This is a genomic window from Pseudomonas sp. DSP3-2-3, assembly GCF_049898225.1.
Lineage (GTDB): Bacteria > Pseudomonadota > Gammaproteobacteria > Pseudomonadales > Pseudomonadaceae > Aquipseudomonas.
The window spans coordinates 1-56,890 of record NZ_JAFCXH010000001.1 but is presented as its reverse complement, the minus strand read 5'-3'; the positions used below and the strand labels follow the sequence as shown (position 1 = coordinate 56,890).

51 protein-coding genes and 4 pseudogenes (1 of these 55 cut by a window edge) are annotated in these 56,890 nt (G+C 58.2%); 32 read left to right on the top strand and 23 right to left on the bottom strand.

Annotation, left to right across the window (positions count from 1 at the left end; all coding sequences use genetic code 11):
* From ACP7E4_RS00275 to ACP7E4_RS00265, 3 genes are all read right to left on the bottom strand, one after another.
* Positions 1-117, bottom strand: the start of a protein-coding gene (locus ACP7E4_RS00275) for an excinuclease ABC subunit A (RefSeq protein WP_426110564.1). It extends 2,550 nt beyond the left edge of the window; the window shows 117 of its 2,667 coding nt (coding positions 1-117); the start codon lies at positions 115-117; the stop codon falls past the left edge of the window.
* A 69-nt stretch (positions 118-186) separates the two neighbouring features.
* The gene (locus tag ACP7E4_RS00270) at positions 187-369 is read right to left on the bottom strand and encodes a hypothetical protein (protein ID WP_426110562.1); all 183 of its coding nucleotides are present in this window, start codon (positions 367-369) and stop codon (positions 187-189) included.
* 84 nt (positions 370-453) lie between these two features.
* Complete coding sequence (locus ACP7E4_RS00265; protein ID WP_426110561.1) at positions 454-1,194, bottom strand: hypothetical protein; 741 nt, start codon at positions 1,192-1,194, stop codon at positions 454-456.
* A gap of 276 nt (positions 1,195-1,470) precedes the next feature.
* Here ACP7E4_RS00265 and ACP7E4_RS00260 point away from each other — a divergent pair, with 276 nt between their 5' ends.
* The gene (locus ACP7E4_RS00260) at positions 1,471-1,839 is read left to right on the top strand and encodes a helix-turn-helix domain-containing protein (RefSeq protein ID WP_426110560.1); all 369 of its coding nucleotides are present in this window, start codon (positions 1,471-1,473) and stop codon (positions 1,837-1,839) included.
* Between the two features lie 98 nt (positions 1,840-1,937).
* On the opposite strand, the gene ACP7E4_RS00255 is transcribed toward ACP7E4_RS00260, so the two are convergent.
* From ACP7E4_RS00255 to ACP7E4_RS00235, 5 genes are all read right to left on the bottom strand, one after another.
* Entirely contained in the window at positions 1,938-2,990 is a 1,053-nt protein-coding gene (locus tag ACP7E4_RS00255) for a DNA topoisomerase IB (RefSeq protein ID WP_426110559.1), read from the bottom strand.
* A gap of 88 nt (positions 2,991-3,078) precedes the next feature.
* A complete protein-coding gene (modC, locus tag ACP7E4_RS00250; RefSeq protein ID WP_426110558.1) occupies positions 3,079-4,167 on the bottom strand; it encodes a molybdenum ABC transporter ATP-binding protein in 1,089 nt (362 codons plus the stop codon).
* A gap of 3 nt (positions 4,168-4,170) precedes the next feature.
* Positions 4,171-4,851 carry a molybdate ABC transporter permease subunit gene (modB, locus tag ACP7E4_RS00245; RefSeq protein WP_426110557.1) on the bottom strand — a complete coding sequence of 227 codons (681 nt, stop codon included), beginning with the start codon at positions 4,849-4,851 and terminating at the stop codon, positions 4,171-4,173.
* Entirely contained in the window at positions 4,852-5,556 is a 705-nt protein-coding gene (gene modA / locus ACP7E4_RS00240) for a molybdate ABC transporter substrate-binding protein (RefSeq protein ID WP_426111477.1), read from the bottom strand.
* A 172-nt stretch (positions 5,557-5,728) separates the two neighbouring features.
* Positions 5,729-6,805, bottom strand: a complete 1,077-nt coding sequence (locus tag ACP7E4_RS00235) for an NAD(P)H-dependent flavin oxidoreductase (protein ID WP_426110556.1) — start codon at positions 6,803-6,805, stop codon at positions 5,729-5,731.
* A 114-nt stretch (positions 6,806-6,919) separates the two neighbouring features.
* On the opposite strand from ACP7E4_RS00235, the gene ACP7E4_RS00230 reads away from it, so the two are divergent.
* Together ACP7E4_RS00230 and ACP7E4_RS00225 are read left to right on the top strand one after the other, a co-directional pair.
* Positions 6,920-7,570 carry a TetR/AcrR family transcriptional regulator gene (locus ACP7E4_RS00230; RefSeq protein WP_426110554.1) on the top strand — a complete coding sequence of 217 codons (651 nt, stop codon included), beginning with the start codon at positions 6,920-6,922 and terminating at the stop codon, positions 7,568-7,570.
* Positions 7,571-7,615: 45 nt separating this feature from the next.
* Complete coding sequence (locus ACP7E4_RS00225; protein ID WP_426110552.1) at positions 7,616-8,632, top strand: MDR family oxidoreductase; 1,017 nt, start codon at positions 7,616-7,618, stop codon at positions 8,630-8,632.
* Here the strand turns inward: ACP7E4_RS00225 and ada are convergent.
* From ada to ACP7E4_RS00200, 5 genes and pseudogenes are all read right to left on the bottom strand, one after another.
* Positions 8,622-9,719 (bottom strand): bifunctional DNA-binding transcriptional regulator/O6-methylguanine-DNA methyltransferase Ada, encoded by a 1,098-nt coding sequence (gene ada / locus ACP7E4_RS00220; RefSeq protein ID WP_426110550.1) that lies wholly within the window; start codon positions 9,717-9,719, stop codon positions 8,622-8,624. The genes ACP7E4_RS00225 and ada overlap by 11 nt on opposite strands.
* Positions 9,720-9,812: 93 nt before the next feature.
* Positions 9,813-10,688 (bottom strand): copper homeostasis membrane protein CopD, encoded by an 876-nt coding sequence (gene copD, locus ACP7E4_RS00215; RefSeq protein ID WP_426110548.1) that lies wholly within the window; start codon positions 10,686-10,688, stop codon positions 9,813-9,815.
* Between the two features lie 4 nt (positions 10,689-10,692).
* Positions 10,693-11,082 carry a copper homeostasis periplasmic binding protein CopC gene (gene copC, locus ACP7E4_RS00210; protein WP_426110546.1) on the bottom strand — a complete coding sequence of 130 codons (390 nt, stop codon included), beginning with the start codon at positions 11,080-11,082 and terminating at the stop codon, positions 10,693-10,695.
* A gap of 186 nt (positions 11,083-11,268) precedes the next feature.
* Positions 11,269-11,856 (bottom strand): methyl-accepting chemotaxis protein, encoded by a 588-nt coding sequence (locus ACP7E4_RS00205; protein ID WP_426111475.1) that lies wholly within the window; start codon positions 11,854-11,856, stop codon positions 11,269-11,271.
* 546 nt (positions 11,857-12,402) lie between these two features.
* Positions 12,403-12,906, bottom strand: a pseudogene (locus tag ACP7E4_RS00200) (MCP four helix bundle domain-containing protein); the annotation flags it as partial.
* Between the two features lie 189 nt (positions 12,907-13,095).
* Here ACP7E4_RS00200 and ACP7E4_RS00195 point away from each other — a divergent pair.
* The 3 genes and pseudogenes from ACP7E4_RS00195 to ACP7E4_RS00185 all read left to right on the top strand — a co-directional run bounded on the left by ACP7E4_RS00195 (position 13,096) and on the right by ACP7E4_RS00185 (position 16,645).
* Positions 13,096-13,579 (top strand): annotated as a pseudogene (locus tag ACP7E4_RS00195) (tyrosine-type recombinase/integrase).
* A gap of 109 nt (positions 13,580-13,688) precedes the next feature.
* A pseudogene (locus ACP7E4_RS00190) lies at positions 13,689-14,855 on the top strand (pyridoxal phosphate-dependent aminotransferase); the annotation flags it as partial.
* A gap of 461 nt (positions 14,856-15,316) precedes the next feature.
* Complete coding sequence (locus ACP7E4_RS00185) at positions 15,317-16,645, top strand: OprD family porin (protein ID WP_426110544.1); 1,329 nt, start codon at positions 15,317-15,319, stop codon at positions 16,643-16,645.
* 75 nt (positions 16,646-16,720) lie between these two features.
* On the opposite strand, the gene ACP7E4_RS00180 is transcribed toward ACP7E4_RS00185, so the two are convergent.
* Genes ACP7E4_RS00180 through gcl form a run of 3 tightly spaced genes read right to left on the bottom strand, consistent with a single transcriptional unit; the run spans position 16,721 to position 20,233 of the window.
* Positions 16,721-17,611 (bottom strand): 2-hydroxy-3-oxopropionate reductase, encoded by an 891-nt coding sequence (locus ACP7E4_RS00180; RefSeq protein ID WP_426110542.1) that lies wholly within the window; start codon positions 17,609-17,611, stop codon positions 16,721-16,723.
* 39 nt (positions 17,612-17,650) lie between these two features.
* Positions 17,651-18,433: a hydroxypyruvate isomerase gene (gene hyi, locus ACP7E4_RS00175; protein ID WP_426110540.1), complete on the bottom strand. Its 783-nt coding sequence runs from the start codon at positions 18,431-18,433 to the stop codon at positions 17,651-17,653.
* 24 nt (positions 18,434-18,457) lie between these two features.
* Positions 18,458-20,233: a glyoxylate carboligase gene (gene gcl, locus ACP7E4_RS00170; RefSeq protein WP_426110538.1), complete on the bottom strand. Its 1,776-nt coding sequence runs from the start codon at positions 20,231-20,233 to the stop codon at positions 18,458-18,460.
* Positions 20,234-20,341: 108 nt separating this feature from the next.
* Between gcl and ACP7E4_RS00165 the strand changes: the two genes are divergently transcribed.
* Complete coding sequence (locus ACP7E4_RS00165) at positions 20,342-21,250, top strand: LysR family transcriptional regulator (protein ID WP_426110536.1); 909 nt, start codon at positions 20,342-20,344, stop codon at positions 21,248-21,250.
* A gap of 70 nt (positions 21,251-21,320) precedes the next feature.
* Here the strand turns inward: ACP7E4_RS00165 and ACP7E4_RS00160 are convergent, their stop codons facing one another.
* Positions 21,321-21,599 carry a DUF2790 domain-containing protein gene (locus tag ACP7E4_RS00160; protein WP_426110534.1) on the bottom strand — a complete coding sequence of 93 codons (279 nt, stop codon included), beginning with the start codon at positions 21,597-21,599 and terminating at the stop codon, positions 21,321-21,323.
* A gap of 240 nt (positions 21,600-21,839) precedes the next feature.
* Between ACP7E4_RS00160 and ACP7E4_RS00155 the strand changes: the two genes are divergently transcribed.
* From ACP7E4_RS00155 to ACP7E4_RS00110, 10 genes are all read left to right on the top strand, one after another.
* Positions 21,840-22,232 carry a cupin domain-containing protein gene (locus ACP7E4_RS00155; protein ID WP_426111473.1) on the top strand — a complete coding sequence of 131 codons (393 nt, stop codon included), beginning with the start codon at positions 21,840-21,842 and terminating at the stop codon, positions 22,230-22,232.
* A complete protein-coding gene (locus tag ACP7E4_RS00150) occupies positions 22,225-23,724 on the top strand; it encodes a methionine--tRNA ligase (RefSeq protein ID WP_426110532.1) in 1,500 nt (499 codons plus the stop codon). The genes ACP7E4_RS00155 and ACP7E4_RS00150 overlap by 8 nt, the downstream gene beginning before the upstream one ends.
* Positions 23,725-23,738: 14 nt before the next feature.
* Positions 23,739-24,875 (top strand): NAD(P)/FAD-dependent oxidoreductase, encoded by a 1,137-nt coding sequence (locus ACP7E4_RS00145; RefSeq protein WP_426110531.1) that lies wholly within the window; start codon positions 23,739-23,741, stop codon positions 24,873-24,875.
* A complete protein-coding gene (locus ACP7E4_RS00140; protein WP_426110529.1) occupies positions 24,872-25,819 on the top strand; it encodes an ABC transporter substrate-binding protein in 948 nt (315 codons plus the stop codon). Before ACP7E4_RS00145 ends, ACP7E4_RS00140 begins: the two co-directional genes overlap by 4 nt.
* Before the next feature lie 62 nt (positions 25,820-25,881).
* Positions 25,882-27,201, top strand: coding sequence for a SidA/IucD/PvdA family monooxygenase (locus ACP7E4_RS00135; protein ID WP_426110527.1), 1,320 nt, complete (start codon positions 25,882-25,884; stop codon positions 27,199-27,201).
* 21 nt (positions 27,202-27,222) lie between these two features.
* Positions 27,223-29,232: a 2,3-diaminopropionate biosynthesis protein SbnB gene (gene sbnB, locus ACP7E4_RS00130; protein WP_426111471.1), complete on the top strand. Its 2,010-nt coding sequence runs from the start codon at positions 27,223-27,225 to the stop codon at positions 29,230-29,232.
* A gap of 26 nt (positions 29,233-29,258) precedes the next feature.
* The gene (locus ACP7E4_RS00125; RefSeq protein ID WP_426111469.1) at positions 29,259-30,845 is read left to right on the top strand and encodes an FAD/NAD(P)-binding protein; all 1,587 of its coding nucleotides are present in this window, start codon (positions 29,259-29,261) and stop codon (positions 30,843-30,845) included.
* Positions 30,846-30,898: 53 nt separating this feature from the next.
* A complete protein-coding gene (locus ACP7E4_RS00120; protein ID WP_426110525.1) occupies positions 30,899-31,543 on the top strand; it encodes a LysE family transporter in 645 nt (214 codons plus the stop codon).
* Between the two features lie 39 nt (positions 31,544-31,582).
* On the top strand, positions 31,583-32,737 hold the full coding sequence (locus ACP7E4_RS00115; protein ID WP_426110523.1) for an iron-containing alcohol dehydrogenase: 1,155 nt from the start codon (positions 31,583-31,585) through the stop codon (positions 32,735-32,737).
* 3 nt (positions 32,738-32,740) lie between these two features.
* Positions 32,741-33,889, top strand: coding sequence for a serine hydrolase domain-containing protein (locus ACP7E4_RS00110; RefSeq protein WP_426110521.1), 1,149 nt, complete (start codon positions 32,741-32,743; stop codon positions 33,887-33,889).
* A gap of 3 nt (positions 33,890-33,892) precedes the next feature.
* Here the strand turns inward: ACP7E4_RS00110 and ftrA are convergent, their stop codons facing one another.
* On the bottom strand, positions 33,893-34,846 hold the full coding sequence (gene ftrA, locus ACP7E4_RS00105) for a transcriptional regulator FtrA (protein WP_426110519.1): 954 nt from the start codon (positions 34,844-34,846) through the stop codon (positions 33,893-33,895).
* A gap of 134 nt (positions 34,847-34,980) precedes the next feature.
* Between ftrA and ACP7E4_RS00100 the strand changes: the two genes are divergently transcribed.
* The 12 genes from ACP7E4_RS00100 (at position 34,981) to nanR (ending at position 47,895) form a co-directional block, all read left to right on the top strand.
* Complete coding sequence (locus ACP7E4_RS00100) at positions 34,981-35,586, top strand: DJ-1/PfpI family protein (RefSeq protein WP_426110517.1); 606 nt, start codon at positions 34,981-34,983, stop codon at positions 35,584-35,586.
* Between the two features lie 376 nt (positions 35,587-35,962).
* Positions 35,963-36,223, top strand: coding sequence for a LysR family transcriptional regulator (locus tag ACP7E4_RS00095; protein WP_426110515.1), 261 nt, complete (start codon positions 35,963-35,965; stop codon positions 36,221-36,223).
* A 35-nt stretch (positions 36,224-36,258) separates the two neighbouring features.
* On the top strand, positions 36,259-36,819 hold the full coding sequence (locus ACP7E4_RS00090; RefSeq protein WP_426111467.1) for a LysR substrate-binding domain-containing protein: 561 nt from the start codon (positions 36,259-36,261) through the stop codon (positions 36,817-36,819).
* 105 nt (positions 36,820-36,924) lie between these two features.
* Positions 36,925-38,988: a maltose alpha-D-glucosyltransferase gene (gene treS / locus ACP7E4_RS00085; RefSeq protein ID WP_426110513.1), complete on the top strand. Its 2,064-nt coding sequence runs from the start codon at positions 36,925-36,927 to the stop codon at positions 38,986-38,988.
* Positions 38,989-39,129: 141 nt separating this feature from the next.
* Positions 39,130-40,395 (top strand): sensor histidine kinase, encoded by a 1,266-nt coding sequence (locus ACP7E4_RS00080; protein WP_426110511.1) that lies wholly within the window; start codon positions 39,130-39,132, stop codon positions 40,393-40,395.
* Positions 40,396-40,983: 588 nt separating this feature from the next.
* The gene (locus tag ACP7E4_RS00075) at positions 40,984-42,333 is read left to right on the top strand and encodes an MFS transporter (protein ID WP_426110509.1); all 1,350 of its coding nucleotides are present in this window, start codon (positions 40,984-40,986) and stop codon (positions 42,331-42,333) included.
* An 11-nt stretch (positions 42,334-42,344) separates the two neighbouring features.
* Positions 42,345-44,111: a dihydroxyacetone kinase family protein gene (locus ACP7E4_RS00070; RefSeq protein ID WP_426110507.1), complete on the top strand. Its 1,767-nt coding sequence runs from the start codon at positions 42,345-42,347 to the stop codon at positions 44,109-44,111.
* Positions 44,104-44,574 carry a ribose-5-phosphate isomerase gene (locus ACP7E4_RS00065; protein ID WP_426110505.1) on the top strand — a complete coding sequence of 157 codons (471 nt, stop codon included), beginning with the start codon at positions 44,104-44,106 and terminating at the stop codon, positions 44,572-44,574. Before ACP7E4_RS00070 ends, ACP7E4_RS00065 begins: the two co-directional genes overlap by 8 nt.
* Positions 44,571-45,383: a triose-phosphate isomerase family protein gene (locus ACP7E4_RS00060; RefSeq protein ID WP_426110503.1), complete on the top strand. Its 813-nt coding sequence runs from the start codon at positions 44,571-44,573 to the stop codon at positions 45,381-45,383. Before ACP7E4_RS00065 ends, ACP7E4_RS00060 begins: the two co-directional genes overlap by 4 nt.
* On the top strand, positions 45,368-46,174 hold the full coding sequence (locus ACP7E4_RS00055; RefSeq protein ID WP_426110501.1) for a sugar phosphate isomerase/epimerase family protein: 807 nt from the start codon (positions 45,368-45,370) through the stop codon (positions 46,172-46,174). The genes ACP7E4_RS00060 and ACP7E4_RS00055 overlap by 16 nt, the downstream gene beginning before the upstream one ends.
* Before the next feature lie 4 nt (positions 46,175-46,178).
* Positions 46,179-47,054: a phosphogluconate dehydrogenase C-terminal domain-containing protein gene (locus tag ACP7E4_RS00050; protein WP_426110499.1), complete on the top strand. Its 876-nt coding sequence runs from the start codon at positions 46,179-46,181 to the stop codon at positions 47,052-47,054.
* A 148-nt stretch (positions 47,055-47,202) separates the two neighbouring features.
* On the top strand, positions 47,203-47,895 hold the full coding sequence (gene nanR / locus ACP7E4_RS00045; protein ID WP_426110497.1) for a transcriptional regulator NanR: 693 nt from the start codon (positions 47,203-47,205) through the stop codon (positions 47,893-47,895).
* Positions 47,896-48,163: 268 nt separating this feature from the next.
* On the opposite strand, the gene ACP7E4_RS00040 is transcribed toward nanR, so the two are convergent.
* Positions 48,164-48,664, bottom strand: coding sequence for a GNAT family N-acetyltransferase (locus tag ACP7E4_RS00040; protein ID WP_426110495.1), 501 nt, complete (start codon positions 48,662-48,664; stop codon positions 48,164-48,166).
* A gap of 22 nt (positions 48,665-48,686) precedes the next feature.
* Positions 48,687-50,483, bottom strand: a complete 1,797-nt coding sequence (locus ACP7E4_RS00035; protein WP_426110493.1) for a methyl-accepting chemotaxis protein — start codon at positions 50,481-50,483, stop codon at positions 48,687-48,689.
* A 517-nt stretch (positions 50,484-51,000) separates the two neighbouring features.
* Here ACP7E4_RS00035 and ACP7E4_RS00030 point away from each other — a divergent pair.
* From ACP7E4_RS00030 to ACP7E4_RS00020, 3 genes are read left to right on the top strand one after another with little or no spacing between them, the layout of a single operon-like run.
* Complete coding sequence (locus tag ACP7E4_RS00030; RefSeq protein ID WP_426110491.1) at positions 51,001-51,564, top strand: TRAP transporter small permease; 564 nt, start codon at positions 51,001-51,003, stop codon at positions 51,562-51,564.
* Positions 51,561-52,841: a TRAP transporter large permease subunit gene (locus tag ACP7E4_RS00025; RefSeq protein ID WP_426110489.1), complete on the top strand. Its 1,281-nt coding sequence runs from the start codon at positions 51,561-51,563 to the stop codon at positions 52,839-52,841. Before ACP7E4_RS00030 ends, ACP7E4_RS00025 begins: the two co-directional genes overlap by 4 nt.
* A gap of 52 nt (positions 52,842-52,893) precedes the next feature.
* Positions 52,894-53,913 carry a TRAP transporter substrate-binding protein gene (locus ACP7E4_RS00020; RefSeq protein ID WP_426110487.1) on the top strand — a complete coding sequence of 340 codons (1,020 nt, stop codon included), beginning with the start codon at positions 52,894-52,896 and terminating at the stop codon, positions 53,911-53,913.
* Between the two features lie 77 nt (positions 53,914-53,990).
* Here the strand turns inward: ACP7E4_RS00020 and ACP7E4_RS00015 are convergent, their stop codons facing one another.
* From ACP7E4_RS00015 to ACP7E4_RS00005, 3 genes and pseudogenes are all read right to left on the bottom strand, one after another.
* Positions 53,991-54,749 (bottom strand): slipin family protein, encoded by a 759-nt coding sequence (locus tag ACP7E4_RS00015; protein ID WP_426110485.1) that lies wholly within the window; start codon positions 54,747-54,749, stop codon positions 53,991-53,993.
* Positions 54,750-54,751: 2 nt separating this feature from the next.
* On the bottom strand, positions 54,752-55,285 hold the full coding sequence (locus ACP7E4_RS00010; RefSeq protein ID WP_426110483.1) for an NfeD family protein: 534 nt from the start codon (positions 55,283-55,285) through the stop codon (positions 54,752-54,754).
* Positions 55,286-56,677: 1,392 nt separating this feature from the next.
* Positions 56,678-56,890 (bottom strand): annotated as a pseudogene (locus ACP7E4_RS00005) (acetyl-CoA carboxylase biotin carboxylase subunit); the annotation flags it as partial.

Below are 56,890 nucleotides of genomic sequence, written 5' to 3'. Positions count from 1 at the left end.
ATCGACGTTCTTCAGATTGTGCTCGCGGGCACCCCGCACCCGGACAAAGCCTGTGTGATGGGTTATCGGCAGAGGAGGCAGGGCATGGTTGTCTGGCGTAGTGCGCTGTGAAGTCATCGTCCAGCCTTGTACAAATGAATAAACGGGCGAAACCCGATGCGTCAGTGTATGTGCGAAGGCGTACGGTCAGCGAGGGTTCGCCGAATCGGGCACTTTGGGGGTGTGGCCCTGGTCATCGTGATCGCCGCCGGTTTGCGCTTCCTCCTCGCGCGTTTCTTCGGTGCGCTGTTGATGGTCGGCGATGTCGGCCGGACTTGCATCGGGATCGTTGATGTTGTCGCCGCGAATAGTGCGTTTATCGTCTGACATCAGAACCGTCTCCTTGGGTTGATATGACTACGATCCAGCAACGGGCCGGATCGTTCAGTCCATATCTGCGACCTCCAAGGCACACTACGTCTTGGTCGGCCGGTCCAGTCGGCGAAAACTCACCACCCAGACCCAGGGATTTTCACTCCATGAATCAATGCCATGCAGCCGTTGCCAATACAGAGCGAACGCAATTACCGCTGTGATACTCATGCCTGTGCTGGGATGAGGCAGGTGATTGACAAAATACAGGTGAACGCCGTCATGCATGGGCGAAAAACCCTCTGCCTGCGCCTGCTCATCGGTGATGTCACGCAAGCGCTCGATGCGTATATCGGTGACTTCCAGATCAACCCGGGAAGCCCGCCGGGGCATGAACAGACTCGGCCGCAGCCACCACGTCGGGGCAGGGTCGGCGCGGGAGGCCTTGACGTAGTTCGCAGGTTCGCTGACAGAGTAATCGCGGCCGGAGTCGAGTGTCATATCGATAAAGCGCCAGTCGTTACGGCCGTTTTTTTTATTGGGATGCGTTTCCCATCGACCAAAAGCGTAAAAAACTTCTTTCAGCCATAACGTGGTGCCCGGTTGACCGTAGGGGCAAAGGTCTGAGGCACCTTCCGCGAGATGATTTTGCAGATCAAGTTGCGCCGGGCTATCGCTTGAGTCCTGCTGCGAACCGCCTGCGTAGTGCGCCTCAGGGCCGGCCTGATCCTTCGCAACCAGGCGGCGCAGAGGGAATTTCACGATGCGACGAGTTACGTTTTTTTTGCCGGCCAGAATCGCATTGACCATGGGGGCACTAAAGATAATAGGGCGTTCAGTCACGAGCTTTCCCTGGAGCGATAAACTACGTTTATCAAAGTTTTAATTTCAATAGCGTTTGTTTATGACTGCAACTAACGGCGCGCTGGCCATCAGAGAAATGTGAAGGGTTGGGATCTGGAACATCTGACCCTACTGTTGTAGCGTAGGAAACGGCTTATTGCCAAGTGCGAACGGTCCTACGGTAATGTTTGGTATCTGGAAAGCCCAACAGACCGTTTTAATCCGCCGATTTTTTTGAGAAACTTGCGACTCGTGATGGCGGGAGGATCCAGGTCCATGAGTGAAATAGGCACAAGACTGAGAGAAGAGCGCAAGCGCCTGGGCTTGTCCCAGCGGGAAATGGGCCAGCTAGGCGGGGTGGCAGCGAATGCTCAGGGCAAGTACGAAAGTGGTGAGCGTGTGCCCAAGGCGGACTATCTGGCAGCGTTGGCGAGCATTGGTGTAGACGTGCTCTATGTATTGACCAGTCGCCGCGCCACGGGGCTTGGCGTAGACAACTTGTTCAGCCGGTTCGAAAATCCAGCTGTGCAATCCGACGTACTACTTACCGAGGTCCAACACGCGGTCAAGCATTTCCTTGCCACGATCGAAGAGCTGTCCAACACCTACGACGTCAACGGCAAGCAGAGCAACATTGGCGTCTGACGCGTAGCGAGGCTATGCCAAAAAACATTGAGAAACTCACCAACTGGCCAGTGAGCGGATGCAACCCACTCACCGGCGGCGAGACACAGGCTCCGGGCTCACTCATCCTGCACAGCCAGCGCTGCGGCCTTATCCATAAGGTTCTGCAGGAAACCTGCCAGCGCAACCTCTTCGGCGCGCAGCCCCTTGCGCTGTCGGCTGCGGGGCAGCTTGGCAAGTTCTCCCTGTAGAAATCCTTCCATGACTGCGGGATGGATGTAGCACTTGCGACAAATGGCGGGGGTGTTGCCCAGCTGTCGGGAAACCGCTTTCACCATGTCAAGAATATGCTTTTTCGCATCGCCCTCAGGCTCCCAATCAAGTTTGCGCAGCGTCGCCAGGGCCAATGCACTGCCTGCCCAGGTGCGATAGTCCTTGGCGGTGAAGCCTGCGCCGGTCAGGTTTTGCAGATACGCATTGATGTCCGATGAACTGACGGTATGGCGCTCGCCGTTGTCGTCCAGATACTGAAACAGGTTCTGCCCCGGCAGTTCCATGCAGTGTTTTATAACCCTGGCCAGTCGCCGGTCCGTCACGCTGATCTTATGCTCCACGCCACTTTTGCCACGAAATTCGAAGAGGATCGAATTGCCACGAACCGCAACGTGCTTGTTGCGCAATGTGGTCAATCCATACGAACGGTTGTCCCGGGCATATTGACTGTTGCCGATACGGATCAAGGTTGCATCGAGCAGTGAAATAACCGTCGCCATCACCTTGTCCCGGCCAATACCCGGCTGCGCGAGTTGCGCCTCGATTTTCTTGCGCACCTTGGGCAAGGCCAGACCAAACTCGACCATGCGTGAATACTTGTTCTGATCACGAACTTCTCGCCAGCGCGGGTGATAGCGATATTGTTTGCGCCCCCGTGCGTCGCGCCCGGTCGCTTGCAGATGCCCCTGCGGGTCGGCGCAGATCCACACATCGGTGTAGGCGGGCGGTATCACCAGCGCATTGATGCGTTTGATTTCGGCTTCATCCTTGATGCGCTGGCCGTGCACGTCGAAATAGACGAATTTGCCGCGCAGGATCTTCCTGCTCAGGCCGACCTGGGTATCTTCAACGTAGTGCAAATCAGAGGGAAGTTGTGCGATGACAGTGGTGTCGGGCATGGCAGTCGATCCGAAGGGCAGTTAAAGGCATTGACCGCAGCCCTGCTCAGTGGTGCCGACTATTTGCATATGCCCCAGATTCGATAAATCAGGCAAGCACCGCTACCGATTTGATTTGAGCCCACAGCTGCTGGCCCACAGCCAGCTGCAACTGGTCGCGAGAATAGCGGGTGATTCGTGCCAGTAATGGCGTGCCGGCGGCATCGAGCCGCACCAACACATGGGCAGCATTGTCCGCATCAACTTCGCTGATCACCGTGACAGGCAAGCGATTGAGGATACTGCTGTGCTCGTCCGGTTGCCGAGTGAGGCTGACGTCACGGGCCTGGATCTTGAAACGCAGCGACGTGCCGGTTGCCAGAGGCGTATGCGCGACACGCATTAGAAGATCGCTGCCGGGCAGGCGCAGGCTGAGCAATTGGTAGTCGGCATCATAGGCGCTGACTGAACCTTGAACGACCACGCCGGCGTCGTCGCCCATGGCCAGCGGCAGGTCGAGTCTGGCCAGGGTTTCGCCAATCGGCCCGCTGGCCAATACTCGACCTTCGCTGAGCAACACCAGATGATCGGCCAGACGCGCAACTTCATCCTGGGAGTGGCTGACATACAGCATGGGGATGTCCAGTTCGTCATGCAGCCGCTCCAGATACGGCAGTATTTCACTTTTGCGTTTGGCGTCCAATGCGGCCAGCGGCTCGTCGAGCAGCAACAGGCGAGGACTGGTCAACAACGCGCGAGCAATGCCGATTCGCTGCCGCTCACCTCCGGAAAGCTTGTCCGGCCGACGTCCCAGCAAATGTTCAATGCCCAGTAGCTGGGTGGCTTGAGTCAGGTCGATGCGGCGCTCTGTTTTAGGGATTCGTCGCATGCCGAATTCGAGATTGTCCTGCACCGACAGATGCGCAAACAGGCTTGCCTCCTGAAACACATAACCCAGCGCGCGTTTATGTGGTGGCAGAAACACGCCGTTGACGCTGTCCTGCCATACCTCGCCGTTGATTTTTATGTAACCGCTTGGAGCTTTTTCAAGGCCGGCAATGCAGCGCAGGCAAGTGGTCTTGCCTGAGCCGGAATGACCGTAAAGCGCGGTAACGCCTTTGCCCGGCAGGGCTAAATCCACGTCTACGGAAAACTCCGGGTAGGCCACGTGCAAGCGCACCTGTATTTGCGAGGTCATCGGTCAGCTCCAGCCAGATTTGGTCTTGCCGCTGGAGTAGAGCGCCAGAAGAACCAGAAATGAGAACACCACCATGGCACCCGCCAGCCAGTGGGCCTGCAGGTATTCCATGGATTCCACGTGATCGAAGATCTGCACGGAGACCACACGGGTTTTCTCGGGAATATTGCCGCCAATCATCAATACCACGCCAAATTCGCCGACTGTGTGGGCAAATCCAAGAATGGCACCGGTAATGAACCCTGGTTTGGCCAGGGGTAAAACCACACTGAAGAAGGTGTCCCATGGATTGGCGCGCAGCGTCGCGGCCACTTCCAGCGGCCGTGGGCCAATCGCGGCGAAGGCATTTTGCAGCGGCTGCACCACGAACGGCATGGAGTACAACACCGAACCGATCACCAGACCCGGGAAGCTGAAGGTCAGCGTGCCAATGCCCAGGTACTGGGTGAACTGACCCACAGCACCATTGGGCCCGAGCAGTAACAGCAGATAGAAACCAATGACGGTCGGCGGCAACACCAAAGGCAGCGCGACAATTGCCCCGATCGGACCTTTTAGCCACGATCGGGTATGCGCCAGCCACAACGCGATGGGCGTACCAATCACCAGCAAAATTACCGTGGTCAACGACGCCAGCTTCAGCGTCAGCCAGATGGCGGCCAGATCAGAGGCGTCCAGTGGCATTTACAACTGATACCCGAACGACTTGATCACGGCTGCGGCTTTCGGACCTTTGAGGTATTCGATCAGCGCCTTGGCAGCTGCGTTGTCCTTGCCTTTGTTCAGAATGACGGCGTCCTGTTTGATCGGCTCATGCAGGTTGGCGGGCACAATCCAGGCCGAGCCGCTGGTGAGTTTACCGTCCTTGAAAATCTGCGACAGCGCGACGAAACCCAGCTCGGCATTGCCGGTGGACACGAATTGGTAAGCCTGGGTGATGCTCTGGCCTTCAACGATCTTCGGCTTGGTGGCGTCAGTCAGACCCAACTTGTCCAGCACCTGGGTAGCGGCCAGACCATAGGGCGCGGCCTTGGGGTTGGCGATGGACAGATGTTCAAACGTGTTGCTCTTGAGCACTTCGCCTTTGTCGTCAACATAACCGTCTCTGGCCGACCACAACGCCAGGGTGCCGACTGCGTAGGTGAAACGCGAGCCCTTGACGCTGTCGCCTTCCTGCTCAAGTTTGGCAGGCGTGGTGTCGTCGGCGGAGAGGAACACTTCAAACGGCGCGCCGTTCTTGATCTGGGTATAGAACTGTCCGGTGGCACCAAACGACGCCACCAGTTTATGGCCAGTGTCTTTCTCAAAGTCCTTAGCGATGGCCTGGATCGGCGCGGTGAAGTTGGCAGCAACGGCCACTTGCACTTCGTCAGCGAAAGCACTGCTCATTGCCAGGGCGGCAACCAGGCCAGTCAGGGATTTAAGAGCAAGAGTTGTGGGGAAAACGCGCATTGAAACAGCTCCAGAGGCAGAGACACGAGAATTGACTGGCCGGAAACTACCGGCCATTCGCTATATATCGAAATATATAGCGGTAGGTCGTATCAGGGGAAGCGAAGTTTCAAAGGCTTACAAGTTTTTCCAGCGCCTGCTGCGCCATGGTCTGGGTCAGTTGCGCGGCTGAATATTGATGTTTTATGCCTACGGCTTGTCCCGCCCAGAGGCTCATGAAGTCAGGATTGCCTTGGGCTTCGGCAATGGCCCGCAGTGGAATCAACGGACCGCCAGCCAGCGGAAAAGCCGCTGCTATCGGGCTGATGGGGCCCAATTCACGCATTACCCGGTTAACAATGCCGCGTGCAGGGCGCCCGGTGAAGATATTGGTGAGGGCAGTCTGACTTTCGTTGGCGGTGCGCAGTGCTTCCCGGTGCAATTTGTTAGTGGTGGATTCCGGGCAGAACAGATAAGCCGTACCCACTTGCACTGCCGAGGCACCGAGGATGAACGCCGCCGCCATCGTACGGCCATCGGCAATTCCGCCAGCAGCAATGACCGGCAGACTCACGGCGTCGACGATCTGCGGCACCAGGGCCAGGGTGCCGACTTGCGTGTACAAGTCGTCGCTCAGGAACATGCCACGATGTCCGCCAGCCTCATAACCCATGGCGATGATGGCGTCGCAACCGTGCTGTTCCAGCCAGATTGCCTCGGCGACGGTGGTTGCCGATGAGATCACTTTGGCGCCACTGGCTTTGACACGCGCCAGCAGCGCGGCATCGGGCAGCCCGAAATGAAAACTGACCACTTCTGGCTTGAGCTCTTCCACCAATTCGCAGCTGGCTGGATCAAACGGCGCGCGGCTGGACACCGGCGAGGGCGCGGCGAAGTCGGCGCCCAGTTCCTGATAGTAAGGCTGCAAGGCATCCTTCCAGCCGGCTACGCGCTGCGGGTCATCGGCGGGCGGTTGATGACAGAAGAAATTGAGATTCAGCGGCGCTTGGCTGTGCTGGCGAAAAACCGCGACTTCATCGCGGATCTGTTGGTGGCTCAACATCGCGCAGGGCAGTGACGCCAGCCCCCCTGCATTGCCGACCGCGATTGCCAGCGCGGAACCACTGGCACCCGCCATCGGAGCTTCCAGAATCGGAAGCTGGATATTGAACAGCTCAAGAATGCGACGATCAGGCCAGGCAGTCATGTGTGCTCCATTGCGCGCGAATGTGAAACCGCTATTGAGCGTGGATTCTGGCTATTTGGCAACCGAAGCCAAGGCCTTGTTGACATAAAAGACGATCGGTCTAATATCCAGCTCATGACTACAAAAGCTCGCACAACAGAAGTTCGGAAAACCCGCCGCCCTGGCCGTCCGCCCAAAGTGGATCGGGAAAATTTCGAAACCCGCGCGGCGCTGATTCGCTGCGGCACAGAAGTGTTCACTGAACAGGGTTTCATGGCGACCGGCATCGATTACATTCTCAAGCAGGTGGGCGTACCGAAAGGTTCGTTCTATCACTACTTCGAGAGCAAGGAAGCGTTCGGGCGCGCGGTGCTGGACAACTACGCTGAGTATTTCGCGCAAATGCTCGATCGCTGGTTGCTCAATCAGTCCCTGACTCCGCTGGAGCGTCTGGTGGGATTCGTGCAGAACGCCAAGGCCGGGATGGCCAGGCATGATTATCGCCGGGGCTGCATGGTTGGCAATCTGGGGCAGGAAGTCGGCATGCTCCCCGAAGGTTTTCGGGAAACCCTTGAAGCGATTTTTCTTACTTGGCAAACCCGTTTGAGCCAGTGTCTGCGAGAGGCTCAACAGGCCAGAGAACTTGCCAAACACGCTGACTGCGACGAGTTGGCTGCGTTTTTCTGGATCGGCTGGGAAGGGGCCGTGCTCCGCGCTCGACTGGTCAAAAGCGATGTTCCCCTCAATACATTCATCAGCGGATTTCTGCGCGGACTGCCGCAGTGATTCTTTCGGCGCATTTAAAGACGATCGGTCTAAACAGGAGGCACCATGGTCAGCGGTACTGAGTTCAGAGGCATCTTGATCGAAAAAGACGACCCGGCAAGCCGCGACATGGCGGGTTACCGCGTTTCTCTGGCGAAGCTCACCGACAATTCGCTACCTCAAGGCGACGTCAGCATCGACGTTTCCTACAGCACGCTGAACTATAAAGACGCGCTGGCGATTACCGGTGCCGGTCCCATCGTGCGCAGCTTTCCCATGGTGCCGGGTGTGGATCTGGTCGGTACGGTTAGCGCCAGCAGCGATGCTGATTTTGCCACCGGCGACACAGTGCTGCTCAACGGCTGGGGCGTGGGTGAAGGGCATTGGGGCGGTCTGGCGGAAAAAGCGCGCCTGCAAGGCAAGTGGCTGATCCCGCTGCCGCAGGCGTTTACGCCTGCCCAGTCCATGGCCATCGGCACCGCTGGCTACACCGCGATGCTGGCGGTCATGGCACTGGAGCATAATGGTGTAACGCCAGACAAGGGTGACATTCTCGTCACCGGCGCCAACGGCGGCGTGGGCAGCTTCGCCGTGGCCATTCTTGCCAGATTGGGCTATCGGGTCGTGGCTTCGACAGGGCGTTTGAACGAGAGCGCTTACCTTGAAAAACTCGGCGCAGCTGAAGTCATTGACCGGGCAACCTTGTCCGAACCGGGCAAGCCATTGACCAAGGAACGCTGGGCGGGCGCTATCGATTCTATCGGCAGCCACACCCTGGCCAATGTCTGCGCCGCGATGCGTTATCGCGGCACCGTTGCAGCGTGCGGGCTTGCTCAAGGCATGGACTTTCCCGGTTCAGTGGCACCTTTCATTCTGCGCGGCGTAACCCTGGCGGGCATCGACAGCGTGACCCGGCCACGGGCCGACCGCATTGAAGCCTGGGACCGCCTGGGTCGAGATCTGGACCTGGCGTTGCTGCCGCTGATCAGTCATGAAATCGGCTTGAGCGAAGTGATGGAAACCGCTGCGCAACTGCTCAAAGGTGAAGTACGGGGCAGGGTGGTGGTTGACGTCAGGCGTTGATGACTGGCATCTCGGGCGATTTTGCTTCCCGATCCAGCAACTCCCGCTTGAGCTCGACGCCCCAGCGATAGCCTGAAAGATTGCCGTCGCTGCGGACCACTCGATGACACGGAATGGCCACGGCCAGGCGATTGGCGCCGCATGCCTGAGCCACTGCGCGAAATGACCTGGGCGCGCCGATGCGTTGGGCAATCTCGGCATAACTGGCTGTGGTGCCTGGCGGGATCTCTTTCAATGCGCTCCAGACGCGCTGCTGGAAGACTGTTCCGCGCAGGTCCAGCGGCAGATCAAGCCCCATGGATGGGGCCTCGACGAAACCCACGACCTGGGCCACCAGCAATTCAAAGTCAGGATCGGCGCCAATCAGCGTGGCGTTGCGAAACTGGTGTTGAAAGTCATCGATCAAGGTGTGCGGATCTTCACCCAGGAGGATCGCGCAGACGCCCAAGGCGCTTTGCGCGACCAGAATCGCCCCCAGTGAACATTCCCCCACCGCAAAGCGGATTTCAGTATTGGCACCTGCGTCACGATACTGTCCGGGTTTCATACCCAATAGCGTTCCGGATGCTTCATAGAAACGGCTGTTGGAGTTGAAGCCAGCGTCATAGAGGGCATCGGTAATGGAACTGCTGCCAGACAACTTCTGCCGGAGTTTCTGGCCTCGATGCGCATTGGCGTAGCCCTTGGGCGTCAGGCCGGTGACTGCCTTGAACACCCGGTGGAAGTGATAAGGGCTCAGCCCGCCGACCTCAGCCAACTGCTTGAGGCTCGGCACCTGTTCGGCCTGTTCGATGGCGCGGCAAGCGTTGGCGACCAGCACCGCGTGCTGCGCGGCAACCAGGGTTTGATCCGCCGCAGCGCGTTTGCTCGGGCGATATCCAGCGGCTTCGGCGTCGGCCGCGCTGTCGAAAAACACCACGTTTTCCCGCCGTGGCAGGCGTGAAAGGCTGCTGGGCCGACAGTACACGCCGGTGGTGCGCACCGCATAGACAAACTGCTCATCCGCCGAAGCATTGCGAGCCAGCACGGCACTCCAGCGCGGATCGTCTTCGGCAAGGGGATTGGCATTCACAAGGGGGCTGTTCATGGCTCGGTTACCTGTTACTGAACTCGATTGACCTTAGAGTAGGGCGATGCGAGTCCGCGAGAACTCCGAGTCTTGCGCTCAAACTCGAGAAACTCAAGCAGCCAGCATCGGCGGTAACGTTCCCAGCAACGATACGGCAGCAACGGCGGCGAAACCGAATGCACACTCCAGCGCAATGCTAATGCGTAGCCTCTGCAAACGAACCTCTTTGCCTGCAAGCATCATCCGGTTCAGAACCGCCAGCGACACCATGCACAGCACCAGTCCGACTTTGATGGCGAGGATCAGACCGAACCCGGAAAACGCCGGGATTGGCCATGGCGCGCCACTCAAGACCCGAACGTTGATCAGTCCAGTGGCGATAATCAGCGCCACCAACCCGTAGCCGATGCCACTGAACCTGAGCAACAGTGCGCGCATATCCAGCTTTTCAGGCCGTAAAACCAGCGCCAGCAACCAACACAATGCGCCGAGCCAGGCAGCAACGGCACTCAGGTGCAGCATTTGATTGAGGATCAGCAGCTGGCCGAACAGGCCACTGAACATGGCTCCATGGCCAACCGGGGCCAGGGTTGCCAGCAGCAGCGCGCTGACGATCAGCCTTGGGCCGGGAAAAGCAGCGGTCGAGCGCGCTAGCACCGCGATCATCAGCACGCCAATCCCCAAATGCCAGCCCCAGACCTTGCCGAAAAACGTGTTGCCTAGAACCAGCAGCAAAGTCTGCGGATCGATTGCATCGATCCAACTTCCTGCCATGCTCGCAGCGCTCAGCGACAGCCATACGACGGCGCTGGCCAATGCCACTGTCGCAAGCCATAGCATGGCGCAGCGCAATTGGCGGTCCAGCACTGCGAGGCGCGCCGAAACCAGGCTGGAGCGGAAAATAACGTCTCGCGACAGGCATAGACCGAACAACACCAGCACCACCGAAAAATGCACAAATCGGCACAGGATCAGCGCGGTCGCCATGAAGTTAAGGGCTTACCGAAAAGCTGTAAGTGCCTTCGCTTTTATGGGTGTCGACCGACACGGCGTGCCATTCGATTTTGTATTCGCCAGCAGTCAACGGCGCAACCGGGGTGACGATCAGGACTTTGTTGTCCGCAGGGTCGGTGGCAATTGCGGGAACCGCTTCAACCATGGTTTTGCCGCTGGCGGCCGTAGACGTGATGCTGACTTTGGTGAATTTCTCTTCAACGCCTTCGGAAAAGTGCAGGCGCAGCTCTTTGGGTGCAGTGACCGTGCTGTCTGCGGCGGGGAGTTGGCTTTCCAGATGAGCATGGGCAAAAGCCAGGCTGGTCAAGGACGCCGAGGCGAGGAGACTGAGGGAGACGACGATGTGTTTGAAGCGCAGGGCAGACATTGAAGGTACCTGTTTGCTTGAACTGAATTGGTGCGTAAACGGCAGTTAAGCGGGCTACTAGACCAGAAACTGCCGATTGACTCCAGTATTCAGGTCAAGATCAGGGCAACAAAAGCGAGCACAATCCTCTGAAGCGGCGTTAGGACTGGGCTCGTGTCTGCGCAAACCGGCACTTAAAACCGGCACTTAAACCTTGAAGAAGCTCACCCGTTCAGTCAGCACATCGGCCAGGGTCGACAGCTCCTTGCTGGAACGTGCCACCTGATTGGAACCCTCGGCGGTTTCCATCGCAGCGTCGTGAATACGATTGATATTCAGGCTGACGTCCTGGGCGGCAACGCCTTGTTGCGCGGCTGCCGTGGCGATTTGCGCGTTCATGTCATTGATGGCCGCGACCTCGTGACGAATCTGGATCAGTGCAGCTTCCGCCAGATGGGTTTGCTCAACGGTGTGCTGGGCCATTTCGCGGCTATCACGCATCAGATCCGCGGTTTTCCCTGCGCCAGCCTGCAACTGGCCGACCATCTCGCGTATTTCACGGGTGGAGTCCTGGGTTCGGGTTGCCAACGAGCGTACCTCGTCAGCCACCACCGCAAAGCCGCGACCGAATTCACCGGCGCGGGCGGCCTCGATGGCGGCGTTCAGCGCCAAAAGGTTAGTGCGCTCGGCAATCGAATTGATCACTGCCACGATGGTTTCGATCTGCTTGCTGTCTTGCGACACCTGGCCCACCGATTGCGCAGCATTTTCCAGAACCTGCGCCAACTCGTCCATCGCCAGCGCTGTGCCTTCGACCACGCGCTTGCCTTTTTCCACTTCCTGGTCGGCGGCCTGTGAAGCGTTCGCAGCCCGGCTGGCATAGCCGGCTACTTCATGAACCGTGACCGTCATCTGGGCGATTGCCGACGCCATGCGCTCGGTTTCGCCGCTCTGCAGGCGCATTTGCTCGCTGTTGCTGTCGGAACTGGCCCGCAGACGGGACGAAGACCCCATCAACTCCATCGCCGCTGAGCGAACCTGAGTGATCGTGCCGGACAAGTGCGTGGCGGTTGTCTTCAACGCACCCATGACGCTGTCGGGATAGCGGGTGTCGATCTTGTCGTTGAGTTCACCGCTGGCCAGCCGGCGAATCAGCCGCGCGACTTCATTGGGCTCGGCACCCAGGGTCGACTTGATGCTGCGGATAATCAGTAACGAGGCGATGACGCCAATTACCACAGCCACTGCGGTCGCCAGCGACATCAGCCAGGCGAAATTGGCGGCGGTCACCCGCACGAAACTCACATCGCTACCGATGACCGCTTCTTCGTTATCAATCAGCGCGTTGATTCGCTTCAGCCACTCTTTGTAGGCTGCGGACACGTCAGTCATCAGCACCGCTTGTGCGCCAGCCATATCGCCTTGTTGACGCAGATTCAACAGCCGCCCGGTCAGCGCAAGCGTGATGCGTTCGCTGCTCTTGATGCCGTCCAGCAGGCGTTTTTCGTCGGCGCTGGCGCCTTTGGTGGCATAGATCTGGTCCAGACCCGTGGCCGAGGTCTGGTAAAGACCGTTGAGCCGCTCAATGTCGCGGAGCTGAATCGCCAGGTTTTGATCATCCTGCACCAGCACCGCATCACGAATGGCAATCGCCCGGTCGTGGACACTGCCACGGAAGTTGATCGCGTAGCGCTGTTTGACGCTGGCGTCTTCGCTGACCCGGGTCAGGCTGCTTTCGATCAACCCGACGCGTTGCACACCGATAGCCGCCACCGCGATCATCAGGGCCAACACCAGGCCGAATCCCAGCCCAAGGCGTTTCGCTATTGTAAGTTGTCCGAGCATGACGAAATTTCCTGAACCGAGTAGGGGGGCTTCGTGTGATATCACGCAGCTATCATTGGTTCAGTTTGCACTAACAACTGTGAATATCTGTCGTCGTTTACATTAATGATGGTTATATAAATTAATGATGGGCTGCTGGATGATACTGGATATACATACAGCTTCATTGTAGAGTGGCGCTTTTGAGCGATTCGCGATCCAGTGAATACCACCGATTCCGTTTCTCTGGGCAAACACCCGTCACCCTTGACGCTTTACCTGGCGCGACTGGCCCCTTCGAGCCGCGTAACGATGACGTATGTGCTGCAGGACGCAGCGGATCGGCTGGGTCTGGCCGACATCGACATTCACGACGTACCCTGGCATTGGCTTGCCGGCAGGCCAGGACGACGACGCGTTTCTATTCAACCGGATCCGCCGCGGCAATCACATCACTCGTGAGCGGATCACCAAACATGCCATCTACTTGATCGCCAAGCAGCGCGGTCGACAGATTGGAGTGGAAATCATGCCTCACGACTTCCGCCGTTCCTTCATCACGCGGGTGATTGAGGAGTTCGATCTTTCCATCGCCCAGAAACTCGCGCACCACACCAATATCGCCACCACGACCGCCTACGACATGCGCGGCGACAATGAACGACGGCGGGTGGTGGATCGATTCGACCTTTAATCAGCCGGCAGTTGGACGCTGCGGTTGAACGAACTTGAGGTTTTACTTATGGTTCGGCTTTTGCCGACGCCGTGTCGTCGGCTCTTTCACCGGGCAGGGAGGCATGAGTATGCGTTTTTCACCGTTGGTTGACCGGATTGGTGGCCATGGCGTTGCAGCCTGGGACATTCATTACGCCGCCTGCGAAGCGCAAGAGCGGGGCGAGGACGTGATCCTGCTCAGCGTGGGCGACCCTGATTTTGCAACGGCGGATTTCATTACCGAAGCGGCGGTCACTGCACTGCGCGCCGGCGACACCCATTACACGCACATTGCCGGGCGTGCCGAGTTGCGTAAGGCGATTGCAGCGCGTTATTCAAAATCCCTGAGTCGCGAGGTTCGCGCGGAAAACGTGATCACCATGGCCGGAGCGCAGAACGCTTTGTTCGTTGCATCGCTGTGTTTGCTGCAGGCAGGGGACGAAGTGATTTCCCTGGATCCGATGTATGTCACTTATGAAGCGACGCTCAGGGCGTCTGGTGCAACCCTGGTGCGCGTGGCCTGTGATCCGGACGCGGGGTTTCGCCTTGATGCTGCGCGACTTGCCGCTGCGATTACCCAGCAAACCCGCGCGATATTTTTGTCCAACCCGAACAACCCGACTGGCGTGACGCTTGATGTTGCCGAACTGCAAGCCATTGCCGATCTGGCGATAGCCCATGACTTGTGGGTAGTCGTCGACGAAGTCTATGAAAGCCTCTGTTATGAGCGTGAGCACGTCAGCCTGGCGAGTCTGCCGGGCATGGTCGAGCGCTGCGTCGTGGTCAGCAGCCTGTCCAAATCTCACGCAATGACCGGCTGGCGCATGGGCTGGATCGTCGCGACGCCAGCACTGATCCGCCATGCGGAAAACCTGTCGCTGAGCATGGTTTACGGCTTGCCCGGTTTCGTCATGGAGGCTGCCTTGGTGGCGGTGACGGCCCACGCTGAAGTGACGGTCGGCATGCGCGAGATTTACCGGCGTCGGCGCGACCTGGTGGTAACAGGTTTGCAGGACTGCCCGGCGATATCCGTGCTCAAGCCTGACGCGGGCATGTTCGTGCTGCTGGACATTCGCGCCACGGGGCTCAGCTCCCTGGACTTTGCCTGGCGATTGCTGCGCGAGAAGGGTGTCTCGGTACTCGACGCTGCAGCTTTCGGTGAACCATCGCAAGGTTTCGTGCGGCTGGCCTTTACCGTGAGCGACGAACATTTGACCCAGGCCTGCCAGCGCATCAAGGCATTCGTGCGCAACTTGACACTGTAGAGCGAGCAAAAAAAAAGCCACCGCACTTACGTGTGGTGGCTATAAAGTTCTAACCAAAGGAATGATGAAGTGGAGCAAGTATTCGATTGCTTTCCGATGCGGAGTCGGAAAGTGATTGAAACGTTGTGCTTCATCGCCGCAAACACTAACACCGGAGCACAGGCTTCAACTATTACAATAATCGATAATGACTATTATCAAACTAACATGATGGCACTTGGCGAAAGATGCTAAAAAATCCGGGCATGGGAGCACACCATGCGCAGTAAACGGCAGTAGGCTAATGAAGTGGATCACTAGAATCCTTGCTCAATCCTGCCTGTCAACCATCTAAGTTTTTTAAAGATTCTGCCGATCACATGTTCATTTATCGTTGAGTTCGGTGGCGTTCAAGGCACCCTGCAACTCGCGAATTGCAACGATAAAAATTATTCGGGATACAGGGGAAAACAATGAAGTTTGTAAAGTGCAATGTCTTGACGCTGGCCGTTTCACTGGGCGTGAGTCAACTCGCAGCTGCGGCCGCGGTCAGTGATCAATCCGAAGCCACCGGTTTCGTCGAAGGCAGCAGCCTCAACGTCCATCTCAAGAATTACTACTTCAATCGCGACGGCAAGAACGGCGGTGGCGATCGTAAGGACTGGACTCAGGGCGTGCTGGGTAACTTCAGTTCCGGCTTCACCCAAGGCACCGTCGGTTTTGGTGTAGACGCTTATGGTTACTGGGGCATCAAGCTGGATGGCGGTGCAGGCACCTCCGGGACCGGCAACTTGCCGGTACGAAACGATGGCTCACCCGAAGACCAATACGGCACCGCAGGCGGTTCGGTGAAGGTTCGGCTGTCGAAAACCGAGCTGCATTGGGGCAATCTGCAACCCACAGCACCGGTATTCGCCGCTGGCGGCTCGCGTCTGTTCCCGCAAACCGCTACAGGATTCAACCTGTTGAGCAGTGAAATTCAAGGCCTGGACCTGGATGCGGGGCATTTCACCAGCAGCAACGGCCCGGTCACCACCAATAACAGCCAGGAACTATACGCCTCTTACGCGGGTGTCACGGCCAAGAGCATCGACTACGCGGGCGGTAAATACGCCATCAACGATAATCTGACCGTCAGCCTGTACGGCTCGGACCTGGAAGATGTCTGGAACCAGTACTACGCGAATACCAACTTCACCCTGCCATTGTCGGATCAACAGTCGTTGAATCTGGATTTCAATATCTACCGCACCAATGATTCTGGTCAGGCAAAAGCAGGCGATATCAGCAACACTACCTGGTCGCTGGCGGCTGCTTATTCTTTCCTGACTGCGCACACGGTGACCCTGGCATTCCAGAAAGTTCATGGCGATACGCCATTTGACTATGTTGCCTTCGGTCATAACGGACCGGGCGATACCGCTGACTCCATATTCATCGCCAACTCCGTGCAGTACTCCGACTTCAACGGGCCCGGCGAGAAATCCTGGCAGGCACGCTACGACTTGAACATGGCAAGTTATGGCGTACCAGGCCTTAGTTTCATGGCGCGCTATATCACGGGTGATGATATCGACGGTAGCCATATGGACGCTAACAGCCCTTATCGCAACTACGGTTATGGCGATGACGGCAAACACCACGAAACCGATGTGGAAGCCAAGTACGTCGTGCAATCCGGCCCGGTCAAGGATCTGGCGTTGCGCATGCGTCAGTCATTCCACCGCGGCAATGCGGATCAGGCCGAAGGGGATAACAACGAAATTCGCCTGATCGCCGATTACCCGATCAACATTTTCTGATCGGCTGCACTTGATCGGTTGAAGGCTGCCAGGCCGCTTGCAACGAGCGGCCTGGCTTGACGGACAACAATGGAATTACGCCTCGCGAATCGAGAAGTTCGCCATGTGCTCCAGTCCCTTGATCAATGCCGAATGATCCCACTGGCTGCCGCCCAAGGCCGCGCAGGTGCTGAACACTTGCTGAGCATTGGCGGTATTGGGCAGGTTCAGGTTCAACTCACGCGCCCCTTCAAGTGCCAGATTCAGATCCTTCTGATGCAGAGCAATGCGAAATCCTGGGTTGAATGTGCCTTTGATCATCCGTTCGCCATGCACTTCGAGAATCTTCGAACTCGCAAATCCGCCCATCAATGCCTCACGAACCCTGGCGGGGTCGGCGCCATTCTTTGCTGCGAACAGCAGCGCTTCGGCAACCGCCTGAATGTTCAGGGCGACGATAATCTGATTGGCGACCTTGGCGGTCTGGCCATCGCCGTTACCACCCACCAAGGTGATGTTTTTGCCCATGGCTTGCAGCAAGGGCAGGGCGCGCTCGAACGTGTCCTGATCACCGCCGACCATGATGCTCAAGGTCGCGGCCTTGGCCCCGACTTCGCCGCCCGACACTGGCGCATCCAGATAAAGAGCGCCCGTGGCATTGATTTTCTCGGCGAACGCCTTGGTCGCCGAGGGCGAGATGGAACTCATGTCGATAACGACTTTACCTTCAGAGCTGCCTTGCGCGATTCCGTCTTCGCCGAACAACACCAACTCGACATCGGGTGTATTGGGCAGCATGACGATGATGAACTCAGCCGCCTGCGCAACCGCCTTGGGGCTGTGCAGTACTTGCGCGCCGCTGTCTCGCAGCGATTCGGGCGCTGGCGAGTGATGGTCGGACAGCAACAGGCTGTGCCCGGCCTTGATCAGGTTGACGGCCATGGGCAGACCCATGATGCCGGTGCCGATAAATCCGATGGTAGCCATGGAAATGCTCCTTTCTAGGGTGATTGAACACACTGGCAATTAAACAATGTTGTGGGATTTCATCCAGCCCAGGCCCGCTTCGGTGCTGGTCAGTGGCTTGTATTCGCAGCCAATCCAGCCTTGATAACCGATGCGGTCCAGATGGCCGAACAGGAAGTGATAGTTGATTTCGCCAGTGCCCGGCTCGTGGCGGCCCGGATTGTCGGCCAGCTGCACGTGCTGGATCACAGGCAGATTATTTTCAAGGGTTCGCGCCAGATCACCCTCCATGATTTGCATGTGATAGATGTCGTATTGCAGCGCCAGATTGCTGCTGCCAACCTGGCCCAGAATGTCCAGGGCTTGCCGCGTGGTGGTTAGATAAAAGCCCGGAATATCCCGGGTGTTGATCATCTCCACGATCAGACGAATACCCGCCGCTTGCAGTTTGTCCGCCGCGAACTTGAGGTTGTTGACGAATGTCTGTTCGGTCAACCTGGCGCTGGCACCCGCTACTGGAATCCCGGCCAGGCAGTTGATCTGGGTGTTGCCCAGTACCTTGGCGTAGGCAATGGCCAGATCGACCCCGGAACGAAACTCCTCGATCCGATCCGGGTGGCAGGCAATACCGCGTTCGCCCTTGGCCCAATCTCCGGCCGGTAAATTGAACAACACCTGGGTCAGCCCATGGGCGTCCAGTTCGGCCTTGATCTGCGCCGAGCTGAACTCGTACGGAAACAGGTACTCGACGCCGCGGAAGCCGGCACGGGACGCGGCTTCGAAACGTTGCAGAAAGTCCACTTCGGTGAACAGCATGGATAGGTTGGCGCAAAGACGTAGCATGTCAGTTCCTCGTGAATGTGGGGGTCAGTCCATCAGGCTGACGGAAGTCGGTGCATCGGCGCGGGTTTCAGCCAGCGCTTCGAATTCGTTGATGGCGTTTATTTCGGTGCCCATGGAGATGTTAGTGACGCGCTCCAGAATGACCTCGACGATCACCGGCACGCGGTGCTGCTGCATGAGCGACCGGGCTTCGGCGAAAGCGGCTTGCAGATGAGCCGGATCGGTCACCCGAATCGCCTTGCAACCCAGTCCTTCGGCCACCGCCACATGATCGACGCCGTAACCTTCCAGTTCGGGGGCGTTGATATTGTCGAACGCCAGCTGCACGCAGAAATCCATGTCAAAGCCGCGCTGCGCCTGACGAATCAGGCCCAGGTACGAGTTGTTCACCACCACATGGATGTACGGCAGCTTGAATTGCGCGCCAACGGCCAGCTCCTCGATCATGAACTGGAAGTCGTAGTCGCCAGATAACGCCACCACGTTACGGCCCGGATCAGCCTTGGCCACGCCCAGCGCGGCGGGAATGGTCCAGCCCAGCGGACCGGCCTGGCCGCAGTTGATCCAGTGCCGAGGTTTGTAGACGTGCAGGAATTGCGCGCCGGCGATCTGCGACAAGCCGATGGTGCTGATGTAGCAGGTGTCCTTGCCGAAAAAGCGATTCATCTCTTCGTAGACCCGCTGCGGCTTGACCGGCATGTCGTCGAAGTGAGTCTTGCGCTGCAGGGTGCGTTTGCGTTGCTGACAGCTGGCCAGCCAGGTGCTGCGGTTTTTCAGCTTGCCAGCGGTGTGCCATTCACGGGCGACCTCGATGAACATGTCCAGCGCAGCGCCTGCGTCGGAGACGATGCCCAGGTCAGGCATGAGTACCCGGCCGATCTGGGTCGGCTCGATATCGATGTGGATGAACTGCCGACCATCGCTGTACACCGACACCGTCCCGGTATGGCGGTTGGCCCAGCGGTTGCCGATGCCCAGCACCAGATCCGATTCCAGCAGCGTGGCATTGCCGTAGCGATGGGAGGTTTGCAAACCGACCATGCCGGCCATTTGCGGGTGATCGTCAGGGATCGTGCCCCAGCCCATCAAGGTCGGGATCACTGGAATGCCCGTCAGCTCAGCGAACTCCACCAACGCTAACGATGCATCCGCATTGATGATGCCGCCACCGGCCACGATCAACGGACGCTCAGCTGCGTTGAGCATGGCCAGGGCTTTTTCGATCTGCTTGCGGCTGGCCTGCGGCTTGACGATGGGCAGCGGTTCGTAGGCGTCGATATCGAATTCGATTTCTGCCATCTGCACGTCAAACGGCAAGTCGATCAGCACCGGACCGGGGCGACCGCTGCGCATCAACTGGAAGGCTTTCTGAAAAACGTAAGGTACCTGGCCCGGTTCCATGACCGTCGTCGCCCATTTGCACACCGGCGCGGCGATGCTCGCGATGTCTACGGCCTGGAAGTCTTCCTTGTGCATCCGCGCACGCGGGGCCTGGCCGGTGATGCACAGGATCGGAATCGAATCTGCCGAGGCCGAATACAGGCCGGTGATCATGTCGGTTCCGGCCGGGCCGGACGTGCCGATGCACACGCCAATATTCCCCGCCACCGCGCGGGTATAACCTTCGGCCATATGCGACGCGCCTTCAACGTGGCGGGCCAGCACATGATCGATGCCGCCAAGTTTTTTCAGCGCGGCGTATAACGGGTTGATCGCCGCGCCAGGAATACCGAATGCAGTATCGATACCTTCGCGACGCATGACCAGTACAGCGGCTTCGATGGCTCTAATGATGGTCATTTGCTAGTCTCCTGAGCTCGATAGTTTTTGTATGGGCCTAGACTGCTTTCAATCCATATAGAGGGGAATTGCAGTGCTGGGCATTTCTGTCGGTATCAGGAGTATCGAATGGATCGTTATACCGAACTGCGCAGCTACGTTCTGGTCGCCACCCGGGGCAGCTTCGCCGCCGCCGCGCTGGTCGACGGTGTGACGCCGGTAATCATGGGTCGGCGTTTGAGTGCGCTGGAGGCGAGGTTGGGGGTGAAGTTGATTCACCGCTCGACGCGCGGCCTGACCCTGACAGAGTTGGGCGAGTCGTATCTGGAAAACGCCAGGGCGCTGCTACGCAACTTCGATGAGCTGGACGCCAGCGTCAGCGAGAATGAAAGCGCAGTGCGCGGGCATCTGGTGGTGTCGGCCCCGGCCGGTTTCGGGCGGCAGCACGTCGCGCCCCATGCGCCGGAATTCCAGGCGCGATTCCCCGAGCTGAACCTGTCGTTCAACCTCACCGATAACGTGATTGATCTGGTGCGAGAGGGCTACGACATGAGCATTCGCATCGGCGAAGTGCTCGATCCCAACTATGTCGCCATCAAGTTGTATGAAAACCAGCGAGTGGTCTGTGGTGCGCCGTCGTATTTTGCCGCCCACGGTTATCCGCAGACCCTCGAAGACCTGACCGATCACAACTGTCTGGCATTCAACCTGCAAGGCGGGCAGCACCGGGGCTGGACGTTTCTACGCGATGGCAAGCAGGTCGCGGTGAAAGTGGCGGGGAATTTGTATTGCAACGATGGTGAGCTGTTATTCGACTGGGCCAAGCGCGGATTGGGATTGAGTTGGCGTTCGGTGTGGGAAATCCAGAATGAGCTGAAAACGGGCGAATTGGTAACCGTGCTGGATGAGTTCGCGTTACCCAACTACGACATTCAAGGCGTGTATCCACAGCAGCATTATCTTCCGGCCAAGGTCAGATTCTTTATCGCGTTTCTCAAAGAAGTTTATAACCGGCCAGGTTATTGGGTTCAGCAATAACGCAATGTAAGAGCCAACTTCGCGAAACCCTGGGCTACGCCAACACGTTGGCTCCTACATACGTGATGCCTCAACCATTCTGGCAACCGCTGCCAGCGCGGGTGTATTCAAGATTGTGGCGAACACCCTGGCTGTCGAGGTAGATCATGTGCGCATCGACCTGGCCGCAAACGTTGTCATTGTTGGGTGTGATTTTGATAACCTTAGCAATATCAAGGTGTTGTGAGTAGTCGTATTGCACGGCAGGGGTTTTTTGCTGTGCTGCGTTATCGGCATTTGGCACCTGGCCGTTAGCCGAGGCGAATACCGAGAATAACGATAAAGCGGCAAACATTGCATAAGTTTTCATGAGTGGCTCCACATATATTGATTAACAAGTCTGCAAAGCTTCAAGGTTGCTTTGCTGTTGGCGTGGATTCTAGGCGCCAATCCAATCGCGCTGAAATGGTGGTTGTCGATATACGTCATCATTGATAGTGATGCCCATTTAAAAAATCGATATGTGATGTGGGTTATATCTATGGATGAGATAGCCGGAAACTATCGCTGGTTGCATGCTGGCGGCCATCTAAAACGTACGGGCCAGACCATGCATAAGTTCGCCATACACCGATCAACCGATTTCACCGGGCTCGTCCATGAGTACGGTCTGGACGGCAGCCGTCTGTTGCCGTGGCAGGGCTATCCGATGCCATTTGCCGGAGGCTGGTGCGTGGTGCGCCCCGGTACGCGCAGTGAGCCGCACACGCAGATCGATCAGGAGCTCTTCATCGCCATCAAAGGCCGCGCCCGGTTGATCGTCGGCGAGCGTGAAATGGAGTTCGGCGTTGGCGATATCGCGGCAATTCCGAAACATACCACTCACTACATCATTAATGACTCGGACGAGGACTTTCATTTCTACGTCATCTGGTGGGACATGAATTACGTCAACGGCTTCGTTGCCCAGCACGATGAAACAACGGGGTGTCTGGATGACTAAGTACATCGTCACCATCACGCCGCCAACGCCCAACGGCGACCTGCACATCGGACATATCGCCGGCCCCTTTCTCGCCGCCGATGTTTTCACCCGCGTGCAGCGCCAGCGCGGTCATGAGTGCGTGATGGTTTCCTACTCCGACGACTATCAGTCGTACATGTTGCGCAAAAGCCTGGAGCAGGGCGTCGAACCAATGCTGTTGGCCAGGCGCAATTCAGACCGGATTCAAGCGTCGCTGGCCGCGATCAATATTCAGCCGGACAACTGGCTGCGGCCTTTCCAGAACGTATTTTTTGCGGACGCTGTGCGCGAAGTGTTCGATAAGGCCCGAAATGCCGGGGTTATCGAGTTTCGCGATTCCCAGGAAGCTTATTGCCCGGACTGCGCGGTCTGGGGCTACGAGGCATTCGCCCGGGGCCAGTGCAACTACTGTGGCATGGAGTCCGACGCCAGCCAGTGCGAGAACTGCGCCCAGGCCCCCGACGCGCAATACATGACCGATCTGCGCTGCAAGCTGTGCAGCCAGCCTGTCCAGTGGCGAAACGCCCATCGGGGTTTTCTCAAGCTGGCGCAGTTGAAACCGGCGTTGCGCGACGCGCTGCTCAATCGGCAATGGCGCCAGCCGCTGGATGCCTGGCTGCTCGATACCCTTGAGCACCTTCATGACTGGGGTGTGACACGCCCCGGCGATGCCGGGCTGGATCTCGCCGCCGATGGCTCTTGCCGGATTCATACCTGGTTCATGGGCCTGGCCGGGTACATGGCGGCCTTTCGCGAATATGCCGCGCAAGCGGGCAAGCCAGAGCTGTATCAACAGTATTGGCAATCGGGGCAGGGCACGCTGGTGCACTTTCTCGGTTTCGATTGCGTGTTCAGTCACGCCATTGTTTATCCGGCGCTGCTTTCGACGATGGACGACGTGCGCGTCAGCCAACACTTTGTGCCCAATCAATTCCTCAAGCTGGACGGCCTGAACCTGTCGACCAGTCGCGATCACGCCATCTGGGTCGCGGACCTGGCGCGTCAGGCCTGCGCCGACAGCGCACGCTTGTATCTGGCCAGCATCGCCCCGGAAGAAAGCGAAGGCGATTTCCGCTTACAGCAATTCCTGGCGTGGCGCGAAGAGCTGTTCGCCGAGTTCTTTCCGGCCTTGCTCAGTGTCGGCGCGCAAGGTGGCGACAGTTGGTGGAGCGGCATGTGCGGCCAGGACGCCGCGTTGCTCGAAGCGCTGCGCCTGCAATGGCTAAACGCCTCGCAGCCAGATCGATTCTCCATGAAAGACATGGCCTCGGTGCTGCTCGGCGTAATCGCCATCACTCGAACGCGTCTGGCCGAAGGTCGAGCGGTCAGCCATTTCGCCGCGTTCATCGCCGTCATTGGCCTGGCGCTGATCCCGGACACCGCGCAGCGCATCGCCGAGGCGTTTTCGCTGCAGATGGATCGGGTCAACGCGACGATTCTCAATGGCTGCGCAGCCGATTACTCCATCTGACAGGCTCGAACACAATGTTCATGGATTACGAAGTCGCCGTCATCGGTGCCGGCATTGTCGGCGCGAGTATCGCGGCCAGGCTGTGCAGCGCCGGAATTTCCGTAGCGTTGATTGACAAGGACGGCAGCGCAACGAGCGGTGCCAGTGCGTTATCCGGTGGGCTGGTGCGTTTGTACGACCCGGATCCGCTGCTGATGGAGTTGGCCGCATATTCCATTGGTGTGATGCGCGAGGGAATTTTCGCCGCCACTTATTCCCGAGCATTGCGCCGTAGCGGCGTGCTGTATCGAGCTGCGCCGGACCAGCAGGACAGGATTTCCCGGGCCATTGAACAACACGCCACCGCTCAGTACCCGATGCGTCTGGTCGCCAGTGACGAGCTCAATGGTGTGCATTTCCCCCGTTGCCCGAGCGCGGAGCGGGTGAATCTGTATGAACCTCAGGCGAGCATTGGCAATGTACGTCTGGCGACCACGTTGCTGGCCAATTCAGTGCGGCAAGACGGTTTGTTGCTGGAGCATTGCGAGGTCAAAGCCATTGAGTGTCGCTCTCGGCATGAAGCACGCGTTGATCTGGGCACAGCCACTTTGCGTTGTCGGGCGGTAGTGGTGGCAGCAGGCGCCTGGACTCGGCGTCTGCTGCCAAACCTCCCCCTGCATACCCGGTCGATTCCGTTGGCGCGGGTGGTCACCGGCACCGATTGCCGCATGCCGATCATCGACAGCGAAACCCAGGCGTATGCCCTTCCGCTGACGCGCCATCTGGTGCAAGCCGGATGTGCACTCCGGGAGGCGGGGGAGTTTCCTGAAGACTTAGGGTTGCCCGATGTGGGCAATCAGCAAAACGCACGGGAACGCGTGCAACAGCTGCTCGACGCCACTGACTCGGTGGTGCTCGACGTACTGCCGGGGTTCGATAGCTACAGCCCGGACGGCAGACCGCTGGTGGGTTTTTGCGACGAGCAAAGCCCGGTTTATCTGGCGACGGGTTTGTGCGGCCTCGGCTTCAAACTGGCGCCGGGGATCGCGCAGATTGCCTTCGAGCAGCTCCAGTGTCACTTGCAAGGGCAGCAGGCAACTTCAGGCTGGGCGGCATTTTCACCGGCTCGCACGATGAGCTGCGCGGGCAGCCTGTCGAGTGTGCAGCCATGAGCCGGTTAAAGGTCGGCGTCAGCGCGTTATTCGATCCGGCGGACACGCCGCATGCCCGAACCTTCCTGCGGGCGATGACCGTGGCCCGCAACGGCATACCGGGTTTTGACCGGGTGCACTGGCAGTTTTGCGATGACGGCGCGAATCCCGCATGCGCAGGGCAAGTGGCACGGCAGATGGTCGCCGCCAAAGTGGATCTGGTTATCGGCCACTTTTCCTCCGACGCGGCAATGGTGGCTGCGGGTATCTATCGGCAGGTCGGCATCGCGTTACTGACCCCCGCAGCCACTATCGACTGCCTGACCCAGGACCACCCCAATGTATTTCGCTTTTGCCCTGCGGACCGGCATCTGGCGAACGATCTGGTTACCTGGCTCAGGTACAGGAAATGGACCTGCGTCCATATCGACGCTGATCCCAGCGCCCATGGCCAGGCGCTGGCCAAGGTCATTGCTCAGGCTGCCAGCGATTGCGGGATACGTCGCACAGTCGATCGCGAACAGGCGCAGGTGGAAGTGTTCGCCGGGCGTCTGGCCAACAGTCGCGAGCACTGGCATGCACGCCGCCGCAGCGGTAGCCGACGGCCACTGGTGCTCACCGACGACGCCGCTTCGCCGTATCTGGGCAACGCCGCAGCACACGACGCGAACATCTACGTCATCGGTTTCGGCGCGGTTGCGTCAACGGCCAACGAATCCGTCGCTCACCGCGTGCAATTCGGCGCCGAACCCGAAACGTATTTTCGCGAAAGCCTGCTGATGTTTCACGTATTGGCCCGGTTGGCCCAGCGCTCATGGCGACCGACTGAACTGCTGCATGCCTTGAACCACGAAACGTTCGCGACGCCGCTGGGCGCGGTCAGTTTCGATCATGGCGAGTGTCGAGGTGCTTGCACGCGCCTTTGGCAGGTGGGCATCGCGGGGCTGATGCCCATCGCCGACTGACCTGGCTCTGATATTTCGATCACAGCTCCAACACAACTTCAACTCAATGGATGGGTACTTTTATGCTGGATTCACCCGTTGGCGTCGTTCACGCAGACGCCCTTTGTATTGGCTTCGGACCCGCAGGCATCGCGCTGTCCTGTGTTTTCGCCGACGCCCAGGAAGTGGACGCGCCGTTGGCGAAGCTGTCCGTACGCTATCTGGAAGCCGCGCACGATACCCAGTGGCACAGGGAGCTTCTGCTGGCCGGCACCGACATCAATCACCACGTTTTTCGCGATCTGGTGACGCCGCGCAATCCCCGCAGCCGGTTCTCTTTTGCGATGTACCTGAAAACGCGCGGGCGCCTGTTCGACTTCGGCTTGCTCGGTCGCCCGGCCAGCCGCCATGAATGGTCGGATTACGTCAGCTGGGTGGCGCAACAGGTCAACGGCCACACCCATTTCAACGCGCCGGTGAGTGAAATCCTGCCGATCATTCGCGATGGCCGCCTTAGCCAGGTTCGTATCGAAACTGCGCAGGGCAGCTTCGTGACCCGCAATGTCGTGCTGTCGAGCGGCACCGCGCCACGAGTGCCGGAGCAGTTTCAGGCGCTGCTCGGGCCAACGCTCTTTCATACCTCGCAGTTCCTGACGCGCCTGCAAGCCTTTGGTCAGGCAATGCCCAAACGCTGGATGGTGATCGGTTCGGGGCAAAGCGCCAGTGAATCGGTGCTGGAACTGACTGGACGGGACAGCGCCATCCAGGTGCATTCCGTGCATCGCTCGGCGGGTTTCAAGCTGACCCAATTGGGGCAATTTCCCAACCGGGTGTTCGCCCCGGACCACGTGGATTACTTCCACAGTCTCGATGCTGCGGCCCGGCAGCAATTCCTCGACTGGAGCCGCTCCACCAATTACGCCGGAATTGACCCGGATGAAAGTCAGAAGCTGTTCTCACTGATGTACGAAGACTCCATCACCGGCCGTCAGCGTCTGCAAACCTACGGCTATCGCGCCATCACTGAGGTCGAGCACTGCGAAGCGGGTTATCGCGTGACCCTGACCGATACCTTCAGCCAGCGAAGCGAAGTGCTGGAAGTCGACGTCATCGTCCTCGGCACCGGGTATCAGCAGTACCTGATGCCGCCGCTGTTGAGCAACCTGCAACCCTGGCTCAAGGCCGACGTGGACGACGGGTTGGTCATTGATCGTGATTACAACGTCGCCACTCAGGGCGATTGCGACGTGAGGGTGTGGGTCAACGGCCTCTCCGAACGCAGCCACGGCATCAGCGACAGCCAGTCATTTTCGCTCATGGCCTTGCGCGCCGAGCGTATCGCCGATGGCCTGCAACAGGCTGTCCGGGCACAAAACCACCCTCAACCTGCGCGGGCTCAGTGAGTGATCGCCATGGACGAAAGCATGTACGAAAACATCTCCGATATCGTTCACGACCGGGCCTTTCTCAAAGTCGCCGGACTGGGACACGAGTTTTTCCTGAAGATGGAGTCTCTGAATCCGGCGGGCTCGATCAAGCTCAAGACCGCAGTCGGCCTGATCGATGATTTGCAGGGCAGGGGGCTGATCACGGCGGACACCCGGCTGATCGAATCGTCATCCGGCAACCTCGGCGTGGCGCTGGCGATGATCTGCGCCGAGCGTGGCATCAGGTTCACCTGCGTGGTCGATCCCAATAGTTCCGATCACAACATCCGCATGATGCGCTGTTATGGCGCCGACGTTATCCAGGTGGACGAGCCGGACGCCAACGGCGGATTTCTCGGCACGCGCATCGCGCTGATCCGTCGCATGCTCAGCGCCAATCCACAGCTGGTCTGGCTCAATCAATACGAAAACGCCGCCAATCCGCGTGTCCATGCACGCACCACGGCGCGTTCCATTGCCCAGTGTTTCGGGCATGTCGATTATCTGTTCGTGGGTGCAGGAACCACCGGTACGCTGATGGGGTGTGTGCAGTATTTCCAGAAGCATCACCCTACCACCACGATCATTGCCGTTGATAGCGTGGGCTCGGTGACATTCGACATGCCTCCCAGTCGCCGCTTCATCCCCGGTTTGGGCACCAGTCAGCGGCCGCCGATTTTCACCGCCGAAGGCATTGATTATCTGGAGATGGTTCCGGAAGCACGCACCGTTGCAATGTGTCGCCTGCTGGCGCGCAATAAAGGGCTTTTGGTCGGCGGTTCTACGGCGACGGTAATCGCTGCTGTGCATGCGTGGCGCGAGCGTATCGAGCCGGGTTCAGTGGTGGTGGCCTTGTCGCCGGATTGGGGCGAGCGCTATCTCGACACCCTGTATGACGATCAATGGGTCGAGCAGCGCTTTGGCAAAGATGTGTTGCAGATGAAACTGGATGACCTGCACATCGAACCCGCCTGGACCACTGACCTGCGAACGGCGCGTAGCAAGCAGGCGCCGTTCCATGTGGTGGATGGCAAGGTAGTTGCGCAGATTCTGGCGGATGATCCTTGCGCCTGCATAGCGGATGTCGAACGCGCCTATCTGGAGCACGAAGCCGGGCGCTCGATCAATCCGGACAGCTACTTCTTGCGGTTCCCCGGGGCACCTGCGAACCGGATCATTGCTTTGCCCGCCAGCGTCTCGGGCGCCCAGCAGGTCAGTGGCATCAAGTGGATTTCCAGTTTCCCGGGCAATGTCGAATCTGGCCTGCAGCGGGCGTCGGCGGTGCTTATCCTCAATCGGCCGGACACCGGTTACGCCTACGCCTGCCTTGAGGCTTCGCGAATCAGCGCAATGCGCACAGCTGCGTCGGCGGTATTGGCGGCGCGCTGGCTGAACCGGCAACAACGTAAGGTCAACCGCCTGGCCATCGTCGGTGCCGGGTTTATCTCCCGGACCATCCTCGACCTGTTCGTCAGCGATGGCTGGGAGATTGGCAACGTGCAGGTTTGCGATCTGCATGCCGAATCGGCGGACGCGCTGTTGCTGCATGTCTCCGCGCAGCATCAGTTACCTGCCCAGCGGGTTGAACTGCAAGAGGCCTTGCTCGCCGATATCGTGCTGTTCGCGACCACCGCACCAACGCCTTATGTGCTGCAGCACAGGTTTCGCCCGGAACAGCTCGTGCTGAATATTTCCCTGCGTGATCTGGGGCCGGAGATCATTGCCCAGGCCAATAACGTGCTGGATGACATCGAGCATTGCCTGAAGGCCCAGACCTCGCCGCACCTGGCCGTGCAGCAGCATGAGGATCGCTCGTTCATTACTGGCACCCTTGCGCAATTGATGCTCGGCCAGGTGGAACTCAGTCCTGATCGGGCGACGATTTTTTCGCCCTTTGGCCTTGGCGTGCTGGATCTGGCGGTGGGCAAGCGGGTCTACGACACGGCTATCGCCCAAGGTAAGGCGTTGCCGATTGCGGACTTCTTCTTTGAGTCGAATCGCTGGTGAGCGCCCATCGTGTGGCAATCGTCGGCATGGGTTCCCGAGGCCTGAGCATCCTGGAACAGCTGATGGGTCTGGCGCAGAGAAACCCGGAGCGGCCCCTGCTGATCGAGGTCTTTGACCCGCAGACACCGGGCAGCGGGCTGCATCTGCCCGAGCAAGCGGATTATTTGATGCTCAACACCATGGCCGGGCAGATTTCGGCTTTCTCTGCCGCGTTTCCCGCGACGCTGCCGAATGAGCCCGCAGGCCTGACATTCCTGCAATGGTGCGCGGCTCAAGACGTGCGACTTGATGAGCGCGGGCATCTCGACGCGCAGGGCAGACCTGTCGAATTTGGCGACTTCGTGCCGCGTCGCTTGCTCGGGCGCTATTTGCGTGACAGCTACCGCTACTTGCTTGAGTTGTGCCCGGCCCATGTCCAGCTGCGCCATCACCCGGAATTGATCGTCGGTTGCTGCCCGAGAGCAGGGGAGTCCGGTTTCCTGCTGACCTGCAGCGGCGGGCAGCAGCTAGTTGTCGATGGGGTGTTCTTGACCACCGGCCATGCACCGCGCCGACTTGATTCTGTGACTGGAAAACGGGTAGCCATCGAAGGCCTGGGCCTGACGGCGATGGACACTCTGGCAGAGCTGACGCAGGGACGCGGCGGCCATTATGTGCGTGACAACAGCCTCAGCGGCTGGCGGTATCTGCCTTCGGGCCGCGAGCCACAGATTTATCTGTTTTCGCGTACCGGCCTGCCGTTTCATGCGCGGCCCCAGTGGCAGCCTGATCAACTTGCGCCGCAACCACCAACGTTTTTTTCCCCTGCGGCAATCCGTTCCTTAAGACGGGAAAGCGTCGATGGGCGTCTGGATTTCGTCAGCCAGGTGCTGCCATTGATCGAAGACGAGATGCGCGCGAGGTGCGGATCGTTTGATCCCCAAGCCTATTTGCGCATTGGCCAATGGCAAGGCGAGTCCGGCGCTTATGAGCAATGGTTCCGCCAATGGATCGAGGCCGATTTGCTGCGCAGCCGCCTGGGCAGGGCCGCGAGCCCACTGACGCAAGCGCTGGAAGTGTGGCGCGATTGTCGCGATGTGTTGCGTCTGGCGGTGGATCACAACGGGCTGACTAATACCTCGACCCAAGCGTTTTATCGCGTCTGGGCGGCGCTTGGCAATCGGCTGGTGGGCGGTCCGCAGCAAGAACGCTATGAAGATTTGCTGGCGCTGATGGACGCCGGGATCGTCAGGCTGCTTTCGCCCATGCAAATCAATGGGCCCGATGCTCAGTTCGATGCGGTGATCAAGGCGCGGACGGCACACAGCGGCCTGTCGGGCAGCCGGTCGGCGGTGCTTGCTGATTTGCTCAAGCAGGGATTAGTGCGCCCGGCCCACCCGTATCCGGCCGACGGCATCGAAGTCGACCGGCAAAACCGCGCCGTCGGTAGCAACGGCCAGGTCCAGCCGCGCCTTTGGGTTCTGGGGCCGGCCGTAGAGGGCAGCACGTTCTACAACCATTACGTGCCGACACCCGATCCCGCCTGCCGGGCACTGCTGCAAGCGCGCAGCGCCGTTGAGTCGTGCCTTGCTGCATTGGAGGTCGACGTCGCCTTCGAACAATTCACCACCTGACTGAATTCCCGTACCGCAACCACCTTAACCACTTACTCGAAAGGATCATCTCTATGTCCGAGATCACTTTGCTGCTGGCGCTCGCCGGAGCGTTCATCGTCTTGATTATCAGTCCCGGCCCGAACTTCCTGGTCATCACCCAACTGTCGTTCAGTCAGTCCCGGCAACAGGGGATTTGCGCCGGCCTTGGCGTTGCTTCGGGCAGCATCATCTGGGCATTGCTCGCGGCGACAGGTCTGGGCCTGATGTTTCAGCAGTTGCCCTGGCTGCAACCGGCCTTGCAGCTGCTTGGCGGCGTTTATCTAACCTGGCTGGGCAGCAAAAGCCTGCGCAATGCCGGTAGCCAGCCCGCGCCACGCAATATCGCGGCGCTGGGCATTGGCAGCCTGCGTCGGGCCTATCACTTCGGCCTGCTGACCAATCTGACCAACCCCAAGGCACTGGCGTTCTACACCAGCGTATTCACCACCGTTACCACACCGGGTCTGCCGATGTGGGTGCGCACGGCCGGGGTATCGATCATCGCCGTGCTGGCGATTTCCTGGTTTGTCTTACTGGCGACGCTGTTTTCGATTCCGGCTGTGCAACAGCGCTATCAGCGCATGAAAAAGGCCATCGACATCATTACCGGTCTGTTCATGATCGCGTTCGGTTTGCGCCTGCTGATCGGTCTGTTGCCTGCCGGCCTTATTGGCTGATTCAAGTGACTTCATTCAACTGATTCAAGGATTGCAACCATGCACAGTAATGACTGGAATTACCCGACCTCCATTCGCGTCGGCGCAGGGCGGGTCAGCGAACTGGCCCAGGCGTGCCAGAGCGTCGGCATGCACCGGCCGCTGTTGGTCACCGACCGGTTTCTGGGGACCACCGACATGATTCAAAGCGCGTTGGCTGACTGCCGCGCAACCCTGGGTGATTGTGGTTTTTTCGACCAGGTCAAAGGCAACCCGACCGGAGGCAACGTTGCCGATGGTTTGGCGGTTTACCAGGACGGCACCTACGACGGTGTCATCGCATTCGGCGGCGGATCAGCGCTGGATGCCGCCAAGGCGATTGCCTTGATGTCCGGGCAGAACCGTCCACTGTGGGATTTCGAGGACATTGGCCAGAACCATTTGCGCGCCGATCCAGCGGGTATCGCGCCGATCATTGCCTTGCCGACCACGGCGGGCACTGGTTCCGAGGTGGGCCGAGCGTCGGTGATCACTGATGAAGAGGCGCGGGTCAAGCGCACCATCCTGCATAGCCGGATGATGCCGAGGATTGCGATTCTCGACGCCAATCTGACCCTGGGCTTGCCGCCACATCTAACGGCGGCCACCGGCATTGATGCGTTGACGCATTGTATGGAAGCTTATTGCTCGCCGGTTTATCACCCCATGGCCGAGGCGGTGGCAGTCAAAGGTATGCAGCTGATCAAGCGGTTCCTGCCGCTGGCGGTCGCGGATGGAGCAGACCTGCATGCGCGCCAGGAAATGCTCGTGGCTTCAAGCCTTGGCGCCGTGGCATTCCAGCGCGGCCTGGGCGGCGTGCATGCCATCGCCCAGAGCTTGGGCGCGCTTTACGATCAGCATCACGGCCTGCTCAATGCGATCCTGCTGCCTTATGTGTTGCAGGCCAATCAGGCAGTGCTTGGCCCGCAGATGCAGGCGCTATCGATTGCGCTTGATTTGCCGAAACCGGGATTTGCTGGTGTGCTGGATTGGGTTCTGGCCTTGCGCGAGCAGATCGGCATTCCCCACGCCTTGAGTGCGCTGGGCATTGATGGCCGAGATGCAGAGCTGGTTGGGCGAATGTCGTTTTCCGATGGCTGTTCGCACACCAATCCGATACGGCATTCAGCGCAGACTTACGCCGGGATTTTTTGCCGTGCTGTCGCGGGCGACTGACCGATGCCGAGGATCAAGGCTGCGAGGATCAAGCGACTTTCCACGGTCTGGCAGGAGTTTGTCGAATCGGGACGCATCGTTGGCGGGATGTTACTGGTCGCCGAGCAGGGCGAACTGCGCTTCGCTTCAGCGCGGGGCTGGGCAGATCGGGAACACAGGCGACGGGTGACACCACACACGCAGTTTCGCCTGGCGTCACTGACCAAGCTGCTGACCTCGGTGGTAGCGTTACGGCTTTGTGAATCAGGGCGGTTATCGCTGGATGAACCGATCACCCGTTGGCTTGTGGACTTTCGACCACGCCTGGCCGATGGCGCAAAAGCGACCATCACCTTGCGCCATTTGCTTACGCACACGGCAGGGTTGTCTTACGGATTTGAGCAACCCGTTGGGAACGCCTATGAACGGGCAAGGGTGTCGGACGGGCTGGATCATGTTGATTTTGACCTGCAACATAACCTGACCCGCCTGGCTGGCGTGCCATTGTTGTTCGCGCCCGGCGAGGCCTGGGGTTATTCCCTGGCGACGGATGTGGTCGGCGCGATGATCGAGCAAGCCAGCGGCGTGCCACTCCCGCAAGCCATTGAACGCTGGGTGACGCAGCCGTTAGCGATGAATGCGACCGGTTTCGTTGCCAGCGATGATCATTCGTTGGCCGTTGCTTATCGGGACGCAGCGGGTGGGCCGATCCGCATTGAAGGTGCTGATGTGCTGAAACTGGACAGTGGCGAAGCACGGCTGTCATCAACGCGCGTGGCAGACCCACAGGCTTATCCATCCGCAGGAGCGGGCATGATCGGCACTGCTGCGGATTATCTGAAGTTGTTGGAATGCCTGCGCGAAGGCGGCGCGCCGTTATTGCGTCCAGCCAGCACCGCCAGCCTGCTGAGCAATGCCATTGGCGACCTGCCAATCAGTAACAGGGGGCCGGGATGGAAGTTTGGTCTGGGCCCAATGCTGCTGACCGATCCCAAACTGGCAAAACACAAGCAGGCGCCTGGAACCTGGTCGTGGTGCGGATTGTACGGCTGTCACTATTGGGTCGATCCCGGCGCGGGTATCAGCCTGGTCGCGCTGACCAATACCGCAGTAACCGGCGCCTGGGGTGTGTTTGCCGATGCACTTGTCGATGCGCTGTACGGCGAAGGCTAAACCTCAGACCCTGGCGAACTGCTTGCGATAGCTGCTGGGACTGACGCCAACCAGATTGCGAAAGTGCCGACGAAACGATTCCTCTGAACCGAAACCGGCAACGTCCACCAGTTCGGCCAAACGCATGTTGGAAGACTCCAGCAGCTCCTTGGCGTAGGCGATTCGTTCGCCCAGAATCCAGTCATACGGTGTCAAACCGGTGCTTTCCATGAAGGTTCGGTGCAGCGTGCGCGTACTGATGGCTGCTCGATCCGCCATTTCCTTGATGCTGTGGGCGTGTTTGAGATCGCCGCGAATCCAGTCCATCAGGTTCGATATCGGCCCGTCGCTGGCCGACACCAACTGGCGTGACGCGTATTGCGACTGTCCGCCTTCACGATGGGGTGGAATCACCATGCGCTGCGCGACCATGTTCGCCACCCGGGCACCGTGATCGGTGCGTACCAGGTGCAACATCATGTCCAGACCCGCCGCCGAGCCGGCCGCCGTCACGATCTGGCCTTGATCGACATACAGCTCATTGGGCTGGATGGTCAGTTCGGGGTACATGCTGGCCAGCATGTCGGTATAGCGCCAGTGCGTGGTGACCCGCTTGCCCTGCAGCAATCCGGCGGCCGCCAGCACGAACGCGCCGGTGCAGATCGAACAGATCCGCGCGCCCCGCGCATGCGCAGCCTGCAATTGAGCGATCAACTTGGGCGGTACTTCGCAGTCCACGCCACGCCAGCCCGGAACGATGATGGTATCGGCGTTTTCCAGCAGCACTTCGCCCGGCGTTGGCACGATAGTGATGCCCCCGGCAGCGGTGATCGCGCCTTCATCCACCGAGAAGGTTGCGAACTCGTACCAGGTCACACCCAGCTCGGGCCTTTTCAAGGCAAACACTTCCACCGTGCAGCCAAATTCGAAGGTGCACAGCTGGTTGTAGATAAGCGCGACGACAAGATGATTTTTCATGGCGCGATGTTACCGGATATTGGCATTTCCGACAGTAGTTGAGTGCAAATGGACTGGTTAATCTGAGTGTTGCAATCAGGCCAAAACCTGACCCTTTGATCAAGGTCGCGCAAGCCGCCCGGGAGTCCATTTCCGTGACAATCAACATCGGTATCTACGTCTACGACGACGTTGAAGTCCTCGACTTCGCAGGTCCTTACGAAGTATTCACCACCGCCGCCCGCATGCACCAGCGCAATAGCCGTGACGAACGCCCGCTGTTCACGGTGTTTACCATAGGCCGTACTTTGTCGCCGGTCCGGGCTCGTGCAGGTTTGAAAGTCGATCCCGATTACACCATCAATGATCATCCGGTCATGGATTGCCTGGTAGTACCGGGCGGGGTGATCACCTCCGAAATGGAAAAACCTGACGTAATCCGCTGGATCAGCGGTCAGGCAGCGCCGGAACGGGTGATCGCCGCCGTCTGCACCGGTGCGTTCCTGGTGGCCAAGACCGGCAAGCTGGCTGGCAAGCAGGTCACCACGCACTGGGAAGACATCAACGACCTCAAGGAAATGTTCCCGGCCGTGGATGTGCTCAGCACGTTGCGCTGGGTCGATGAAGGTGCGTTCGTGACCTCTGCGGGCATTTCGGCCGGTATCGACATGAGCCTGCACATGGTCGAGCGCATGCACAGCCGCGAGTTGGCGGAGCGTACCGCCTTGCAGCTGGACTTCGACTGGACTGAAAACGACTGATTGATTCAGTCATTGATCTACAGGGCTGACAGGGACCGCCAGCCTGTGGATTGACCGGGGCAACCTCACCCGACGAATTCATAACCTCCGATCAGCCTTACGTTTCCCACCGTTTTTTCGGAAAGTGCCGGTATGAATGCTTGCCGCCGCTGACAGCCGTACCGCGTTCGCCGCGCGTTCAATAGCGCTGGTACCGAACAAGGCGATCTGTCAGCCGTGTTGTCACGCGCGCAAGTCTCTCCTGATAAATCCCCGACCTGCCGAAACAAAGACAGTCCGCCGTTCCTTTCTGGCGGCGCCTGGCGGCTGGAAACGTGACCTGCGCCTCGTGCAATCGCGCCCGCGCCAACCATCGCTCACGCCAGAGTTCAGGAAAATGAAAACCCACTTCTTCAAAGTCGTCCAGACCGTCGCCTTGCAGGGATCTTTTTCGGAGGCCGCCGCCATTCTGGGTTGCAGCCAATCGAACATCAGTTATGCCATCAAGGAAGTTGAGGCGTTCTTCAACAAGCGTCTGTTCATACGCAGCCGCACCGGCTGCACGCTGACTCCGGACGGACAAGTCATCACTCGCACTCTGGACATGATGCTGGCGACCCTTGAGCAACTAAAAAAAATGAGATCAATGGTCGCGTAACGGTTCACTATTTCACCCACATTCAAGAAACCACACTGGCGGAGTGCATGGCCGCGTTGGGCAAATTCCACCCGCAGGTCTCACTGTCTGCGGTGCATGGCAGCGAGCAAAACCCTTCGCTGGACTATTTGAAACGCGACGTGGCTGACATCGTGATCATGCCGAGCACCATTCTCGACGACCATTATCTGGAACATCTGCATTGGTTCGACACCTACGTATTGGTGACCGCGAAACACCCACCCGGCGTTCAGCCGACCTTTGCTCAGCTGGCCGAGACCGTGCGTTATGTGGCCTGGCGGCATGCGGGTGTCGAGGCGCTGCACACTCAGTTGAATAACGCCCAGGTCCGTCTCAGCCATCGTGGCGAACTCAGCTGCGTAGAAACGCTGCTGGATCTGGTCAAAAAAGGCCAATGCATGTCGATCCTGCCCCGCACGCTACTGCCGCTCAACGATGGCAGTTTTGATTGCCTGCCGCTGCCCGTGACAGTCGAGCGGCGGATCAGCGTCATTGCCCGGCCTGTCTCGCTGATGTCCAACGCGGCGAACGCGGTAATGGATGCGCTGAGGCAAGCCACGCGCCCGGCGGGTTGAAAACTAAAATGCAACGTTTGGCGCTGACGAGGCTCATAGCAATAGGTATTTGGAAGCAGAATCGGCGTTTCGGCTCGGTTCACTTGAAACGGATGATTGGAATTTATGACAACACCGGACAAGCAATATGTGGATTGGCTCGTAGAGCAATCGATGCTGAACGCGGCAAAACAACGGGCCAAATTGTATTCGGGGCAGGGCAGGCTTTGGCAGCGCCCCTTCGCCGAGGCCCGGCCGCGCGACGCGTCAGCCATCGCCTCCGTATGGTTCACAGCCTATCCGGCGTCCATTGTCACCCGCGAAGGCGGGTCCGTTCTGGAAGCCCTGGGTGATGAGACCTTGTGGCATGCGCTGTCCGAAATCGGCATTCAAGGCATCCATAACGGTCCGCTGAAAACCTCTGGCGGCTTGCAGGGACGCCAGCGTACGCCAAGCATCGACGGTAACTTCGACCGCATCAGCTTCGGCATCGACCCGGACCTGGGCACCGAAGCGCAGTTGTTGAACCTCAGCCGCATCGCTGCCGCGCATAACGCGGTGATGATCGACGACGTGATTCCTTCGCACACCGGCAAGGGCGCGGATTTCCGTCTTGCGGAAATGGCCTATGAGGATTACCCCGGCCTTTACCATATGGTCGAGATCCGTGAGGAAGACTGGCATTTGCTGCCCGATATTCCAGCTGGTCGCGATGCGGTCAATCTGATGCCGGAGGTCGTTGATCAGCTGAAAGACAAGCACTACATCGTCGGCCAGTTGCAGCGGGTGATCTTTTTCGAACCCGGCGTCAAAGAGACCGACTGGAGTGCTACCAGCATCGTCCAGGGCGTGGATGGCAAGGCGCGGCGCTGGGTGTATCTGCACTATTTCAAGGACGGCCAGCCTTCACTGAACTGGCTCGACCCAAGCTTCACCGCGCAGCAGATGATCATCGGGGATGCCTTGCACGCCATCGATGTCATGGGTGCACGGGTATTGCGTCTCGACGCCAACGGCTTCCTGGGCGTGGAACGCAAGGCCGAGGGCAATGCCTGGTCGGAAAGCCATCCGTTGTCCATCACCGGCAACCAGTTGCTCGGTGGCGCGATTCGCAAGGCGGGCGGTTTCAGCTTCCAGGAATTGAACCTGACGCTGGACGACATCGCGTCGATGTCCCACGGCGGCGCGGATCTGTCCTACGACTTCATTACGCGTCCGGCCTATCAGCACGCATTGCTGACCGGCAATACCGAGTTTCTGCGACTGATGCTGCGTCAGGTGCATGCATTCGGCATAGATCCGGCGTCGTTGATTCATGCGTTGCAAAACCATGATGAATTGACCCTGGAACTGGTGCATTTCTGGACGTTGCATGCCCATGACACCTATCACTACCAAGGTCAGACCTTCCCCGGCAACATCCTGCGCGAGCACATTCGCGAAGAGATGTACGAGCGTCTGACGGGCGAACACGCGCCTTATAACCTGAAGTTCGTCACCAATGGCGTGGCGTGCACCACCGCGAGCATCATTACCGCAGCTTTGGGCATTCGCGATCTGGACACCATTACCGACGCGGACATCCTGAAAATCCAGCACATTCACTTGCTGCTGGTGATGTTCAACGCCATGCAACCCGGTGTCTTTGCCTTGTCCGGCTGGGATCTGGTGGGTGCGCTGACACTGCCGGCCGAGCAGGTCCAGCACCTGATGCAGGACGGCGATACGCGCTGGATTCATCGCGGCGCCTACGATCTGGTGGATCTTGACCCCGAAGCGGAGTTTTCCGCTGGCAACATGCCGCGTCCGAAGACGCTGTATGGCAGCCTTGTCGATCAACTCAAGCGTCCGGATTCGTTCGCTTCACAGCTCAAGAAAATCCTCGCCGTGCGCCGCGCTTACGACATCGCCGCAAGCAAGCAGATCCTGATTCCGGATGTGCAGCATCCAGGCTTGCTGATCATGGTCCACGAGCTACCGGCCGGGAAGGGTACGCAAATTACCGCCCTGAACTTCAGTTCCGAGCCCGTCGTCGAGACGTTGCACCTGACTGACGTAGCGCCGGGCCCGGTGGTGGATATCATCAACGAGCGGGTTGAAGGCGATCTGACCGAGCAAGGTGAGTTCACCATCACCCTGGACGCTTATGAAGGTCTGGCACTGCGCGTGGTCAGTGCACTGCCGATTTAAAGCGCTTGCGCAGCGCGGCTTCAGTGTTCACTGAGCCGCGCCTGCCAACAACAATTCATGCGTTGACGAAATAACGACATTCCCCCTCTGATAATGCGCGCCTGGTTTTGGCTCAAGCGTCATGCATTCATCGGAAATTTCATGGATATCAAACACAGTCTCAAGCAGCGGATCGTGATCGTGTTCACGCTGATGAGTACGCTGGTGGCTATCGTCTTCGCCGCTGGCATCGTGGTAACCGTTCATTTTGTCGAGAAAAAACTCACCGTGTTATCTCTCGGCGGCGACCTGCATCGCCTGTTGGTCATGGAGGATGCCGCCAATTGGAGCCATCGCCCGGACAAGCTTTCGCGGTTCTACGTTGAAGGCGGGGCAGGTGATCTGGCCATGACCGATGACCTCAAACAGCTGACGCCAGGCTTCCACACCTTCGTGCGGGGGAAAAAATCCTATTACGCCATGGTCGACTCGGTCGACGGGCGCAGCTATGTCTTGTTGCGAGACCAGCGCAGCAGCGTGAAACGCGAACGCATTCTATTCGGTGTGGTGCTCGTGGGCTTTGTGCTCAGCGTTTTGCTGGCATTACTGCTCGGGCGCCTGCTGGCACAACGCGTCATGGCGCCTGTCGCCAAGCTGGCTGGCCAGGTGCGCCATCGGGATCAGATACTGGAGCTGGCGCCGTCCCTGGCACCCGAATACGCCAAAGACGAGGTCGGCGAGCTGGCCGTTTCCTTTGATGAGACTCTGGGGCGACTGCGCGCCGCGCTGGGGCGCGAAAAGCTGTTCACCAGCGATGTCAGCCATGAATTGCGCACGCCGTTGATGGTGCTGGCCAGCTCCTGCGAGCTGCTGCTGGAAAACCCCAATCTGGACCCGCGTTCACACGCTCAGGTAACCCGCATTGCTCGCGCCAGCGAAGGCATGCGTCAGTTGGTGGAAACCTTTCTGTTATTGGCGCGGATCGAGAGCGATAACAGCGGGCGGGGGCCGCGCTCGACCCTGAAAGCGACCGCCGATGAGCTGGTGGATATGTGGCGCAAACCCATTGAAGAAAAAGGCCTGGTTCTGCGCTACGAGCCTGGCGAAGCTCTGCCCGACCTGTACAACGCCACGTTGCTGCATTCGGTCATGAGCAATCTGCTGCGCAATGCCTGGCACTACACGGACGAGGGGTTCATTTGCCTGACACTGGATCCGCACGGCTTTAGCGTTCAGGACAGCGGTATTGGCATTCCGGAAGAAAAACAGCAGGCAATGTTCCAGCCGTTCGTACGCGGCGATGAACAACGCGGAGAAGGCCTGGGGCTGGGGCTTTCCCTGGTGCAACGCATTTGCGCTCATCAAGGCTGGAGCGTGACGCTGCACAGCCGGGTGCCCCACGGTTGTTGCTTCGACGTGCGGCTTTGAACGCACCGAGTTAGAACGAGGCTTGTACTTTCAATCGATTTTCGAACCGGAAAAATCGCCTTCGCGGGCAAGCCTTCAACGGATCTGCACGTACAGCCGATGCATTTGCATCTACTGGAATGCCGTCTTCCCGGCTAAAGCCGGTCCCACAGTGGGACCGGCTTTAGCCGGGAAGACGTCGGTTCAGACAATACGTCTGGCGCCTGGCGGTTGCCCCCGGACATGAAGTTTGGGGTGTACTCAGTTTGGTTTTTCATCAGGGCGAAATTTACAACCGTGGAAGCGCCGGCCGAATAACCAACAGAAAAATCATTTCTGGATGAAAGGTCAATGACCCTCGCGAAGGCTCAAGCTCGCGGGTTGTAGCGTTTCCACGTTCAAATCGCTCAAGATTGTCCAGTCGTCATACCATCATCCCAGTATACAAATGAAAAAACCCATGCTAAAAATTCAGCCAGGTCAGATCGCATCGTTCGGTGCTGACCCAGGTTTGGAGGCTGCCTTATAGCGTCCATAATAAGAAATCATCTCATCACATAAGCCTTGAACCGCGCTTGCGACAGGCCGTAGATGAGCCGGAGAAATGACATGCCCACGGTCTCCGCATCTCCCAGTATCGAGAAATCAGCTATCCGCAAAATCTCACTGCGACTGGTTCCGTTTGTTGCTTTGATGTTCTTCATTAACTTCCTCGACCGCACCGCAATTTCCTTCGCTGGCCCCAACGGCATGACCCAGGATCTGGGGTTGACCATTGCCCAGTTCGGCCTGGCATCCGGGATCTTTTTTATCGGTTACATCCTGCTCGAAGTGCCGAGTAACCTGGCGTTGCACAAGTTCGGCGCGCGCAAGTGGCTTGCCCGGATCATGGTGTCCTGGGGGGTCGTGTCGCTGTTGTTCACTTGGGTCAGCAGTCTGGAAGGGCTGTACACGCTGCGCTTCCTGCTGGGGATTGCCGAGGCAGGTTTCTTTCCGGGCGCGATTCTGTTCTTGAGTCTGTGGGTGCCTTCACGCTATCGCAGCAAGATTCTGGCGCTGTTCTATCTTGCGCAGCCACTGACCGTGGTGATCGGCGCGCCGCTGGCGGCCTGGTTGATCGGCCACGACGGTTTGTTCGGCCTGGCGGGCTGGCGAGTGATGTTCCTTGGGGTCTCGTTGCCAGCGATTCTGGTCGGTTTCATTGCCTGGTTCTACCTGGTTGACCGTCCTTCCGAAGCCAAGTGGTTAAACGCTGAAGAGAAGAATTGGCTGGTGGCTGAACTGGAAGCGGAACAGCAACAGACCCAAGCCAAATCCAGTCATCTCAGCGTCGGCCGCGCCATGCTCAATGGTCGGGTGTGGGTGCTGTGTTTCATCTACTTCGGCTTTATCTACGGGCTGTATGCACTCGCATTCTTTCTGCCGACCATCATCGGCGGCTTCCAGGCTCAGTTCGGCACCACCTTTACTGTGCTGCAGAAAGGCCTGATCACCGCGATTCCTTATCTGCCTGCGGCCGTCGTCCTGTACCTCTGGTCCCGGGATGCAACACGTCGCGGTTGCCGCACCTGGCACATCGCGCTGCCAGCGTTGACCGGTGCCGTCAGCATTCCCCTGGCACTGGCGATGGGTTCGCCAACTGCCACGGTGGCTGTCGTAACCATCACTGCCTGCTCGATCTTTGCGGCGCTGCCTAACTTCTGGACACTGCCTACCCAGTTTCTGACCGGCGCATCGGCCGCCGCCGCAGTGGCGTTGATCAATACCGTGGGCAACGTTGCCGGGTTCTCGGCTGGCTTTATCACCGGAGCGCTCAAGGAATCGACCGGCAGTTACACCGTGCCGATGTTCGTGGTCGGCGGCTTGATGCTCATGTCTGCGGTGCTGATGGTTGCCCTGGGCAGCAAGCGTCGCTTATCGGTCGATGGGCTGACGCCTGCACGTCCCGCGCAGCAATAAGGAGACAACCAATGACTCGTTTATTCAATCAGCCTTCTGCGTTTGCGGGCGAGCTTGTCGAAGGGTTTGTCGCCGCCCACTCGAGCATGGTGCGCCAGGTCCCTGGAGGCGTGGTGCGCAATACTCGCAGCACGGAAGGCTGCGTGGCCGTCGTCATTGGTGGCGGCTCAGGCCACTATCCGGCGTTCGCCGGGCTGGTCGGGCAAGGCCTGGCTCACGCCGCAGTGATGGGCAATCTTTTCGCATCGCCTTCGGCGCAGCAAATCTACGGCGTCGCCAAACTTGCTCAGCGTGGCGGCGGGGTGTTACTCGGCTATGGCAACTATGCGGGAGATGTCCTGCATTTTGGCCTGGCCAAGGATCGTCTCAACGCCGAAGGCATTCCTTGCGAAGTCATCGCGGTCACCGACGATATTTCCAGCGCGGCGGTTGATGAGATCCACAAGAGACGCGGCATCGCCGGCGATCTGGTGGTTTTCAAGGCGGCCAGTGCAGCGTCAGAAGCGGGTTATGAGTTCAGCGACGTGGTGCGCATCGCCCGGCATGCCAACGAGAGAACCCGCTCGCTGGGCGTGGCTTTTTCCGGCTGCACCTTGCCGGGCGCGGAACATCCGCTATTTGAAGTGCCCATCGGCAAGATGGCGTTGGGCATGGGCATTCATGGCGAGCCGGGTATCGATGAGGGCCCGGTGCCAACGGCTGATGAACTGGCGGAATTGCTGGTCGGTTCGTTGCTCAAGGAATTGCCTGTCGGTATTACTCAACCTCAAGGCCAGCGAGTCGCGGTCATCCTCAATGGGTTGGGCAGCGTCAAATACGAAGAACTGTTCGTGGTTTACCGGCGTGTGGCGCAATTGCTGGCCAACGTCGGCCTGAAGGTGATCGAGCCCGAAGTGGGCGAACTGGTCACAAGTTTCGACATGGCCGGGGTTTCACTGACCCTGTGCTGGCTTGATGAAGAGCTGGAACGCTTCTGGCGCGCCCCCACCTCAACTCCGGCTTATCGCAAGGGCAGTCTGCAAATCGCCGAAGCATTGAATGAACTCGACTTGCAGCCCATCGAGCAGCAGATCATTCCTCAGGCCAGTGCCAGGTCCAAGCGTTCGGCACGCTGCGTGGTGCAAGTGCTGGAAATCGCAAAGCACACGGTCTTGACCCACGTCGACGAATTAGGCCGTATCGATGCCGTCGCCGGTGATGGCGACCATGGCATCGGCATGCAGCGCGGTGTCAGCGCAGCGGTTGCCAAGGCCCACGAAGTCCTGGAACTGGGCGCTGGAGCTGGGACTGTCCTGCGTTTTGCCGCCGATGCCTGGGCGGACAAGGCGGGCGGGACGTCCGGAGCGATCTGGGGCGTTGCACTGACGGCATTGGGGAATTCCCTGGGCGATGTGCGCAGCCCGGATGCGACATCGGTCGCCGAAGGAATCCGCAAGGCCAGCGAAGGCATCATGCATTTCGGTAAAGCCCGGGTTGGCGACAAAACCCTGGTCGACGTGCTCGTGCCGTTCTCTCAATCGCTGGTGGATTCTGCTGCGCTGGGCCTGGAGCTACCTGAGGCCTGGAGCATCGCAGCCGTGGTCGCCGAGCAAGCCGCCGCAGCTACCGCGCAACTGCGACCCAGGATCGGTCGCGCCCGCCCGCTGGCAGAAAAAAGCCTGGGCACCGTCGACGCTGGCGCGTTTTCCCTTTCCCTGATTATCAATGCGATCAAGCCAGCAATGCTGGCTGGCGCGCCTGCCGCTTCCAGCCGCATCAAGGAGACAGTCCATGAGTGACAAACTACGAATCGTGATCGGTTGTGACGACGCCGGCTTTGAGTACAAAGAAGCACTCAAGCGTGATTTGCTCAGCAATCCGCTGGTGGAATTGATCAAGGATGTGGGCGTCGACAGCCAAAGCCATACGTCCTATCCATTGGTGGCCATCGCCGCTGCAGAGATGGTCGCCGCTGGCGATGCTGACCGGGCGCTGTTGATCTGCGGCACGGGCCTGGGTGTCGCCATTGCCGCGAACAAGGTGCACGGCATCCGCGCAGTGACCGCCCACGACAGTTTTTCCGTCGAACGCGCCATTTTGAGCAATAACGCTCAGGTGCTGACCTTCGGCCAACGCGTCATCGGTCTGGAACTTGCGCGCCGCTTGCTCAAAGAGTGGCTGACCTACCGCTTCGACGAGGGCTCGGCCTCTGCGCAAAAAGTGCAGACGTTGAACGAATACGAGCGAGTCAGCGCCCGATGAACACGCCCATCGTCACGCTGGGCGTCAGCCTGAAGATGTATTTCGGTTACCAGCACACCCTGCAATGGTGCCGATCCATCGCTGCGCAGTTGGAGCATGAGCCGAGCGTCCGCAATGGCGCGGTCCAGGTGTTTGTGATCCCCAGCTTTCCGATGCTGGCTCCAGCGCTGGAAATCTTTGAAGGCCTGGCACGGGTCGGCGCGCAGAATCTGTTTTGGGCAGACGAGGGCGCCTATACCGGAGAAGTCAGCCCCAAAGTACTCAAGGAAATGGGCTGCAACGTGGTGGAAATCGGCCATGCCGAGCGTCGCCGATACTTTGCCGAAACCGACCAGCAGATTGCCGACAAAACGGCCGCAGCCTGGCGCAATGGCTTGACCCCGGTGTTGTGCATCGGCGAAGACCAGCAATGTGCGCCTGCCGAGGCGGCCAGACTCTGTGCGCAACAGCTGACTGCGGCTTTGGCCGTAGCTCAAGGCGCAGGTCTGGCGGGTGATTTGATTGTTGCTTACGAACCGCAGTGGGCGATTGGTGCGGCACAACCCGCATCGCCGCACTACATCGGCGCGGTTTGCGCGGCGATGCGTCAGCACTGCATCGATACCGGCCTGCAAAATACCCGAGTGATTTATGGCGGCAGCGCCGGGCCAGGCCTGCTGACGCAGCTCGGGGCTCACGTCGATGGCTTGTTCCTCGGCCGCTTTGCCCATCAACCCGATGCCTTTGCCTCGATCCTCGGTGAAGCGCGGTCATTGGCACAGTCCCGTCGAGTATTGATAGAGGAGGGCGCCCAATGGCAATCGGCCTGAGCACCTATTCGTTCTTCTGGCGCGCCAGCGAGCGCGTGCCCAATCCACTCGATCTGCCCGCGATGCTGCAACAAACCGCAGCGCTGGGCGCGAGTGTTTTCCAGATCTGCGACTACAAAGGGCTGGAAGCTTTTTCGGTCACGCAACTTCGTGACCTGAAGCAGCAAGCCGACGAACTTGGCCTGACACTGGAATTGGGCACACGCGGACTGGAAACGTCCCATCTGCGCAAATACCTTGAATACGCAGCGATTCTCGATGTTCGTCTGCTACGCAGCATGTTCAACAGCAATACCAGCAAGCCGACGCCTGATCAGGCTTGCGCTCTGCTGGAGGCGATCATGCCAGCGTTTGTCGAGCAGAACGTCAAGCTTGCCCTGGAAACCTACGAACAGGTTCCGACCCGCACCATTCTCGACGCGGTCGAACGCGTTGACAGCCCGTGGCTGGGTATTTGTCTTGACCCTGGTAACTGCGTTGCGGCGCTTGAGCACCCGACCGATGTCATCGACATGACGGCCAATCGGGTGCTGAACCTGCACGTAAAGGATTTCAGTTTTTCCCGGCGCGACGGTTGGGTCGGCTTCACCTTTGCCGGCTGCCCGATGGGCGAGGGATTGCTGGACTACGACTACATGAAAGCCAGGGTTCGCCCGAACGAACGACACATCAATCAGATCATCGAGCACTGGCTTCCCTGGGAGCAGGATGCGGCGACTACCTGCGCGCTCGAAGATCAATGGACTCGACACAACCTGAACTATCTAAATACAAAACAGAGTGAGGAGTGACCCCATGACATACGAACTCAAAAAAATTGCCATTGTTGGCGCTGGTGGCAAGATGGGCATGCGTATTTCCGCCAATCTGCAAACCAGTCATTACAGCGTGACCTATTGCGAGAACTCTCCCCGAGCGCAAGAGCAAATCGTGGCGGCAGGACGCGAACTTTCCGTCACCAATCAAGTAGTGCCACAAGCCGACGTGGTGATACTTGCTGTTCCGGATATCGCCCTTGAGGCCGTCTCCGCGCAGATCGTGCCACAAATGAAAAGTGGCGCAATCTTGCTGACCCTTGATCCCGCCGCTTCTTATGCCGGCTTGTTGGCCCAACGGGAAAACATTCATCAAGCCGTGGCGCATCCCTGCCATCCTTCGGTATTTCTGGAACGCACCACCAAAGAAGAACATGCCGACGCCTTCGGGGGAAATGCCGCCGTGCAGGATGTTTGCGCAGCGTTCGAAACCGGCAACGACAAACAGCGTTCGGAATTGGCCAATATCATCGCGGTCATGTACGGGCCAGTGGGTGTCGTGCATTGGGTTACGGTAAAACAACTGGCGTATCTTGAGCCCACACTGGTGGAGACAGTCGCCTGCATGGTCGGCACCTTCATGAAAGAAGCGCTGGATGAAACGATCAACCGTATTGGCGTCCCCGAGTCCGCTGCCAAAGCCATGCTTTACGGACATATCCAGATTGCCCTGGCGGTCGCATTTCGCAGTACCAATCCGTTTTCCGATGCCTGCATGATTGCCATCGACTACGGTCGCGAAAAGATCATCAAACCGGACTGGAAAACCATTTTTGATGAGGAAGAACTGGACCTAATTATCGCGCGCATGCTGAAAATTGATGCCGTGCGCAAGGTCAAAGCTGACGCGGCTTGATCCAGTCAGTCAGGTGCAACACCACTCGGCCCGATGACAAGTCGTACGGGACCGGGTGGTGATTGACTGCAATGCTGTGCTCAAGGCTGGCTTATAATGGTGGCCGTCGTGTCTACCGTAATGCCTTTGCCTGGAGCTACTTTTCGCAATGCCTGAGATTAAAAAGCGCCTGATCCAACGCAAGAAGCTCTCCGATGTGGTCTTTGAACAGCTGCTTAGCCTGATCGAGGAAGAAAATCTTCAGCCTGGCGACCAAATGCCCGCCGAGCGAGAACTCATGGAGACATTCGGGGTAGGGCGCCCGGTCGTTCGCGAAGCAATGCAGCGTCTGGCGGGCATGGGCATGATCACTATCCAGCATGGCGAGCGGGCCAAAGTCGGCCAGGTCGACATGCACTCAATGATCGGTCAGATTGACCTCGCGGCACGTCATCTGCTGTCAAGCTCGGCATCCAATGTCGACCATCTTCGTCAGGCACGGACATTTTTCGAGACCGGCCTGGTCAAAATTGCTGCACAGAAGGCCACGCCGGCGGATATCGCGCGCCTGGAAGCCATTGTCGCGAACATGCACAAGTTCCAGGACAGCCCGGACTTCATTACCATCGACATGGAGTTCCACGGCGAAATCGCCCGTATTTCAGGCAACCCTATTTATGCGGCAATCTCTCGCGCCATTCTTGAATGGATGGCTGATTATCGTCAGGAAATGCTGAGAGCCAAGGCGCGAGAACTGACCATCGCTGAACATGAGGAGATTCTCAAGTTCATCAAACAAGGCGATGCCAATGGTGCCGAACAGGCGATGCATGATCATCTGGTGACGCACGTCGGCGATTGAGGCCGGTAACGTGAAACATGTAGGTGCGAACTTGTTCGCAAGCCGGAATACCGGAAACAGCGCCTCGCCAACAAGTGGGCTCTCATCAAACACCGCAGAAGTATCTGACCTATGAGGAACCAGTGGGACCGGATTTATCCGGGAAGGCGGCATTTCTGACGACGAAATGCAGTGAATGAACCGGCCTCTTCCCGGATAAATCCGGTCCCACATGTTCGGTCTTTGCCGGGCGACAGTGTCGTGCCAACAATACGGCGAAATCTCCTGCCTAGCTCGATAGGACGAGTCGGTATTCGTCCTCCGGCTGGTTTTTTTCGGATGAAGGATCAAGGATAAATCCGCACCGAGTGAGTACTTTCCTGGAGCCGACGTTACCTTCGTAGACCTTGGCAATAAGTTGCGTAAGCCTCCAGCGCGTCTGCGCCTCTTCGATCAGATGTTTCAGCGCCAGTGTTGCCAGCCCTTGTCCGCAAAGGCGTTGATCAATCCGATAGCCGACCTCTGCGCAACCGATTGGAGCGTTGATGTTTTTCAGATTTGCCCGACCAACTATTTGCACACTGCAATCTTCGATAATAAACGGGTGCCAGCTCCCGATAACAAAATCGGCCAGATAACCCGCAATATGATCGGCGACACCCTGCAATGAATAAAAAGCAGGCGCACGGGCATCGATATGCGATTCGAACCAGTCACGGTTACGGACTTCAAATGCCAGCAACGCCTCGACGTCAGTACTTTCCAGCTTGCGAACGTTGAATGTATTCATCGAGGGCTGCTCCTTGCGCGCTTTATTCTGCCAACAATACCGCCGCATCAAAACCCATGCGCAGATTGCCCCAATGGCGGCCGTCAAAGAACAATGGCACGTCGATTTCGGTCATGATTTCCCCGGTGTCGCGCAGGTAAGTCTGGAGCAGGAAACGCTGGACATTACTCGCTGCCCGCAAGCCGATCGGGTCGCTGAACATTCGCTTGTTACGGCAGACGGGCAGGTCGACAGTGCGGTCGCCGGTTGGCGGTTTCGAAACCCAGCTGTTGTTGACCGGGCAATAGCCCTTGTTGTCGACAATGAACGAAACCTTGCCACCTTTTGTGCCCTTGGTCAGCTTGTCGCATTCTTCCTGACACGCCTGCGCGAAGCGTTCGGTGTAGCTGGTCATGTACTGCTTGGGATCCGTGTTGGGAATCAGCTTATAGCTCTGGTCGAACAGATTGAGCCCTTCGCGGTGCAGTACCGCCAGGCGCTGCTGAAGGATGTCGCGGCATTCGCTCGCGCGGGTAATCGCTGCGTCCAGCGCGCCATGGCCGAGGACAAACTTGCCCAGCAGCGTCTGCACCCGTTCGGCAACACCTAACAGGTCGCGGGTCGCCGTGGCTGAAAGCACCATGCGCTGATCAATGGACTGACTGTCGGCGTAGATCTGGGTGACGCGCTCGTTGATTCCGGTATTGCTCTCGGCAAACTGCTGAATGTGTTCGGCAATGTCGGCGAGCTTGCCGTTGGTTGACTCAAAGTCGCCGATCATGCTCTCGAAATGGCCAGAGGCGCGTTCGACGACCTTGCGGGTTTCCCGGGCGCTATGGCTGATGTGGGCCGTTTGCTCATGGGTGGAGCCGACTTCCAGCAGCATGGCATCGATGTTGTGCGAGATATCGTCAGTGGCCTTGCTGACGTTCTGCGCCAGCGTGCGCACTTCATCAGCCACTACAGCGAAACCGCGCCCGCTTTCACCTGCACGTGCCGCTTCGATCGCAGCGTTGAGTGCCAGCAGATTGGTTTGCGAGGAAATCTTCTGAATCAGGCCTACGATGGATTTGATGCTCGACGAACGATGGTTCAATGCGGAGACAAGGGTGCTGAATTCGTTGAGGTTGTTGGAGATTTCACTGATGTTGCCGGTGACTTCCAGCAGTTCGGCATAGGAGTTGCGGGCCATGCTCAGGTTCTGCGCAGTCGTACTGGATATCCCCTGGGTCTGTTGCGAAACCTCCTGGATATTGCCCACCGCCATGTTGCTTTGGTCCATCACTTCCTTGGCGAAACGGGCCTGATGGGTTGCGCTGTCGCTGGAGTCGCTGATGTTTTTCAGGGAGCGCGCCGACTCGACAGCAATTTGCACAGTCAAGGCCTGGATCGTACTGATGATTTCCCGTTGTTTGCCCAGAAAGCGGTTGCAGGTACTTGCCAGCCCGCGGATCTCATCATGGGTCAGCAGCGGTAAATCTTTGGACAAGTCGCCGCTACCGCTGGCAATTTCTTCAAGGACCTTGGTCATATGCGTGACCGGGCGCACGATCAGGTGACGAAAATACCAGACCAGGAAGCTGATCATGCACAGCGTGAACACAGTGCTGAGCAGAATCGCGCCGCTGAGTGCGTCCAGGCTGCCTTCGATCTGGGCCAGTACGCTCGCATCCAGTTTTGAGTTGCGCAGCTGCTGGAGGATGTCGGCCTGAATCCTCAAGGCAACCCAGTACAACAGCCCACTGACCACGACAAGCAGGAAAAGGCTTGAGAGCTTTTTGGTGAGTGAATCGAAAAATTGCATCTCGATGGACTCATACAAAGCCTTAAACATCCGCATGCCGCTGCTCCTTCGCAAGGTTATAAAAACCATTCTTCAATGGGTAGTCGTCGACCGCAAAGGGCAAAGCTTTAATTAAAGCTGCTGCTTCACACTGATCCTGAAAACCATCAGCCTTGGCTACAGGACAAAATCATCGCCATTTCCACGGAAAAGTGATCGTTAATCGCACGCTTTATGAGCTCCCGACATCAAATACCTATTTGGATGTTGACCGAATTAACCGGTTAGTACATTTTTAGCGACATACCTTGGTCATCATCGCCAGGACAACAATAAAAAATAATAGAGGCCTTCCCATGCAGCAGGCATTGCTCGCTTTTACCTCCCCTTGTGCTCACCTCCCAACCACGCAGCATGTCTCGTCATGTCGCCGTTCGCCCGCGGACTTTTCTTAACCCAGGCATAAAGGCTGGTTCAGCCAGTATTACGCGCGGCGCAGCCACGGGAGCCAAACCCGTTTGCCTTTGCAAAGTCGCGTCAAGCGTGTCGGTTTCGAGGCAGTTTCGAGGTAACAATGACAAGAATTGTTGGGCTGTATTTCAAACTTCTGAAGTCGCTGATTGTGCTGTGCATGGTCGCGATGATCGTGCTGGTCTTCGGCAACGTGGTACTGCGTTATGCGTTCAATTCCGGGATCAGCGTCTCTGAAGAGCTGTCGCGCTGGTTTTTTGTCTGGATGATTTTTCTTGGCTCGCTGGTAGCGCTCAAAGATCGGGCGCATATGGGCCTGGACAGTCTGGTCAGGCGCTTGCCACCGCGCGGCAAGCGCATTTGCCTGGTGATCGGTCATGTCTTGATGCTTTACATCTGCTGGCTGGTGTTCAGCGGTAGCTGGCAGCAGGCGGTCATTAACCTGGAAGTGGTGGCGCCCGCATCGGGTTTGTCCATGGCGCTGTTCTATGCCGCAGGCCTGGTGTTTGGCGCCAGCGCCGGCGCAATCCTCATCTATGAGTTGTACCTGGTGGTAAGCGGCAAGCTGGGGGATGACGAGCTGGTGATGGTCAGAGACAGCGACGCAGCGGAGGAGATCGACGCTATCCAGAAACAGCAGTCCACCACCAAGAGAACGCACCCATGACCCTGGCCATTTTCCTCGGTTCGCTGATCGCCACCATGGCCTTGGGTATCCCGATCGCCTTTGCCTTGTTGCTGGTCAGTGTCGCGCTGATGCTGCAACTGGACCTGTTCGATGCGCAGATCATTGCGCAGAACCTGCTCAACGGGGCCGACAGTTTCCCGTTGATGGCGGTGCCGTTCTTCATGCTCGCAGGCGAGATTATGAATGCCGGCGGCCTGTCCAAACGCATCGTCAACATCGCCATGGCGTTAGTCGGCCACAAGCGCGGCGGTTTGGGCTATGTGGCAATCATTGCCTCGTGTCTTCTGGCGTCCTTGTCAGGCTCGGCGGTGGCCGATGCGGCCGCGCTCGCCGCGCTGTTGGTGCCGATGATGGTCCAGGCCGGGCATAACCGCGCGCATTCGGCTGGTCTCATCGCTGCGGGCGGGATCATTGCGCCGGTAATTCCGCCAAGCATCGGGTTCATCGTTTTCGGTGTCGCGTCCGGCGTATCGATCTCCAAGTTGTTCCTGGCGGGAATCGTGCCGGGGCTCATGCTTGGCGTCGCGCTCGCAGTGGCCTGGTGGTTTGTTTCCCGCCGCGAGAACATCGCACCGCCTGCCAAACAAAGCCTGGCCCAGATCATGCGGGCGTTGGTCGAAGGCAGCTGGGCGCTGGGCTTGCCGCTGATCATCGTTTTCGGCCTGAAGTTCGGCATCTTTACCCCCACTGAGGCGGCCGTGGTTGCAGCGGTTTATGCCCTTTTCGTGTCGCTGGTGATCTACCGGGAGTTGAAGATCAACCAACTGTATGACCTGATTCTGGCTTCAGCAAAGACCACATCGGTGGTCATGTTTCTGGTCGCGGCGGCCATGGTCTCGTCGTGGCTGGTGACCATCGCCGAATTGCCGGATCAACTGGCGGGGGTACTTGAACCCTTCATGGATAACCCGACCATGTTGTTGATGGTCATCATGCTGCTGGTGATTCTGGTCGGCACGGCGATGGACATGACCCCAACCATCCTGCTGCTGACGCCTGTATTGATGCCGGCGGTGGTCATGGCAGGCATTGATCCGGTTTATTTCGGCGTACTGTTTTTGATCAACTGCGCCATTGGCTTGATCACGCCCCCCGTCGGCACGGTGCTCAATGTGGTGTGCGGAGTTTCCAAGATAAGCATGGATGAGATCATCCGTGGCGTCTGGCCATTCATGCTCGCCCAATTCGTAGTGTTGTTTCTGCTTGTGCTGTTTCCTTCGCTGGTTCTCGTACCGTTGAAGTTTTTCACCGGTTGATGTCGGTGAGCATCCCAGTAACTCGACTTCTAAAAACAATATGGAGAGTGACATGCAAACAATCATTAAAACCCTGCTGGCCGGAGCCTGCGCAACAAGCCTGTTGCTGGGCAGCATGGCCAGCCACGCAGCGGAGATTCGAGAGAGAACCCTGCGCTTTGCGTTCCAGAACGTTCAAGAGCACCCGCAGGGGCAGGGCGCCAAGAAGTTTGCCGACCTGCTGGCCGAGAAAAGCGGCGGCAAGATCAAAGTGAAGCTTTTCCCGGGTGGCACCCTGGGCGGCGATGTGCAAACCGTTTCCGCATTGCAGGGCGGCACGCTGGACCTGACCGTGCTTAACTCCGGCATCCTGGCTGCCCAGGCCAAGGACTTTGCGATGCTGGACTTCCCATTCCTGTTCAACAATGTCGAAGAAGCTCACGCCGTGATCGATGGCCCAGTAGGTCAGAAACTGGCCGCGCAACTGGACAGCAAGGGGCTGATCAGCCTGGGTTACTGGGATCTTGGTTTTCGCAACATCACCAACAACAAAGGCCCCATTAACAAACTGGAAGACATGAAAGGCCTGAAGCTGCGCGTCATTCAGTCGCCGATCTATCTCGCAACGTTCTCCGCGCTGGGCGCCAACCCTGTGGCGATGGCTTTCCCGGAGGTGTATACCGGTCTGGAGCAGGACACCATTGATGGCCAGGAAAACCCGTTTACGGTGATCGAAGGCAGCAAGCTCTACGAGGTTCAAAAATATCTGTCGGTGACTGGCCACATATTCAATCCGCAGTCGTTCATCATTGGTAAGAAAACCTGGGATCGTTTGAATGATGATGAAAAGAAAATAATAAAAGATGCTGCGCAAGAGGCCCAGGTGTTCCAGCGCGATGTCACTGCGCAGAGCATGGAAAAAGCGCGCGGCAATCTGGAGAAGCGCGTCACGGTGAATGACATTTCTCCTGAAGAGAAAGACCGTTTTCGTGAGCGTGTGCAGCCAGTTATCAAGGCGTTCTCCGAAGGGCTTGATAGCAGCCTGGTGAAAATGATGTACGACGAAATCGCCAAGGTTCGCGCTGGACAGTAAAGATCTTGAGTGAGTGGTTAGTTGGCCGTGCAAGCCCCGTCGCACTATTGCTGCGGCGGGAAATGCCCGTCAATGCATCACTCTCCGGATGACAGGTCCGCCATTCCCTTGAGCAATTCGATAGGCAACGGAAAGACGATGGTCGAACTCTTGTCCCCGGCAATCGAGCTGAGGGTTTGCATATACCGCAGTTGCATGGCGCCGGGTTGCCGGCCGAGCATTTCCGCAGCTTGCATGAGTTTTTCCGAAGCCTGCAATTCGCCTTCAGCGTGAATGACCTTGGCCCGGCGCTCTCGTTCGGCTTCGGCCTGTCTGGCAATGGCGCGGATCATCGATTCGTTGAGATCGACGTGTTTGATCTCAACATTCGCGACCTTGATACCCCACGCGTCAGTCTGAGCATCCAAAACTTGCTGAATGTCGAAGTTCAGGCGTTCCCGTTCAGCCAGTAATTCATCGAGTTCATGTTTACCCAGCACCGCGCGCAGTGTGGTCTGGGCCAGTTGACTGGTGGCCATGAGAAAGTCTTCGACCTGGATGATGGCTTTCTGAGGATCCAGGACGCGAAAGTACAGCACGGCATTAACCTTGACCGAGACGTTATCCCGGGTGATGACGTCTTGCGCAGGGATATCCAGCACCACCGTGCGCAAATCAACCCGGACCATCTGCTGGACCACCGGGATCAACAGGATCAAACCGGGCCCCTTGACCTGCCAGAACCGCCCGAGCTGGAACACCACGCCACGCTCGTATTCGCGCAGGATGCGAAAGGCCCCTGCGGCCAGCACAATCGCCAGCAGGAGCAGCGCGACAAAACCCAGTTGCAGGCCCATGATCAGTCTCCCTCCAGCGCCAATTCAGCGGCGGTCACTTCCAGCAATAGTCCTTTGCGCGCCGTTACCTGGACACGCTGCCCCGTTTGCAGTGGCGTAGCGCTCAGCACCTGCCAATGCTCACCTTGCAGAAGCACCCAACCGCTGTAGGCATCGTCGGCTTGCAACCGGGTAATCCGGGTTACGCTGCCCAGCAGTCCGGCATCGCCACTGACAATTTGGCGCGGCCGGGTTTTCAACGCACGGACCAGCAGGAAGGCCAGCAACAGCGCGCTGATCAGCCCCAGACCTACGATCAAGGGCGCGGGGACCTCGGTGTTGTTCAGAATGATCGCGCCTACGACAAACATCACTATCCCGCCCAGCCCGATCACGCCGTAGTTGGGCACTGCCGCTTCGGCGATCAGAAACGCAACACCAAAGGTGATCAGCCAGATCCCGAGAGGATTGGGAGGTATCAGCACGACGGCGTCGGCTGCGAACAGCGATGTGCTTATGGCTAACAGCATCGCAACAAGAAAACAGCGGGTGTTCACTTGACCCTCCGGGAGAGTCATTTTGGCTCTGTTTAAAGTCTAGTTGAATCTTGCCAGAGTGGGTTCGCGACTACGAAGAGCCATCTGTATGCGAACGGTATGATCCCTGTGCGCACGCCTCGAATTAGTAAAGAAGAGGGCAGTCGAAAGTGCCCGCGAAGTGTTGCGAGTGGTCGAAGCCGGCAGGGCCTGGCAATGGGAACCTTGCTGGACGTGCCAGCGTCCAGACAGCGGCAGTTGATGGCTGCGGACTTCGATCACTCAGGCGATAATGTCAATTACTCCCGGGGGTATTCGGGTAACCATCGCCGATGTTTCTGGATGCCTCTACTTCATCGTCAACAAACTGCTCTGCTGCTACAGGCGCATTAGGATGCATCGAATGTGAACCGCTTCTTCCGATTGCCTGGACGTGGTCGTTTGCCTTGTCGTAGTAGCTGGCAGGCGCTGAGTATGTCGAGGACGGTCGGGAAGTAGTCTCGCTAACGGTGCTGGTCCCGTTGTGTTTTCTCGGTGGGTCTGCAAGCGCTGTCAGGCAGGCTGCGGTTAGCAGAGCTGCTGTAACTGCGCTCAGTGAGGTGATACTCATTGTTGTACGCCTCCTTATTAGAGTCGCACATTAAAGTGTGGACTAAATGGCAAAAGCAGCGTGCATTAGCGACCAACGGCCTTACAGGCGCGAGCGTGTCACCTTAGCCGATAAGATGAACCACCAAGTTCAACAGTGCGTTGCTTGTATAGTGATTTTAATTTGATTTGCGACTTGAAACTGAAGAGCGCCTCGAATGCTACCGACTAAACCTACTAAATAGCTCAACTTAAGGCATATTTAGTTTAGTTATAATTTAATCGAATATTAAAGGGCAGGGCACCGCAAAACTATAACGGTTTGAAGCTCGTCATCCCAGCAGTTTTGCACGTTGATACACAAACAATCACCTTGCGCTGGAACACAAACTGCCCTTAGCCGGCCGGTGCTGTTTCCGGTGTGATAACCGCAAAAACATACAATCCCGAAAGAGCCCGTGACGCTCATAGGCAGCCACGAGATCGCGCTGGGCCAGCATCCACTCATGTCATTTAGCTGCGATGGGTGCCAATGCCTATCTCGGCGGCCCAGATCAAACCAAAGAGCAGAGAAAGGTCCGTTGCGTAGCGGAGTCGTATTTGCCACCGGCAATAAATCTTTGCAGCAGAAACAGCGGGTGATCGAAATCATCATGTCGGCGACTAACCAACTGATGGAAAACAGCGTGGGTGAAGCATGACTGCAAATGATGGCCTTTGAGCACTATTTGTGGGGCTTAGAGTAGACGGCTTCACATACCGTCATTGGGACATGGATACGGTCGGGGCAAGCCATAATCATCGGACTAGCCCCGGTCATCGATTTCAATCCTGATTTGCCAACTTTTGCTCCAAGTAGTGAATGTTCACACCACCTTCACAGAAGCCCTCATCACGAACCAAGTCTCGATGCAGCGCAATGTTGGTCTTGATCCCGTCGACCACGATTTCGTCCAGGGCATTGCGCATGCGGGCCATGGCTTCGTCGCGCGTTGCGCCCCAGGTGATCAGCTTGCCGATCAACGAGTCGTAGTTGGA

Excerpts from the sequence above, each read along its gene's own strand:
- ACP7E4_RS00270 (WP_426110562.1), bottom strand. The coding sequence starts at position 369 with ATGTCAGACGATAAACGCACTATTCGCGGCGACAACATCAACGATCCC.
- ACP7E4_RS00260 (WP_426110560.1), top strand. The coding sequence starts at position 1,471 with ATGAGTGAAATAGGCACAAGACTGAGAGAAGAGCGCAAGCGCCTGGGC.
- ACP7E4_RS00255 (WP_426110559.1), bottom strand. The coding sequence starts at position 2,990 with ATGCCCGACACCACTGTCATCGCACAACTTCCCTCTGATTTGCACTAC.
- modC (WP_426110558.1), bottom strand. The coding sequence starts at position 4,167 with ATGACCTCGCAAATACAGGTGCGCTTGCACGTGGCCTACCCGGAGTTT.
- modB (WP_426110557.1), bottom strand. The coding sequence starts at position 4,851 with ATGCCACTGGACGCCTCTGATCTGGCCGCCATCTGGCTGACGCTGAAG.
- modA (WP_426111477.1), bottom strand. The coding sequence starts at position 5,556 with ATGAGCAGTGCTTTCGCTGACGAAGTGCAAGTGGCCGTTGCTGCCAAC.
- ACP7E4_RS00235 (WP_426110556.1), bottom strand. The coding sequence starts at position 6,805 with ATGACTGCCTGGCCTGATCGTCGCATTCTTGAGCTGTTCAATATCCAG.
- ACP7E4_RS00230 (WP_426110554.1), top strand. The coding sequence starts at position 6,920 with ATGACTACAAAAGCTCGCACAACAGAAGTTCGGAAAACCCGCCGCCCT.
- ACP7E4_RS00225 (WP_426110552.1), top strand. The coding sequence starts at position 7,616 with ATGGTCAGCGGTACTGAGTTCAGAGGCATCTTGATCGAAAAAGACGAC.
- ada (WP_426110550.1), bottom strand. The coding sequence starts at position 9,719 with ATGAACAGCCCCCTTGTGAATGCCAATCCCCTTGCCGAAGACGATCCG.
- copD (WP_426110548.1), bottom strand. The coding sequence starts at position 10,688 with ATGGCGACCGCGCTGATCCTGTGCCGATTTGTGCATTTTTCGGTGGTG.
- copC (WP_426110546.1), bottom strand. The coding sequence starts at position 11,082 with ATGTCTGCCCTGCGCTTCAAACACATCGTCGTCTCCCTCAGTCTCCTC.
- ACP7E4_RS00205 (WP_426111475.1), bottom strand. The coding sequence starts at position 11,856 with ATGGACGAGTTGGCGCAGGTTCTGGAAAATGCTGCGCAATCGGTGGGC.
- ACP7E4_RS00185 (WP_426110544.1), top strand. The coding sequence starts at position 15,317 with ATGAAGTTTGTAAAGTGCAATGTCTTGACGCTGGCCGTTTCACTGGGC.
- ACP7E4_RS00180 (WP_426110542.1), bottom strand. The coding sequence starts at position 17,611 with ATGGCTACCATCGGATTTATCGGCACCGGCATCATGGGTCTGCCCATG.
- hyi (WP_426110540.1), bottom strand. The coding sequence starts at position 18,433 with ATGCTACGTCTTTGCGCCAACCTATCCATGCTGTTCACCGAAGTGGAC.
- gcl (WP_426110538.1), bottom strand. The coding sequence starts at position 20,233 with ATGACCATCATTAGAGCCATCGAAGCCGCTGTACTGGTCATGCGTCGC.
- ACP7E4_RS00165 (WP_426110536.1), top strand. The coding sequence starts at position 20,342 with ATGGATCGTTATACCGAACTGCGCAGCTACGTTCTGGTCGCCACCCGG.
- ACP7E4_RS00160 (WP_426110534.1), bottom strand. The coding sequence starts at position 21,599 with ATGAAAACTTATGCAATGTTTGCCGCTTTATCGTTATTCTCGGTATTC.
- ACP7E4_RS00155 (WP_426111473.1), top strand. The coding sequence starts at position 21,840 with ATGCATAAGTTCGCCATACACCGATCAACCGATTTCACCGGGCTCGTC.
- ACP7E4_RS00150 (WP_426110532.1), top strand. The coding sequence starts at position 22,225 with ATGACTAAGTACATCGTCACCATCACGCCGCCAACGCCCAACGGCGAC.
- ACP7E4_RS00145 (WP_426110531.1), top strand. The coding sequence starts at position 23,739 with ATGTTCATGGATTACGAAGTCGCCGTCATCGGTGCCGGCATTGTCGGC.
- ACP7E4_RS00140 (WP_426110529.1), top strand. The coding sequence starts at position 24,872 with ATGAGCCGGTTAAAGGTCGGCGTCAGCGCGTTATTCGATCCGGCGGAC.
- ACP7E4_RS00135 (WP_426110527.1), top strand. The coding sequence starts at position 25,882 with ATGCTGGATTCACCCGTTGGCGTCGTTCACGCAGACGCCCTTTGTATT.
- sbnB (WP_426111471.1), top strand. The coding sequence starts at position 27,223 with ATGTACGAAAACATCTCCGATATCGTTCACGACCGGGCCTTTCTCAAA.
- ACP7E4_RS00125 (WP_426111469.1), top strand. The coding sequence starts at position 29,259 with ATGGGTTCCCGAGGCCTGAGCATCCTGGAACAGCTGATGGGTCTGGCG.
- ACP7E4_RS00120 (WP_426110525.1), top strand. The coding sequence starts at position 30,899 with ATGTCCGAGATCACTTTGCTGCTGGCGCTCGCCGGAGCGTTCATCGTC.
- ACP7E4_RS00115 (WP_426110523.1), top strand. The coding sequence starts at position 31,583 with ATGCACAGTAATGACTGGAATTACCCGACCTCCATTCGCGTCGGCGCA.
- ACP7E4_RS00110 (WP_426110521.1), top strand. The coding sequence starts at position 32,741 with ATGCCGAGGATCAAGGCTGCGAGGATCAAGCGACTTTCCACGGTCTGG.
- ftrA (WP_426110519.1), bottom strand. The coding sequence starts at position 34,846 with ATGAAAAATCATCTTGTCGTCGCGCTTATCTACAACCAGCTGTGCACC.
- ACP7E4_RS00095 (WP_426110515.1), top strand. The coding sequence starts at position 35,963 with ATGAAAACCCACTTCTTCAAAGTCGTCCAGACCGTCGCCTTGCAGGGA.
- treS (WP_426110513.1), top strand. The coding sequence starts at position 36,925 with ATGACAACACCGGACAAGCAATATGTGGATTGGCTCGTAGAGCAATCG.
- ACP7E4_RS00080 (WP_426110511.1), top strand. The coding sequence starts at position 39,130 with ATGGATATCAAACACAGTCTCAAGCAGCGGATCGTGATCGTGTTCACG.
- ACP7E4_RS00075 (WP_426110509.1), top strand. The coding sequence starts at position 40,984 with ATGCCCACGGTCTCCGCATCTCCCAGTATCGAGAAATCAGCTATCCGC.
- ACP7E4_RS00070 (WP_426110507.1), top strand. The coding sequence starts at position 42,345 with ATGACTCGTTTATTCAATCAGCCTTCTGCGTTTGCGGGCGAGCTTGTC.
- ACP7E4_RS00065 (WP_426110505.1), top strand. The coding sequence starts at position 44,104 with ATGAGTGACAAACTACGAATCGTGATCGGTTGTGACGACGCCGGCTTT.
- ACP7E4_RS00060 (WP_426110503.1), top strand. The coding sequence starts at position 44,571 with ATGAACACGCCCATCGTCACGCTGGGCGTCAGCCTGAAGATGTATTTC.
- ACP7E4_RS00055 (WP_426110501.1), top strand. The coding sequence starts at position 45,368 with ATGGCAATCGGCCTGAGCACCTATTCGTTCTTCTGGCGCGCCAGCGAG.
- ACP7E4_RS00050 (WP_426110499.1), top strand. The coding sequence starts at position 46,179 with ATGACATACGAACTCAAAAAAATTGCCATTGTTGGCGCTGGTGGCAAG.
- nanR (WP_426110497.1), top strand. The coding sequence starts at position 47,203 with ATGCCTGAGATTAAAAAGCGCCTGATCCAACGCAAGAAGCTCTCCGAT.
- ACP7E4_RS00040 (WP_426110495.1), bottom strand. The coding sequence starts at position 48,664 with ATGAATACATTCAACGTTCGCAAGCTGGAAAGTACTGACGTCGAGGCG.
- ACP7E4_RS00035 (WP_426110493.1), bottom strand. The coding sequence starts at position 50,483 with ATGCGGATGTTTAAGGCTTTGTATGAGTCCATCGAGATGCAATTTTTC.
- ACP7E4_RS00030 (WP_426110491.1), top strand. The coding sequence starts at position 51,001 with ATGACAAGAATTGTTGGGCTGTATTTCAAACTTCTGAAGTCGCTGATT.
- ACP7E4_RS00025 (WP_426110489.1), top strand. The coding sequence starts at position 51,561 with ATGACCCTGGCCATTTTCCTCGGTTCGCTGATCGCCACCATGGCCTTG.
- ACP7E4_RS00020 (WP_426110487.1), top strand. The coding sequence starts at position 52,894 with ATGCAAACAATCATTAAAACCCTGCTGGCCGGAGCCTGCGCAACAAGC.
- ACP7E4_RS00015 (WP_426110485.1), bottom strand. The coding sequence starts at position 54,749 with ATGGGCCTGCAACTGGGTTTTGTCGCGCTGCTCCTGCTGGCGATTGTG.